The organism is Streptomyces sp. SID12488 (assembly GCF_010548275.1).
Classification (GTDB): domain Bacteria; phylum Actinomycetota; class Actinomycetes; order Streptomycetales; family Streptomycetaceae; genus Streptomyces.
In genome coordinates this window covers 227,920-285,135 of the sequence record NZ_JAAGLT010000007.1, presented here as the reverse complement: position 1 = coordinate 285,135, position 57,216 = coordinate 227,920, and the positions used below count along the sequence as shown (strand labels likewise).

General features: G+C 69.7%; 52 protein-coding genes (2 of these 52 cut by a window edge). 17 read left to right on the top strand and 35 right to left on the bottom strand.

Annotated features, from left to right (window positions below):
• From G3I56_RS14670 to G3I56_RS14660, 3 genes are all read left to right on the top strand, one after another.
• Positions 1–635, top strand: partial view of an AIM24 family protein gene (locus G3I56_RS14670; protein ID WP_164409394.1) — the 3' portion only. Its footprint begins 16 nt before the window's first position; the window shows 635 of its 651 coding nt (coding positions 17–651); its start codon lies off the left edge, out of view; the stop codon is at positions 633–635.
• The gene (locus G3I56_RS14665) at positions 632–1,429 is read left to right on the top strand and encodes an AIM24 family protein (RefSeq protein WP_164409393.1); all 798 of its coding nucleotides are present in this window, start codon (positions 632–634) and stop codon (positions 1,427–1,429) included. Before G3I56_RS14670 ends, G3I56_RS14665 begins: the two co-directional genes overlap by 4 nt.
• Before the next feature lie 92 nt (positions 1,430–1,521).
• Positions 1,522–1,998, top strand: coding sequence for a MarR family transcriptional regulator (locus tag G3I56_RS14660; protein ID WP_164409392.1), 477 nt, complete (start codon positions 1,522–1,524; stop codon positions 1,996–1,998).
• Positions 1,999–2,040: 42 nt separating this feature from the next.
• Here G3I56_RS14660 and G3I56_RS14655 read toward each other — a convergent pair whose 3' ends face one another.
• Together G3I56_RS14655 and G3I56_RS14650 are read right to left on the bottom strand one after the other, a co-directional pair.
• Entirely contained in the window at positions 2,041–3,435 is a 1,395-nt protein-coding gene (locus G3I56_RS14655) for a HAMP domain-containing sensor histidine kinase (RefSeq protein WP_164409391.1), read from the bottom strand.
• Positions 3,432–4,097 carry a response regulator transcription factor gene (locus G3I56_RS14650; protein ID WP_164409390.1) on the bottom strand — a complete coding sequence of 222 codons (666 nt, stop codon included), beginning with the start codon at positions 4,095–4,097 and terminating at the stop codon, positions 3,432–3,434. The genes G3I56_RS14655 and G3I56_RS14650 overlap by 4 nt, the downstream gene beginning before the upstream one ends.
• 147 nt (positions 4,098–4,244) lie before the next feature.
• On the opposite strand from G3I56_RS14650, the gene G3I56_RS14645 reads away from it, so the two are divergent.
• Positions 4,245–4,859, top strand: a complete 615-nt coding sequence (locus G3I56_RS14645) for a PepSY domain-containing protein (RefSeq protein WP_164409389.1) — start codon at positions 4,245–4,247, stop codon at positions 4,857–4,859.
• Between the two features lie 17 nt (positions 4,860–4,876).
• On the opposite strand, the gene G3I56_RS14640 is transcribed toward G3I56_RS14645, so the two are convergent.
• The 3 genes from G3I56_RS14640 to G3I56_RS14630 form a co-directional block, all read right to left on the bottom strand.
• A complete protein-coding gene (locus G3I56_RS14640) occupies positions 4,877–6,157 on the bottom strand; it encodes an MFS transporter (RefSeq protein WP_239134885.1) in 1,281 nt (426 codons plus the stop codon).
• Between the two features lie 203 nt (positions 6,158–6,360).
• Positions 6,361–7,317, bottom strand: a complete 957-nt coding sequence (gene meaB, locus G3I56_RS14635) for a methylmalonyl Co-A mutase-associated GTPase MeaB (protein ID WP_164409388.1) — start codon at positions 7,315–7,317, stop codon at positions 6,361–6,363.
• A gap of 83 nt (positions 7,318–7,400) precedes the next feature.
• Complete coding sequence (locus tag G3I56_RS14630; RefSeq protein ID WP_164409387.1) at positions 7,401–8,603, bottom strand: acetyl-CoA C-acetyltransferase; 1,203 nt, start codon at positions 8,601–8,603, stop codon at positions 7,401–7,403.
• Positions 8,604–8,753: 150 nt separating this feature from the next.
• On the opposite strand from G3I56_RS14630, the gene mce reads away from it, so the two are divergent.
• The 7 genes from mce (at position 8,754) to G3I56_RS14595 (ending at position 18,704) form a co-directional block, all read left to right on the top strand.
• On the top strand, positions 8,754–9,194 hold the full coding sequence (gene mce, locus G3I56_RS14625; protein ID WP_164409386.1) for a methylmalonyl-CoA epimerase: 441 nt from the start codon (positions 8,754–8,756) through the stop codon (positions 9,192–9,194).
• A 244-nt stretch (positions 9,195–9,438) separates the two neighbouring features.
• Positions 9,439–13,287, top strand: a complete 3,849-nt coding sequence (gene scy / locus G3I56_RS14620; protein ID WP_164409385.1) for a polarized growth protein Scy — start codon at positions 9,439–9,441, stop codon at positions 13,285–13,287.
• A gap of 194 nt (positions 13,288–13,481) precedes the next feature.
• Positions 13,482–14,420, top strand: coding sequence for a cellulose-binding protein (locus tag G3I56_RS14615; RefSeq protein ID WP_164409384.1), 939 nt, complete (start codon positions 13,482–13,484; stop codon positions 14,418–14,420).
• 220 nt (positions 14,421–14,640) lie between these two features.
• The gene (locus G3I56_RS14610; protein WP_164409383.1) at positions 14,641–15,651 is read left to right on the top strand and encodes an ABC transporter ATP-binding protein; all 1,011 of its coding nucleotides are present in this window, start codon (positions 14,641–14,643) and stop codon (positions 15,649–15,651) included.
• Positions 15,648–16,418 carry an ABC transporter permease gene (locus G3I56_RS14605; protein ID WP_164409382.1) on the top strand — a complete coding sequence of 257 codons (771 nt, stop codon included), beginning with the start codon at positions 15,648–15,650 and terminating at the stop codon, positions 16,416–16,418. The genes G3I56_RS14610 and G3I56_RS14605 overlap by 4 nt, the downstream gene beginning before the upstream one ends.
• Before the next feature lie 208 nt (positions 16,419–16,626).
• A complete protein-coding gene (locus tag G3I56_RS14600; RefSeq protein WP_164409381.1) occupies positions 16,627–17,847 on the top strand; it encodes an ABC transporter ATP-binding protein in 1,221 nt (406 codons plus the stop codon).
• Entirely contained in the window at positions 17,844–18,704 is an 861-nt protein-coding gene (locus G3I56_RS14595; RefSeq protein WP_164409380.1) for an ABC transporter permease subunit, read from the top strand. Before G3I56_RS14600 ends, G3I56_RS14595 begins: the two co-directional genes overlap by 4 nt.
• A gap of 64 nt (positions 18,705–18,768) precedes the next feature.
• Here the strand turns inward: G3I56_RS14595 and G3I56_RS14590 are convergent, their stop codons facing one another.
• Positions 18,769–19,104, bottom strand: a complete 336-nt coding sequence (locus G3I56_RS14590) for an ATP/GTP-binding protein (RefSeq protein ID WP_164409379.1) — start codon at positions 19,102–19,104, stop codon at positions 18,769–18,771.
• A 286-nt stretch (positions 19,105–19,390) separates the two neighbouring features.
• Between G3I56_RS14590 and G3I56_RS14585 the strand changes: the two genes are divergently transcribed.
• A complete protein-coding gene (locus G3I56_RS14585) occupies positions 19,391–20,419 on the top strand; it encodes an LLM class flavin-dependent oxidoreductase (RefSeq protein WP_164409378.1) in 1,029 nt (342 codons plus the stop codon).
• A gap of 83 nt (positions 20,420–20,502) precedes the next feature.
• Here the strand turns inward: G3I56_RS14585 and G3I56_RS14580 are convergent, their stop codons facing one another.
• Entirely contained in the window at positions 20,503–20,895 is a 393-nt protein-coding gene (locus tag G3I56_RS14580; protein WP_164409377.1) for an SCO5389 family protein, read from the bottom strand.
• A gap of 300 nt (positions 20,896–21,195) precedes the next feature.
• On the opposite strand from G3I56_RS14580, the gene nucS reads away from it, so the two are divergent.
• The gene (gene nucS / locus G3I56_RS14575; protein WP_164409376.1) at positions 21,196–21,867 is read left to right on the top strand and encodes an endonuclease NucS; all 672 of its coding nucleotides are present in this window, start codon (positions 21,196–21,198) and stop codon (positions 21,865–21,867) included.
• A 73-nt stretch (positions 21,868–21,940) separates the two neighbouring features.
• Here nucS and G3I56_RS14570 read toward each other — a convergent pair whose 3' ends face one another.
• From G3I56_RS14570 to G3I56_RS14560, 3 genes are all read right to left on the bottom strand, one after another.
• Complete coding sequence (locus tag G3I56_RS14570) at positions 21,941–24,595, bottom strand: ATP-binding protein (RefSeq protein WP_164409375.1); 2,655 nt, start codon at positions 24,593–24,595, stop codon at positions 21,941–21,943.
• A 250-nt stretch (positions 24,596–24,845) separates the two neighbouring features.
• Complete coding sequence (locus G3I56_RS14565; RefSeq protein ID WP_006382151.1) at positions 24,846–25,169, bottom strand: STAS domain-containing protein; 324 nt, start codon at positions 25,167–25,169, stop codon at positions 24,846–24,848.
• Between the two features lie 174 nt (positions 25,170–25,343).
• Positions 25,344–26,192 (bottom strand): 3-hydroxyacyl-CoA dehydrogenase family protein, encoded by an 849-nt coding sequence (locus tag G3I56_RS14560; RefSeq protein ID WP_164409374.1) that lies wholly within the window; start codon positions 26,190–26,192, stop codon positions 25,344–25,346.
• A 203-nt stretch (positions 26,193–26,395) separates the two neighbouring features.
• Between G3I56_RS14560 and G3I56_RS14555 the strand changes: the two genes are divergently transcribed.
• Positions 26,396–26,968 carry a cob(I)yrinic acid a,c-diamide adenosyltransferase gene (locus G3I56_RS14555; RefSeq protein WP_164409373.1) on the top strand — a complete coding sequence of 191 codons (573 nt, stop codon included), beginning with the start codon at positions 26,396–26,398 and terminating at the stop codon, positions 26,966–26,968.
• Here G3I56_RS14555 and G3I56_RS14550 read toward each other — a convergent pair.
• Positions 26,885–27,538, bottom strand: coding sequence for a hypothetical protein (locus G3I56_RS14550; RefSeq protein ID WP_164409372.1), 654 nt, complete (start codon positions 27,536–27,538; stop codon positions 26,885–26,887). The genes G3I56_RS14555 and G3I56_RS14550 overlap by 84 nt on opposite strands.
• A 190-nt stretch (positions 27,539–27,728) precedes the next feature.
• Between G3I56_RS14550 and G3I56_RS14545 the strand changes: the two genes are divergently transcribed.
• From G3I56_RS14545 to G3I56_RS14535, 3 genes are all read left to right on the top strand, one after another.
• Entirely contained in the window at positions 27,729–28,913 is a 1,185-nt protein-coding gene (locus tag G3I56_RS14545) for a histidine kinase (protein WP_164409371.1), read from the top strand.
• A complete protein-coding gene (locus tag G3I56_RS14540) occupies positions 28,910–29,587 on the top strand; it encodes a response regulator transcription factor (RefSeq protein ID WP_164409370.1) in 678 nt (225 codons plus the stop codon). The genes G3I56_RS14545 and G3I56_RS14540 overlap by 4 nt, the downstream gene beginning before the upstream one ends.
• Before the next feature lie 129 nt (positions 29,588–29,716).
• On the top strand, positions 29,717–31,537 hold the full coding sequence (locus tag G3I56_RS14535; RefSeq protein WP_164409369.1) for a glycoside hydrolase family 18 chitinase: 1,821 nt from the start codon (positions 29,717–29,719) through the stop codon (positions 31,535–31,537).
• 67 nt (positions 31,538–31,604) lie between these two features.
• On the opposite strand, the gene G3I56_RS14530 is transcribed toward G3I56_RS14535, so the two are convergent.
• The 24 genes from G3I56_RS14530 to lysA all read right to left on the bottom strand — a co-directional run.
• A complete protein-coding gene (locus G3I56_RS14530) occupies positions 31,605–32,051 on the bottom strand; it encodes a DUF2550 domain-containing protein (protein WP_164409368.1) in 447 nt (148 codons plus the stop codon).
• A gap of 164 nt (positions 32,052–32,215) precedes the next feature.
• Positions 32,216–32,590 (bottom strand): F0F1 ATP synthase subunit epsilon, encoded by a 375-nt coding sequence (locus tag G3I56_RS14525; protein ID WP_164315328.1) that lies wholly within the window; start codon positions 32,588–32,590, stop codon positions 32,216–32,218.
• A 129-nt stretch (positions 32,591–32,719) separates the two neighbouring features.
• Entirely contained in the window at positions 32,720–34,156 is a 1,437-nt protein-coding gene (gene atpD / locus G3I56_RS14520) for a F0F1 ATP synthase subunit beta (protein WP_164409367.1), read from the bottom strand.
• Positions 34,156–35,073 carry a F0F1 ATP synthase subunit gamma gene (locus tag G3I56_RS14515; protein ID WP_164409366.1) on the bottom strand — a complete coding sequence of 306 codons (918 nt, stop codon included), beginning with the start codon at positions 35,071–35,073 and terminating at the stop codon, positions 34,156–34,158. Before G3I56_RS14515 ends, atpD begins: the two co-directional genes overlap by 1 nt.
• 20 nt (positions 35,074–35,093) lie before the next feature.
• A complete protein-coding gene (atpA, locus tag G3I56_RS14510) occupies positions 35,094–36,686 on the bottom strand; it encodes a F0F1 ATP synthase subunit alpha (RefSeq protein ID WP_164409365.1) in 1,593 nt (530 codons plus the stop codon).
• 160 nt (positions 36,687–36,846) lie between these two features.
• On the bottom strand, positions 36,847–37,662 hold the full coding sequence (locus G3I56_RS14505; protein WP_164409452.1) for a F0F1 ATP synthase subunit delta: 816 nt from the start codon (positions 37,660–37,662) through the stop codon (positions 36,847–36,849).
• Positions 37,663–37,664: 2 nt separating this feature from the next.
• Positions 37,665–38,213: a F0F1 ATP synthase subunit B gene (locus G3I56_RS14500; protein WP_164409364.1), complete on the bottom strand. Its 549-nt coding sequence runs from the start codon at positions 38,211–38,213 to the stop codon at positions 37,665–37,667.
• A gap of 44 nt (positions 38,214–38,257) precedes the next feature.
• Entirely contained in the window at positions 38,258–38,488 is a 231-nt protein-coding gene (gene atpE, locus G3I56_RS14495; RefSeq protein ID WP_105970730.1) for an ATP synthase F0 subunit C, read from the bottom strand.
• A 72-nt stretch (positions 38,489–38,560) separates the two neighbouring features.
• Entirely contained in the window at positions 38,561–39,331 is a 771-nt protein-coding gene (atpB, locus tag G3I56_RS14490) for a F0F1 ATP synthase subunit A (RefSeq protein WP_164409451.1), read from the bottom strand.
• 273 nt (positions 39,332–39,604) lie between these two features.
• Entirely contained in the window at positions 39,605–40,042 is a 438-nt protein-coding gene (locus G3I56_RS14485) for a hypothetical protein (RefSeq protein ID WP_164409363.1), read from the bottom strand.
• A gap of 308 nt (positions 40,043–40,350) precedes the next feature.
• Positions 40,351–41,700, bottom strand: a complete 1,350-nt coding sequence (locus tag G3I56_RS14480) for an MraY family glycosyltransferase (RefSeq protein ID WP_164409362.1) — start codon at positions 41,698–41,700, stop codon at positions 40,351–40,353.
• A gap of 126 nt (positions 41,701–41,826) precedes the next feature.
• A complete protein-coding gene (gene glyA / locus G3I56_RS14475) occupies positions 41,827–43,080 on the bottom strand; it encodes a serine hydroxymethyltransferase (RefSeq protein ID WP_164409361.1) in 1,254 nt (417 codons plus the stop codon).
• A gap of 81 nt (positions 43,081–43,161) precedes the next feature.
• Positions 43,162–43,842: a protein-tyrosine-phosphatase gene (locus G3I56_RS14470; RefSeq protein ID WP_164409360.1), complete on the bottom strand. Its 681-nt coding sequence runs from the start codon at positions 43,840–43,842 to the stop codon at positions 43,162–43,164.
• The gene (locus G3I56_RS14465; protein ID WP_164315312.1) at positions 43,839–44,486 is read right to left on the bottom strand and encodes an L-threonylcarbamoyladenylate synthase; all 648 of its coding nucleotides are present in this window, start codon (positions 44,484–44,486) and stop codon (positions 43,839–43,841) included. The genes G3I56_RS14470 and G3I56_RS14465 overlap by 4 nt, the downstream gene beginning before the upstream one ends.
• Before the next feature lie 53 nt (positions 44,487–44,539).
• Positions 44,540–45,379: a peptide chain release factor N(5)-glutamine methyltransferase gene (prmC, locus tag G3I56_RS14460; RefSeq protein ID WP_164409450.1), complete on the bottom strand. Its 840-nt coding sequence runs from the start codon at positions 45,377–45,379 to the stop codon at positions 44,540–44,542.
• Positions 45,380–45,466: 87 nt separating this feature from the next.
• Complete coding sequence (prfA, locus tag G3I56_RS14455; protein WP_164409359.1) at positions 45,467–46,543, bottom strand: peptide chain release factor 1; 1,077 nt, start codon at positions 46,541–46,543, stop codon at positions 45,467–45,469.
• A 104-nt stretch (positions 46,544–46,647) separates the two neighbouring features.
• The gene (rpmE, locus tag G3I56_RS14450; protein WP_164315309.1) at positions 46,648–46,872 is read right to left on the bottom strand and encodes a 50S ribosomal protein L31; all 225 of its coding nucleotides are present in this window, start codon (positions 46,870–46,872) and stop codon (positions 46,648–46,650) included.
• Positions 46,873–47,126: 254 nt separating this feature from the next.
• The gene (locus G3I56_RS14445; RefSeq protein WP_164409358.1) at positions 47,127–48,233 is read right to left on the bottom strand and encodes an LCP family protein; all 1,107 of its coding nucleotides are present in this window, start codon (positions 48,231–48,233) and stop codon (positions 47,127–47,129) included.
• 207 nt (positions 48,234–48,440) lie between these two features.
• Positions 48,441–50,201, bottom strand: coding sequence for a trypsin-like serine protease (locus tag G3I56_RS14440; protein WP_343239944.1), 1,761 nt, complete (start codon positions 50,199–50,201; stop codon positions 48,441–48,443).
• A gap of 192 nt (positions 50,202–50,393) precedes the next feature.
• Positions 50,394–52,484, bottom strand: a complete 2,091-nt coding sequence (gene rho, locus G3I56_RS14435) for a transcription termination factor Rho (RefSeq protein WP_164409356.1) — start codon at positions 52,482–52,484, stop codon at positions 50,394–50,396.
• Between the two features lie 531 nt (positions 52,485–53,015).
• The gene (thrB, locus tag G3I56_RS14430) at positions 53,016–53,945 is read right to left on the bottom strand and encodes a homoserine kinase (protein ID WP_164409355.1); all 930 of its coding nucleotides are present in this window, start codon (positions 53,943–53,945) and stop codon (positions 53,016–53,018) included.
• A gap of 310 nt (positions 53,946–54,255) precedes the next feature.
• Positions 54,256–55,314, bottom strand: coding sequence for a threonine synthase (thrC, locus tag G3I56_RS14425; protein ID WP_164409354.1), 1,059 nt, complete (start codon positions 55,312–55,314; stop codon positions 54,256–54,258).
• 6 nt (positions 55,315–55,320) lie between these two features.
• On the bottom strand, positions 55,321–56,613 hold the full coding sequence (locus G3I56_RS14420; RefSeq protein WP_164409353.1) for a homoserine dehydrogenase: 1,293 nt from the start codon (positions 56,611–56,613) through the stop codon (positions 55,321–55,323).
• Between the two features lie 149 nt (positions 56,614–56,762).
• A protein-coding gene (lysA, locus tag G3I56_RS14415; protein ID WP_164409352.1) for a diaminopimelate decarboxylase crosses the window boundary here: on the bottom strand, positions 56,763–57,216 show its 3' portion. 938 nt of this gene lie beyond the right edge of the window; 454 of the gene's 1,392 nt are visible here — the last part of the coding sequence; the start codon falls outside the window, past its right edge; its stop codon occupies positions 56,763–56,765.

Genomic DNA, 57,216 nt, shown 5'->3' with positions numbered 1-57,216 from the left:
TCAACTCCAAGATGGTCGAGGCGACCCTCATGCCCGGCCAGCGCGTCTTCAGCCAGCGCGGGGCGATGCTCGCCTACAAGGGCGAGGTGTCCTTCACGCCCAACATGCAGGGCGGCCAGGGCGGGATCATGTCGATGATCGGCCGCCGGGTCGCCAACGAGGCCACCCCGCTGATGACCGTCGAGGGCAGCGGCACGGTTCTCTTCGGACACGGCGGCCACCACATCCAGGTCATCAGCCTCACCGGGGACACGCTGTGCGTCGAGGCGGACCGCCTCCTCGCCTTCGACGGCACGCTCCAGCAGGGCACGATGTTCATGGGCTCGCAGGGCGGGGTCATGGGCATGGTCCGGGGTCAGGTGACGGGCCAGGGGCTGTTCACCACCACCCTCAAGGGGCACGGCGCCGTCGCCGTCATGGCCCATGGCGGGGTGATCGAGGTGCCGATCACCCCCCAGCGCCCGGTCCACGTCGACCCGCAGGCGTACGTCGCGCACCACGGCGACGTACGCAACAAGCTGTCCACCGCGCTCGGCTGGCGCGACATGGTGGGCCGCGGCTCGGGCGAGGCGTTCCAGCTGGAGCTCAGCGGCAGCGGTGCGGTGTACGTCCAGGCGTCGGAGGAGAAGCTGTGACCACCTACCCGGGCGCGGGGCCCGTCGTCCACGACCCGATGACGCTGCCGTCCGACGACAACGTCAACAACTACACCTTCTGCGTGGAGCTCAAGGGGAGCCAGTGGTTCCTGCAGAAGGGGAAGATGATCGCCTATTACGGGTCGATCGACTTCAACGGCATCGGACACGGCCGCCTGGACCGTCTTGTCCGTACGTCTTTTCATTCGCCTCTGCACGCGAGCGACTGGGTCGTGGCCGAGGGTTCGGGCAAGATGCTCCTCGCCGACCGGGCCTTCGACGTGAATTCGTACGATCTGGAGGAGGGCAACCTGACCATTCGCTCGGGCAACCTTCTCGCTTTTCAGCCAACTCTCGCACTCAAGCAGTCGATCGTGCCGGGCTTCCTGACTCTCATCGGAACGGGCAAGTTCGTGGCCGCGTCGAACGGCCCGGTGGTGTTCATGGAACCCCCGATCCGGGTGGACCCGCAGGCCCTGGTCGGCTGGGCCGACTGCCCCTCCCCCTGCCACCACTACGACCATGGGTACATGACGGGCCTGATGGGCGGTCTACGTGCGATGACAGGCATCGGCGGGGCCTCCGGCGAGGAGCACCAGTTCGAGTTCGTCGGGGCCGGCACGGTGCTGCTCCAGTCCTCCGAGACACTCATGGCCGAGCAGGCCACGGGGGTGGTTCCGCACGAGCCCGGAGTGCCGGGTGGCGGTGGGGCTCCCGCAGGTCATCCACAGCAACCGGGTGCACCGCGCCTTCCCGGACAGCTCGGTGACCTCCAGCGTCGCTTCGGGCTGTGAGCGGTAGTCTGCGGAGTGTGACGTCGAACGTGTGCGCGCCGTCACGCCACCCTCACTAGTTCGCCTTTCAACCTTTTAGGTAGACTTCATTCATGGAGACCGAGACGGCCACAAGCTGGCTGACCGACGCGGAGCAGTGCGCCTGGCGCACCCACCTGGAGGTCAACAGGTTGCTGGCATACCAGCTCGAAAAGGACCTGCAACCGTTCGGCCTGACGATGAACGACTACGAGATCCTCGTGAACCTCTCCGAATCCGACGATGTGCGCATGCGGATGAGCGACCTCGCGTCCGCCACCCTCCAGTCCAAGAGCCGGCTCTCCCACCAGATCACCCGTATGGAGAACGCGAACCTGGTCCGCCGCGAGAACTGCGAGTCCGACCGGCGGGGCCTGTTCGCGGTGCTCACCGAGCAGGGCATGGAGACCATGAACAAGGTCGCGCCTCATCATGTGGCGTCCGTGCGGCGGCACTTCATCGAGCTGCTGACCCCGGAGGCCCTGGCCGAGCTCAGCACGTCGCTCAAGCCGGTCGCGCAGCACCTGCGCGGCCAGCGGGGCCGGCCGTAGGACCTGGCCGACCAGCCCAACCAGTTCGACCAGTTCGACAGATCAGGTGATGGGCAGGCGGAGCTCGAACAGGGCTCCGCCTGCGGTCGCTTCACCCACGGTCAGCGTGCCGCCGTGCCGTACGGCCACGTCCCGGGCGATGGCGAGTCCGAGCCCGGCGCCGCCGTCGTCGCGACTGCGAGCCGCGTCGAGCCGTACGAACCGCTCGAAGACCCGCTCCCGGTCCGCCACGGGCACCCCGTCCCCGTCGTCGCCGACCTCGACCACGGCCCGCGCTCCCTCCCGCCGCACGGAGACGGTGACCGCCGACCGGGCGTGCCGCTGCGCGTTGTCCAGCAGATTGGCGACCAGCCGCCCCAACTGCGTCCGGGACCCGGCCACTTCCACGGCGCCTGCCTCGACCGTCAGTCCTGCCCTGCCCTCCGCCTGTTCGCGGACCAGCTCCGCGAGATCGAATCGCGCGTCGGCGGGCCGCTCCCCCGCGTCCAGCCGGGCCAGCAACAGCAGGTCGGCGGCGAGGTGTTGCAGCCGTACGGTGTCCTCGACGGCACCCTTGACGTCCAGCAACTCCGGGTGTGCGGAGCCGACTTCGAGCTGGGTGCGCAGGGAGGCGATGGGGCTGCGCAGCTCGTGCGAGGCATCGGCGACGAACCGGCGCTGGCGTTCCACGGAGGCCTCCAGGGCGGCCAGCGTCTCGTTGGTGGTCCGGGCGAGCCTGGCCACCTCGTCGTGCGTGTCCGGCACCGGGACGCGCCGGGCGAGGTCCTGGGAGGCGGTGATCGCGGCCATCTCGGCCCGGATGCCCTCGACGGGGCGCAGCGCACGCCGGGTGACCAGCCAGGTGACGCCCGCGACGACGCCGAGCAGCAGTGGGAAGCCGATCAGCATGACGGTCAACGCGGTGCTGACGGCGCTCTGTTCGGCGGAGAGCGGCGCCCCGGCGTGCACGGTGAGGGTGCCCTTGTCGTCGACCTCGACCCGTACGGCGGCGAACCGGTAGTCGGCCTCGTCTCCTTCGACGGTCGCGGACCCGTCGGTGAAGGAGACGTCCTCGTCGATCTCGCCGGGCGAGAGGGAGCCGTCGTCATCGTCCTCCGCAGCACCGTCGCTCGCCGGGAGCTGCGGGCGTACCGCCGACACTCCCGTGCCGCTGATCCGCTCCAGGTCCTCGCTGGCCGCGACCAGCCGTCCGGCGGCGTCGACGACCTGGACAGGGCGGTCGTCGGCGTCGAGCGACAGCTTGTCGTACGCCGTCCCGGCCGCCAGGTCGGCGGCGACCGCCCGCGCGGTCCGCTCCGCCTGGGTACCGGCCTGGCCGCTGAGGTTGGACCACAGGGAGAGCAGTACGGCGGTCCCGGCGGCGACCAGCGCGACCGCGACGACGACGGTGGCCCCGAGGGTCGCCCGGGCCCGTACGGAGCCGAGAGCGCGTCTCACCGCGGCACCTCGAGCCGGTACCCGGCGCCGCGCACGGTCCGGATCAGCGGGGCGCCGAGCTTCCGGCGCAGGGTGCTGACGTACACCTCGACGATGTTCGGGTCGCCGTCGTACGCGAAGTCCCAGACGTGCTCCAGGATCCGTGCCTTGGACACCACCTCGCCGGCCCGCACGACGAGCTGCTCCAGTACGGCGAACTCCTTTGCCGTGAGGGTGACTTCGCTCTCGCCGACGTGGACACGGTGGGCCGCGGTGTCGACCGTCAGCTCACCGACCACATGGACGGGCGAGGCTCCCGCCGACCCGCGCCGGCGCAGCAGCGCCTTCACCCGGGCGACCAGGACGACGTAGGAGAAGGGCTTGGTCAGATAGTCGTCGGCGCCGGTGTCGAGCCCCTCCGCCTCGTCGTACTCGCCGTCCTTGGCGGTGAGCATGAGGATCGGTACGTCGTGACCGGCGGCGCGCAGGGCGGCGCAGACACGGTAGCCGTTGAGGCCGGGCAGCATGATGTCGAGGATCACCAGGTCGTACGGCGTCTCGGTGGCCCGGTGCAGACCCTCGCGGCCGTCGTGGACGACGTCCACGGCGTACCCCTCGGCCGTCAGGCCCTTGGCCAGCGACAGGGCCAGTCGCTTCTCGTCCTCGACGATCAACAGTCGCATGCGTACAGCCTCGCAAAACGAAGCTGAAGACGCCTTCAGGTGCCTTCAGCTTCGCTTCAGGCGCCGTCGGGCAGCTTGGTTCTCGTCATCGAAGCGGAACGAATCGTCGCTGAACCGACCGAACCGAGCGAAGAGGCAGGAAATCCCATGAAGCGGAACATCGTCATCGCCACCCTCACCGCCACCGCCCTGGCCGGCGGCACCGCCCTGGCCTTCGCAGCGGGCGACGACGAGACGGCGGCGAGGCCCCGGACCGGAGCGAACGTGCAGGTGGTCTCCGACCGGGACGACGACTCCGCGGACGACCGTACGGTGGTCCGCGGCAGCGGCATCACCGCCGCCGAGGCCATCACGGCCGCGCTGCGGCACACCCCGGGCACCGCGTTCTCCGCCGAGCTGGACGACGACGGCGCCGACGCCGGCACGTGGGGCGTGGGGGTCGTGCGGGGCGACGGGGCCGAGTACGACGTCGAGGTCTCGGGCGCCGGGAAGGTGCTGGGGGCGCATCGTGACACCGACGACGACAGCGACCGCGACAGTGAGGACCGCGCCGAGTCCGCCGCGCTCAAGGGCGCGAAGTTCGACGCCCGGGAGGCCGCCCTCGCCGCCGCCGCGAAGGGCACGGTCACCGAGGTCGGCGCCGACGAGGAGAACGGCGCGGTGGCGTGGAGCGTGGAGACCGTGAAGGACGGCGCGGCGAGCGAATGGAAGGTCGCCCTCGACACGGGCAAGGTCACGCGGGACCACTCCGACGACGACTGAGAACGCCCCCGCCACCCTTACCCGTCCCATCCCTCCCCCAGTGGGGATACCCCCACTGGGGGCTGCGCCCCCAGACCCCCCTTCGCGCTGAACGCGCTCGTCCTCAATCGCCGGACCGGCTGAAATGCCCCCGCCAGCAACACGGCCACGCCGGTCAGGGCGAAGCAGACGCCCACCGGCAGGTGTCCGGCGAGAACTCCGGCCCCGGCGGAGCCGATCGTGCTCCCCGCGTTGATCGCCGTATTGACCCAGGCACCGGCCCGGACACGTGCCTCGGGCTCGACCGCCTCGTCGGCGATGAGATACGCGGTGGTGATGGCCGGGGACACGAAGCCGCCGGCCAGCGTCAGGGCGAGGGTGAGGGTGCCCAGGCCGGGGGCGAGTCCCGCGCCGAGGAGTGCCAGGCCCAGGCCGAGCGCCAGCAGGGCGAGCCGGACCCTGGCCGGCCGGCGCCAGGCCAAGGCGCCGTTGAGCAGCCCGCCGACGGCGCTTCCGGCGGAGAGCGCGGCAAGCACCCAGGCCACGCTCGCGCCCCCGTGGCCGTGTTGCCCGGCGAACACGACGACAAGAAGGTCGAGCGAGCCGAGGGCGAGCCCGACACCCGCGGCGGCGCCGACAGGACCCCGGACGCGTCCCAGCACACCCCGGCCGCCGCCCGTTCCCGGGCGGACCTCGCGCGTGGCGGGGCTCATCGCCCGTACCGCCGGAGACGTCACGAACCCGGCGGTGCCGGCCGCCATCAGGGCCGCCCCGACGACGATGCCGACGGCCGGCACGGTGAACCCGGCGAGGACGCCCACCAGCAACGGCCCCGAGACGAACAGCAGTTCCTCGGCGACGCCGTCGAGGCTGTACGCCCGCTGCAGCAGCTGCCGGTCCTCGGCGATCTTGCTCCACACGGCCCGCATCGTCGGCCCGAGCGGCGGCACGCAGGCGCCCGAGAGGGCGGTGAGGACGCCCAGGACGAACACCGGCGCACCCGGGCGCCAGACGGCCACGGTCAGCAGCCCGAGCGCGGTGAGGTGGGCGATCAGCAGGGGAACGAGCGCCCGGCACGGCCCGTACCGGTCGATGAGGGCGGCCCTGGCGGGCGCCAGGAGGACGACGGTGGCACCGAAGAGCGCCATCACGGTGCCGGCCACGGCGTACGAGCCCGAGGCCCGGGTCACGGCGAGCATCACGGACAGCGGGACGATGCCGTAGGACAGTCTGCCGAGGAGAGCGGTGGCGAAGGTGCGGCGGGCGTACGGGATACGCAGAACGGCGGCATAGGAAGGCCGCGTCGAGGTCGCGGACATACGAGTTCCTCCGGGAGGCGGCGCGTCGAGCGAGCGCCGTGGCAAACAGGGACGCCGGATCACCACGGCGACCTCGCTACGAGTGCGGGCCGGTCGCGGTGGTGTGGGGCGGCACCTATGCCAGGAGGAGGAACATGCCGGTCAACGTATCAGCGTGGTCCGGGAGCCGACCACCGGGAAATCCCGCGCCCTGCCCGCTCCCGTCACTTCTCCGTCAGGCCCGCGACCAGTTCGTCCGCCGCTCCGTAAGGATCGAGTTCGCCCGCCACGATCCGCTCCGCCAGCGCACCCAACCGCCGGTCGCCGCGCAGATCGCCGATACGTTCGCGGAGGGTTGTGACGGCGATCGTCTCGACCTCGTGGGACGCGCGGGCGCGGCGGCGCTCGGCGAGGACGCCGTGCTCCTCCATCCACGCGCGGTGTTTCTCCAGGGCCTCCACCAGTTCGTCGATGCCCTCCGACCTCGACGCGACCGTCCTGACGATCGGGGGGCGCCAGTCGCCGGGGGATCTGGACGCGCCCAGGCTCAGCATGTGGTTCAGCTCGCGGGCGGTGGAGTGCGCGCCGTCCCGGTCCGCCTTGTTGACGACGTACACATCGCCGATCTCCAGGATTCCTGCCTTGGCCGCCTGGACGCCGTCGCCCATCCCGGGCGCGAGGAGCACCACGCTGGTGTCGGCCTGCGCGGCGATCTCCACCTCGGACTGGCCCACGCCGACCGTCTCGACCAGGATCACGTCGCAGCCCGCGGCGTCCAGGACGCGGATCGCCTGCGGGGCCGCCCACGCCAGACCGCCGAGGTGGCCCCGGGTCGCCATCGAACGGATGTAGACGCCCGGGTCCGACGCGTGGTCCGACATCCGCACCCGGTCGCCGAGCAGCGCGCCGCCGGAGAACGGCGACGACGGGTCGACGGCGAGTACGCCGACCCGCCTGCCCTGCCGCCGGTACGCCGTGACCAGCGCGGACGTCGACGTCGACTTGCCCACGCCCGGTGATCCCGTCAGGCCGACCACGTACGCGTTGCCCGCCAGCGGGGCCAGCGCGGCCATGACCTCGCGGAGTTGTCCGGACGCCCCCTCCACCAGGGAGATCAGCCTGGCCACGGCCCGCGGTCGGCCCTCCCTGGCCTGGGCCACCAGCGTGGGGACGTCCTCCATCACAACTCCGTTCCGATCACGGCCGCACGAGCCGTTCGAGCCGTACGGCCGGCCTCAGGACCACGTGGCCACCGGCCGCCCTGCTACGCCTTGGGTACCCGCACGATCAGCGCGTCACCCTGGCCGCCGCCCCCGCACAGGGCCGCCGCGCCGACGCCGCCGCCGCGCCGCTTCAGTTCCAGGGCCAGGTGCAGTACGAGCCGTGCGCCGGACATTCCGATCGGGTGGCCCAGGGCGATCGCACCGCCGTTGACGTTCACCCGATCCGTGGACACGCCCAGGTCCTTGATTGACTGGACCGCGACCGCCGCGAAGGCCTCGTTGATCTCGATCAGGTCAAGATCCTCGACGCCCAGGCCCTCCTTCTTGAGGGCGTGCAGGATGGCGTTGGAGGGCTGGGACTGGAGGGAGTTGTCCGGGCCCGCCACATTGCCGTGGGCGCCGATCTCCGCGATCCACTCCAGGCCGAGTTCCTCGGCCTTCGCCCTGCTCATCACGACCACGGCCGCCGCGCCGTCCGAGATCTGCGACGACGTGCCCGCGGTGATCGTGCCGTCCTTCGTGAACGCCGGGCGCAGCCTGCCCAGCGACTCCGCCGTCGTCTCCGCCCGGATGCCCTCGTCCTGGCTGAAAACGATCGGTTCGCCCTTGCGCTGCGGGATCTCGACCGGCGTGATCTCCGCCTCGAAGACGCCGTTCTTCTGGGCCGCCGCCGCGCGCTGGTGGGAGGCGGCGGCGATCTCGTCCTGCTCGGGGCGCAGGATGCCCAGACGCGTGTTGTGCTTCTCCGTCGACTCGCCCATGGCGATGTTCTCGAAGGCATCGGTGAGACCGTCGTACGCCATCGCGTCGAGCATCTCGATCGCGCCGTACTTGAAGCCCTCACGGGACTTGGGGAGCAGGTGGGGGGCGTTCGTCATCGATTCCTGGCCACCGGCCACGATCACGTCGAACTCGCCGGCGCGGATCAGCTGGTCCGCCAGCGCGATCGCGTCCAGGCCCGACAGACACACCTTGTTGATGGTCAGCGCCGGGACGTTCATCGGGATACCGGCCTTGACCGCGGCCTGGCGGGCCGGGATCTGGCCCGCACCGGCCTGGAGAACCTGGCCCATGATCACGTACTGCACCTGGTCGCCACCGATACCCGCACGGTCGAGGGCGGCCTTGATCGCGAAGCCGCCGAGGTCGGCCCCGGAGAAGGTCTTCAGCGAGCCCAGCAACCGTCCCATGGGCGTACGCGCGCCCGCGACGATCACCGAGGTAGTGCTGTTCGTTCCTGACATGAGGTGCGATCCCCTTTCAGCTGGGGAGCTGAGGAGTGTGTGAACGAGGGTTTACTTGAATGTACTGAGCGGTAGCCCCTGGCGTCACCGGGCCGTCGGTGTGACAGCGCGCACGTTGCGTAACCACCCCGGGAGCGCTGCACTGACTCCATGCTGACGCGAATCGACCACATCGGGATCGCCTGTTTCGACCTCGACACGACTGTCGAGTTCTACCGGGCCACGTACGGCTTCGAGGTGTACCACTCCGAGGTCAACGAGGAGCAGGGCGTACGCGAGGCCATGTTGAAGATCAACAACACGGACGACGGCGGCGCCTCCTACCTCCAGCTCCTGGAGCCGACCCGCGAGGACTCCGCCGTGGGCAAGTGGCTCGCCAAGAACGGGGAGGGCGTGCACCACATCGCTTTCGGTACGGCAGATGTGGACGGCGATGCCGCGGACGTCCGCAGCAAGGGCGTACGCGTTCTGTACGAGGAGCCACGACGCGGCTCCATGGGGTCGCGGATCACTTTTCTGCACCCGAAGGATTGCCACGGAGTACTGACAGAACTGGTCACTTCGGCGCCTGTTGAGTCACCTGAGCACTGACCCTCGTACATATGGGCCGGTAGGGTTGGGCACGGCCGCTCCCCTGTTGTCGGGAAGCGGCCCGGGTCCCGGTGTGTGGAGGTGCGGGATCCGAGAGCCGGGGTACAGGTTTCGGGGGCCGAGGGTGAGGGCGGGAGTCCGTGCTTCGCCGTTGATCTGACACCATTCCCCGGGGGCACCGTCCGGCGGATGGACGTGGCTCGTTCGGAGAAGGTTGCGACCAGGGGACGGATGGGACCGCGCAGTGCGGGGCTACGAACGCCAGGAGCGAGAGCCGGCGGCTGACGTCGACCACCTCTCTCGGTTCGAGGCCGAGATGGAGCGGCTGAAGACCGAGCGGGAAAAGGCGATTCAGCACGCCGAGGACCTCGGCTACCAGGTCGAGGTACTGCGCGCCAAGCTTCACGAGGCGCGCCGCACCCTCATGTCCCGGCCCGCCTATGACGGCGGAGACATCGGCTATCAGGCCGAGCAGTTGCTGCGGAACGCCCAGATCCAGGCGGACCAGCTGCGCCAGGACGCCGAGCGCGAGATGTCCCAGGCGCGCGCCCAGACGCAGCGCATCCTGCAGGAGCACGCCGAACAGGCGGCCCGCTTGCAGGCCGAGCTGCACCAGGAGGCGGTCACCCGTCGCCAGCAGCTCGACCAGGAGCTGGGCGAGCGGCGGCAGACCGTCGAGTCGCACGTCAACGAGAACGTGGCGTGGGCCGAGCAGCTGCGGGCCCGCAGCGAGTCCCAGGCGCGCCGGCTCGTCGACGAGTCCCGCGCCGAGGCCGAGCAGGCGCTGGCCGCCGCCCGTGCCGAGGCCGAGCGGGTCGCGAACGAGGCCAGGCAGCGGCTGCAGAACGAGGGCGAGGCCGCCCGCGCGGAGGCCGACCAGCTGCTGCGCCGGGCGCGTGCCGAGGCCGAGCGGCTCCTGAACAGCGCGTCGTCCGAGGCCCGCGAGGCATCCGACCACGCCGAGCAGCTGCGCAGCTCCACGGTGACCGAGTCGGACAGCGCCCGCCGTCAGGCCACCGAGCTGAGCCGCGCCGCCGAGCAGCGGATGCAGGAGGCCGAGGCCGCCCTTCGTGAGGCACGCGCCGAGGCCGAGAAGGTCCTCAGCGAGGCGAAGGAGACCGCGACCAAGACGATCGCCGGCGCCGAGTCGGCCAACGAGCAGCGCACCCGTACGGCGAAGGAGCAGGTCGCCCGGCTGGTCACCGAGGCCAGCCAGGAGGCCGAGGCCACCAAGGCGTCCGCCGAGGAGATCGTCGCCGACGCCCAGGCCAAGGCCGACAAGATCGTCGCGGACGCCGAGGAGACCGCCCGCAGCCTCACCGCCGAGGAGACCGCCTCCCAGCTCGCCAAGGCGGCCCGCACCGCCGAGGACGTCCTGAACAAGGCGTCCGAGGACGCGAAGGCGACCACCAGGGCGGCCACCGAGGAGGCCGAGCGCATCCGCGCCGAGGCCGAGGCCGAGGCGGACCGGCTGCGCGCCGAGGCGCACGACATCGCCACGGAGCTCAAGGGCACGGCGAAGGACGACACCAAGGAGTACCGCGCCAAGACCGTCGAGCTCCAGGAGGAGGCCCGGCGGCTGCGCGGCGAGGCCGAGCAGCTGCGCGCCGAAGCAGTCGCCGAGGGCGAGCGCATCCGCGCGGAGGCGCGCCGTGAGGCCGTCCAGCAGATCGAGGAGGCGGCCAGGACCGCCGAGGAGCTGCTCGCCAAGGCGAAGGCGGACGCGGACGAGACGCGCCAGACCGCCCAGTCGGACAGCGAGAAGGTCCGTACGGAGGCCATCGAGCGCGCGACGACGCTGCGCCGGCAGGCCGAGGAGACTCTGGAGCGCACCCGCAAGGAGGCCGAGCGGCACCGCGCGGAGGCCGTCGAGCAGGCCGAGGGCATCGCGGCGGACGCCGACCAGGCCGCGCGCGAGCTGCGCGAGGAGACCGAGCGGGCCATAGAGGTACGCCGCGACGAGGCCGCCGCCGAGCTCACCCGGCTGCACACCGAGGCCGAGGACCGGCTCACCGCCGCCGAGCAGGCGCTCACCGACGCCCGCGCGGAGGCCGACCGGAGCCGCCGCGAGGGATCCGAGGAGGCGGAGCGGCTTCGTTCGGAGGCCGCCGAGCGCATCCGCAGCCTCCAGGCGCAGGCCGACGCGGAGATCCAGCGGCTGCGCGACGAGGCGGCGGCGGACGCGTCCGCGTCCCGGGCGGAGGGCGAGGCCATCGCCGTACGCCTGCGGTCCGAGGCGGCGGCCGAGGCCGAGCGGCTGAAGACGGAGGCCCAGGACACCGCCGACCGGGTACGGGCCGAGGCGCAGGCCGCTGCCGAGCGACTGGCGACGGAGGCGTCGGAGACGCTGGCCGCCGCCCAGGAGGAGGCCACCCGGCGTCGGCGCGAGGCCGAGGAGACCCTCGGTTCCGCCCGCCAGGAGGCCGACCAGGAGCGCGAGCGGGCCCGCGAGCAGAGCGAGGAGCTGCTGGCGTCTGCGCGCAGGCGCGTGGAGGACGCCCAGGCCGAGGCCGTACGGCTGGTCGAGGAGGCGGACCGCCGGGCGAACGAGATGGTGTCGGCGGCCGAACAGCACGCCCAGCAGGTGCGGGAGTCGGTGTCCGGGCTGCACGAGCAGGCCCAGGAGGAGATCCAGGGGCTGCGCTCCGCCGCCGAGCACGTCGCCGACCGGATGCGCCGCGAGGCGTCCGAGGAGTCGGACCGGGTCCGGGCGGACGCCTACTCCGAGCGGGAGCGGGCCTCGGAGGACGCCGGCCGGGTACGGCGCGAGGCGTCGGAGGCCTCGGAGCACGCCAAGGCGCTCGCCGAGCGCACGGTGGGCGAGGCCATCGCCGAGGCGGAGCGGCTGCGCCAGGACGCCTCCGCGCACGCCCAGCGGGTGCGTACCGAGGCGTCGGACACCATCGCGGGCGCCGAGCAGGACGCGGCGCGCAGCCGTGCGGAGGCCCGCGAGGACGCGAACCGGATCCGTTCGGACGCGGCGACGCAGGCCGACACGCTGATCACCGAGGTGACGGTGGAGGCGGAGCGCCTCACCGAGGAGACGAACGCAGAGGCCGAGCGGGTCCGGGCCGAGTCCGTGGCCGCTGCCGAGCAGCTGCTCTCGGAGGCGACCGGGGAAGCGGAGCGGCTGCGGGCCGAGGCCGCCGACACGGTCGGTTCGGCTCAGCAGCACGCGGAGCGGATCCGTGCCGAGGCGCAGCGGGTCAGGGCCGAGGCGGCGGCGGAGGCCGACCGGCTGATGTCGACCGCTCGGGACGAGGCCGACAGCACGCTGGACGAGGCCCGCAAGGAGGCCAACAAGCGGCGCTCCGAGGCGGCCGAGCAGGTCGACACGCTCATCACGGAGACGGCCGCCGAGGCCGACAAGCTCCTGTCGGAGTCGCAGCAGGCAGCGCAGAAGATGACCGCGGAGGCGGAGGCGCAGGCCGACTCGATGGTGGGCGCGGCCCGCACCGAGGCCGACCGGCTGCTGTCCCGGGCGACGGCGCAGGGCAACTCCACGGTGGAGAAGGCCCGCACGAACGCGGACGAGCTGCTCGTCGGCGCGCGCCGGGACGCCACCGCCATAAGGGAGCGCGCGGAGGAGCTGCGCGACCGCATCACGGCCGAGATCGAAAGTCTGCACGAGCGGGCCCGCCGTGAGGCCGCCGAGACCATGAGGTCGACCGGCGACCGCTGCGACGCGCTGATCACGGCCGCCGAGGAGCAGCTCGTCAAGGCGGAGACGAAGGCCAAGGACCTGGTCTCGGAGGCCAGCTCCGAGGCGGGCAAGGTCCGCATCGCCGCCGTCAAGAAGGCCGAGGGGCTCCTGAAGGAGGCCGAGCAGAAGAAGGCCTCGCTGATCCGGGAGGCCGAGGAACTGCGGGCCGAGGCGATCCGCGAGGCGAAGGCCACGGTCGAGGAGGGCAAGCGCGAGCTCGAGATCCTGGTCCGGCGCCGCGAGGACATTCAGGCGGAGATCTCCCGTGTCCAGGACGTCCTGGAAGCGTTGGAGTCTTTTGAGGCCCCGTCGACGACCAAGGACGGCGGCGTCAAGGCGGGAGCTACCGTCGGCGTGACTCGTTCGGGTGGCAAGTCGTCAGAGGGCTAGCCTGGAGGGCGTGTTGCGTGCATTCTGTGGGGTTTTCTGGGGTCTTTGACCAATTCTTTGGCAAGCGGCACGCCGGTTAGCCACTCAAAAGGGGTCTGATTCTCCATATCAATCGGGCTTCTGCTCTATGACACGCCGCTTGGCCCCCTAGGATTCCACCTATCACCTCACCGGTCTCATTCGACAGGAACCCCATGAGCGACACTTCCCCCTACGGCTTCGAGCTTGTGCGGCGTGGGTACGACCGCGCTCAGGTGGACGAACGCATCTCGAAGCTCGTCTCCGACCGTGACAGCGCTCTGGCTCGTATCACTGCTCTGGAAAAGCGCATCGAGGAGCTCCATCTCGAAACGCAGAACGCCCAGGCCCAGGTCAGCGACGCAGAACCGTCGTACGCCGGTCTCGGCGCGCGTGTCGAGAAGATCCTCCGTCTCGCCGAGGAGGAAGCGAAGGACCTGCGCGAGGAGGCCCGTCGCGCGTCCGAGCAGCACCGTGAGCTCGCCGAGTCGGCGGCCCAGCAGGTGCGCAACGACGCAGAATCGTTCGCTGCGGACCGCAAGTCCAAGGCGGAGGACGAGGGCGTCCGGATCGTCGAGAAGGCCAAGAGCGACGCTTCCCAGCTGCGTCAGGAGGCGACGAAGGACGCACAGTCCAAGCGCGAGGAGGCGGACGCCCTCTTCGAGGAGACCCGCGCCAAGGCCGCTCAGGCCGCCGCGGACTTCGAGACGAACCTCGCCAAGCGCCGTGAGCAGTCGGAGCGCGACCTCGCGTCCCGTCAGGCCAAGGCCGAGAAGCGCCTCGCGGAGATCGAGCACCGCGCGGAGCAGCTCCGCCTGGAGGCCGAGAAGCTGCGCACGGACGCCGAGCGTCGCGCCCGTCAGACCGTCGAGACGGCCCAGCGCCAGGCCGAGGACATCGTGGCCGACGCGAACGCCAAGGCCGACCGGATCCGTTCGGAATCGGAGCGCGAGCTGGCGGCTCTCACCAACCGCCGCGACTCGATCAACGCCCAGCTGACGAACGTCCGCGAGATGCTCGCCACCCTGACGGGGGCCGCGGTCGCCGAGGCCACCGCCCCGGTCGCGGACGACGAGCCGATCACCCGCGGGGTCCCGGCCCAGCAGTCCCGGTAAGCACCAGGGACGGACGGTCGCGTAAACGGCTGTAGGTGCCCGTACCCCCTCGCACGAGGGGGTACGGGCACCTTTTTAGGGGCGCGGGGCTGTGACATTTGCGGCTCCGCCGCGTGGGCGCGACAAGCCACGACGGCGCCGCACTCGACACACAACGCCCACCCCCCCCGCCCGGCGAAGCCAACTGGCACCGCCCAACGCCCCGAACTAGCGTGGCCGCATGATCGAGCTAGAGGGGCTGACCAAGCGGTACGGCGAGAAAGTGGCGGTCAACCATCTGACCTTCAGCGTCAGACCGGGCATCGTGACCGGCTTCCTGGGCCCCAACGGCGCCGGCAAGTCCACCACCATGCGGATGATGCTCGGCCTCGACCGCCCCACCGCAGGTGACGTCCGGATCGACGGTCAGCACTACGACCGGCTCAAGGACCCCATCAAGTACATCGGCGCCCTCCTCGACGCCAAGGCCATGCACGGTGGCCGCAGCGCCTTCAACCACCTCCTGTGTCTCGCGCAGAGCAACGGCATCCCACGCGCGCGCGTGCACGAGGTGCTCGACGCCGTCGGGCTCACGGCGGTCGCCCGGAAGAAGGCGAAGGGGTTCTCGCTCGGCATGGGGCAGCGCCTCGGTATCGCGGGCGCGCTGCTCGGTGACCCACGGATCCTGATGTTCGACGAGCCGGTCAACGGCCTCGACCCCGAGGGCATCCACTGGATCCGCAACCTGATGAAATCGCTGGCCTCCCAGGGCCGTACGGTCTTCGTCTCCTCGCATCTCATGAGCGAGATGGCGCTGACCGCCGACCACCTGGTCGTCATCGGGCAGGGCCGGCTGCTCGCCGACACCTCCATGGCGGACTTCATCGAGCAGAACTCGCGTTCGTACGTCCGTATCCGGTCACCTCAGCGCGAACGGCTGCTCGATGTCCTGTACGCCGCCGGGATCACCGCGGTGCAAGCCGGCGGTGAGACGCTCGAGGTGGACGGCGGGAAGGCCGCGCAGATCGGTGAGCTGGCCGCGCAGCATCAGCTCGTGCTGCATGAGCTGAGCCCTCAGCAGGCATCGCTGGAGGAGGCGTTCATGCAGCTGACCGCCGAGTCGGTCGAGTACCACGCGCACTCCGACACACCGGCCCCGTTGTCCGGCCTTCCGGCCGGTCCCCCTCCCGAATCCCCGTCCGATTCCCCGTCGGGGGCCTGGGGCGACAACTGGCAGGAAGGACGGTCATGACGGCCGCTCAGGTCATCCGGTCCGAGTGGACCAAGATCCGGTCGGTGGCGTCCACGGTGTGGACGCTCGGTCTCGCGGCCGTGGTGACGGTCGCGCTCGGCGCGCTGATCTCGCTCCTCGTCAAGAACCAGTGGAGCGAGCTCGGCGAGAACGACCGGCTGTCCTTCGATCCGACGTACACGAGTTTCGCGGGGATGAGCCTCGGACAGCTCGCGATGATCGTGTTCGGGGTGCTCGTCGTGTCGAACGAGTACAGCACCGGCATGATCCGCACCTCGCTGGCCGCCGTACCGCAGCGCGGCACGTTCCTCGCGAGCAAGCTCGCGGTGGCGGCCGGGCTCGCCTTCGCGGTCGGGGTCGTCACCAGCTTCGCCGCCTTCTTCCTCGGGCAGGCGATGCTGGGCGGCCATTCGACGTCCATCAGTGATCCGGGCGTGCTGCGCGCGGTCATCGGCGGGGCGCTCTACATGACGCTCATCGCCCTGTTCTCCATGGGCGTGGCCACGATGCTGCGCAGCCCGATGCTGTCGCTCGGTGTGCTGATGCCGTTCTTCTTCCTGATCTCCAACATCCTGGGTGCCGTCTCGGCGACGAAGAAGTTCGCCCGCTATCTGCCCGACCAGGCCGGCAGCAAGATCATGCAGGTGGTCACCCCGGTCGACGACGACACTCCGTACGGTCCCTGGGGCGGCCTCGCGATCATGCTGGCGTGGGTTGCCGTGGCCCTGCTCGGCGGGTACGTGCTGCTGAAGAACCGGGACGCCTGAGCCGGTCCCCTCATGCCCCTTGCTCATGTCCCTTGCTCATGTCCGCCGCTCACATCCCTCCTCCCATCCGCTGTCCCGACCCCCTCACGCGGTCATGGACCCGACATTTTTGATGCCTGCTGGGGGGAACCGTCAGCGTCCGGATAAGCTCCTAACCCTTACGGGGGCGTGTGCCCTGCTGTCCTGAATTTTTCGGTGGGTGCGGAGCATGATCGAGGCAGTCGGCCTGACGAAGCGCTACGGCGACAAGACGGCCGTGTACAACCTTTCCTTCCAGGTGCGGCCGGGGGCCGTCACCGGTTTCCTCGGCCCCAACGGGTCGGGCAAGTCGACGACGATGAGGATGATCCTCGGCCTGGACCAGCCTTCCTCGGGCCAGGTGACGATCGGCGGCTTCCCCTACCGCAAGCTGCCCAACGCCCCCCGCCAGGTCGGTGCGCTGCTCGACGCCAAGGCGGTGCACGGCGGCCGGTCCGCCCGCAGCCACCTGCTGTGCCTGGCCCAGCTCTCGGGCATCCCGGCGCGGCGCGTGGACGAGGTGCTGGGGGTCGTCGGACTGCAGGACGTGGCCCGAAAGCGCTCCAAGGGGTTCTCGCTCGGTATGGGCCAGCGGCTCGGCATCGCCGCCGCGCTCCTCGGTGACCCCCAGGTGCTGCTCTTCGACGAGCCGGTCAACGGCCTCGACCCCGAGGGCATCCTCTGGGTGCGCAACCTGATGAAGGCGCTCGCGGCGGAGGGGCGGACCGTGTTCGTCTCCTCCCACCTGATGAGCGAGATGGCGCTGACCGCCGACCACCTCATCGTGATCGGGCGCGGACAGCTGCTGTCCGACATGAGCGTGAAGGACTTCATCTCCACCAACTCGGCCGACTTCGCGCGCGTACGCACGCCGGAGACCGAGCCGCAGCAGCGCGAGAAGCTGACGGCCGCGCTGACCGAGGCGGGCGGACAGGTGCTGCCCGAGCAGGACGGCGCGCTGCGCGTGATGGGCCTGCCGCTGCACCGCATCAGCGACCTCGCGCACTCCGCCGACGTACGCCTGTGGGAGCTGTCGCCGCACCAGGCGTCGCTGGAGGAGGCGTACATGCGGATGACGCAGGGCGCCGTCGACTACCGCTCGACCGTCGACCAGAAGGCCGGGCTCCAGCAGCCGCTGCCGCCGGGCGCGCAGCCGCCGGTGCAGATGCCGGTCCCGGGGCAGGGTCAGCCGGGCTGGTACGCCCCGCCGCCGCCCCAGCAGGGCGGCCAGGCGCCGTTCGGGAACCCCGGACAGTCCGGACAGCCCGCGGGGCCGTACGGCGCCCCTGGTGGCCCCGGCGCTACCGCCGGCGGCCACGTGAACCCGTACGCGCAGCCCGCCCCCGCCCCTCAGCAGGCGCCCGCCGCTCCGGCCGCCCCCGCCCTGACCAAGCCCGAGGACGCCCGATGAGCACGCCCCAGCAGCCCCCGACGCAGCAGCTGGCACCGCAGGCCGCGCCCAACTGGCCGGCGGCGCCCGGCACTTCGCACACCCTCTACACCTCGCCGATCCCGGTCACGCGCACACATCTCGGGCATGCCCTCGCCTCAGAGTGGACGAAGATCAAGTCGGTGCGCTCCACGTTGTGGACACTCGGGGTCTTCCTGCTCCTCGTCGTCGGCATCGGCATGCTGGTCGCCGCGCAGACGACCAACGAGGACTTCAGCGATGTGCCGTACACCATCCCGGCGTTCTTCGGGCTGGTGCTCGGGCAGATCTGCCTGATCACGCTGGGCGTGCTGGTCATCTCGTCGGAGTACGGCACGGGCATGATCCGTACGACGTTCACCGCCTCGCCGCAGCGCCACCGGGTGCTCGCCGCCAAGCTGATCATCTTCTTCGCGGTCGCGTTCGTCGTGTCCGCGTTCGCGATCGGTTTCGTCGGCCTGGTGACCGAGTCGATCCACAGCGGCGATGAGGGCAAGGCGTGGGGCGGCACTGTCGTCATCGGCGCGCTGTACGTGTCGCTGCTCGGTGTGCTCGCCCTCGCGGTCGGCTCGATGCTGCGTCATTCGGCGGGCGCGATCACCGCGATGCTGGGGCTCGTGCTGGTGCCGGCGATCCTGCCCGCGTTCCTGATGCTGTCCGACAGCATGCGGACGATCGGCGAGAAGATGATGGAGTACAACGCGCCCAACGCCCTTGCCAAGATCTTCGGGCTGGACAACGAGAACACGGCAGGCGGTGCTCAGCTCGGCCTGCTCGCCGGGGTGACCGTCGCGGCGATCGCCGGCGCCTTCGTGCTGCTGGACCGCCGGGACGTGTGATTCACCCGGACGCGTGAACTGCCCCGACTGCTGGGCATGTTCGGGAACCCGGGCGGAAACCCGGTCAGAACCTCGGTGCGTTACGGGACCGCTGCACCCGCGTGGTGCGGCGGTCCTTCGCGTTCCAGCACGCCTTGTGCCAGTGCCGCCGGTCGTCGACGCCCGCGTGCTCGGCCCACGCGACGACGTGCGGGACACCGGACGGGATCAGCTGGTCGCAGCCGGGGCAGCGGTACGTCTTGCCCTGGGCGCCTGCGCCCGCCACATGCCGGACGTTCCAGTTCTCGCCCTGCCAGCTCACCGAGGACTGGAAGCCGCCGTAGCGGCCGGTGTCGTCCTCGTCGGCGCTCCGGCCGAACGTGCCGCCGGGGTCTTGGGGTCGGTTGCGGCGCGGGGACACAGGACACCTCACGGAGCGGTTTAGGGGCACAAGTCCCCTCCAGCCTACGCGGCGCGATCCGGGGTAGAGGTAAGTGAGGGCCCTCCGCTTCACCTCGCTCGAACCTCCTCTCGAACTCTCGAATCCCCCGTCGGCTCACCATCGGCACCCCGGCGCCTCTCCGCCCGGCTGGTCGATTCTGCAGACAATCCGCCTATCTCTCCGCCAAGCCGTGACTTCGGCACGTGTCGAGCGGTTATGCCGTGCGGGGGAGCTCCGTGTCGGGGCCTAGGAAGCAGGAAAGAGCATGCGCGTAGGAAGTTTTGTGCTGGCGGCCCAGTTCCCGGGCCAGGGCCAGGGGGAGGCGCTGCACCGGGCGGTCAGGTCCGCCGAGGTCGCCGAGGAGGCGGGTCTCGACACGGTCTGGCTGGCGGAGCACCACTTCGTGCCGTACGGCACCTGCCCGTCCGCGACGACCCTGGCCGCCCTGCTGCTGGGCCGCACTCGGCGCATCCGGGTCGGTACGGCGGTGAGCGTGCTGCCCACCACCCACCCCGTGGCGCTCGGCGAACAGGCGGCGCTGCTGCATCTGACGTCCGGCGGACGGTTCACGCTGGGCGTGGGGCGCGGCGGGCCGTGGGTCGACCTGGAGGTGTTCGGGACGGGTCTCGAGGCGTACGAGAAGGCGTTCCCGGAGTCACTCGACCTGCTGCTGCGCTGGCTGCGCGAACCGTCCGTGTCGGCCGACGGCGACCGGTTCAGGTTCCGTGACGTGGCCGTCGTACCGACCCCGTCGGAGTCGCTGACGGAGACCGCGGGGCCGGAGGTCGTCGTCGCGTGCACCTCGCCGTCGAGCGTACGGCTGGCCGCCGAGCGTGGGCTGCCGATGCTCCTCGGGATGCATGTCGGGGACGAGGAGAAGGCCGAGATGGTCGCCCTGTGGCGGCAGTACGCACGCGCGGCGGGACGGACGGGGGACGAGATCCGGGGCGCCGCCCATGTGTCGGCCGGCGTCTGCCAGATCGCGGACACGCGCACGGACGCGGTCGAGATCCTGATGAAGGCGATGCCTGGCTGGCTGCGGCAGGGACTGGAGGCGCATGTCACGGTGGACGGCCGGCAGCGTTCGATGCGCGACCCGGTGGCGTACACCGAACTCCTCTGCGGACTGCACCCGGTGGGCACGGCCAGGCTCTGCGCCGACCGGCTCGCGGCGACCTCCGAACGTACAGGCATCTCACGCTTCGCCCTGCTCGTCGAGGGTTCCGGCGACCTGGCGGCCACGGAGGAGAACGTACGGCGGCTGGGGACCGAAGTGGTCACCCAGCTGCGCTGAACACCCGGCTGCCGCAGGGAGCTTGCCGCCCCGTACAGAAAACCTCCCGCGTACGGAGCGGCAAGCCGTTGCCCCAAATCTCTTCAGCAGTCCCGGAATTCCGGTGACTGGTTCAGCAGCTGACTGCGTACCGAGGTGAAGCGGGCCAGCTTGACGTCCACCGAGGAGTCCAGCGGGAACACCGCCACCCGGTGGCAGTTCTGGAAGGCCAGCCGCACACCGAAGTGCCGCTGCAGCGCGCCGCGTATCGCGTCACTCGCCAGCGCGCGCAGCAGCTGGCCCCGTGCCTGCTCGTCCGGCGGCGGCGTCTGGTTGTCGGCGAAGGCTCCGCCGTCCACCTTCAGCTGGGCCACCAGGGAGCTGATCATCTCCCATGCGTAGGGCAGGGAGGTCCGGACGCAGTCGACGAATTCAGCTTCGTCGACCTCGCCTCGCTCGGCCTGTTCGAGTAGGGCCGGTGAGACGTCGAGCGACATGAGTTCTCCTCTCGCACCCCCGGGTCGCAGGGGTTGCCGGACAGGGAAATGGGAACCCGCGACACCAAGCACGCTGCGTACACGCATCGCGACCTCCCGGTTACCACCGTAGGCAACGGGCCGTTACGGCACCAGGAAAACGCGGATACAGGACCGGTCAGTACCGTCCCCATAGGCACACAATCAGCCAACAACGAACAGTTGCCCCTGGCATGTTCCTTCGGCCCAGGTAGCCCCCGTCAGCACTTCTGAGGTGGGCGAATCGCGTGGACCACCGCGCGTCGAGTAGCGTTGCCGACCATGCGTCTCGTCATTGCGCGCTGTTCCGTGGACTACGCGGGCCGGCTCACCGCTCATCTCCCGTCGGCCCCCCGCCTCATCCTGGTCAAGGCTGACGGCAGCGTCTCGATCCACGCGGACGACCGCGCCTACAAGCCTCTCAACTGGATGTCTCCGCCCTGCACGTTGAAGGAGGGGGCAGGAGAAGAGGAGGGGATCTGGACCGTCATCAACAAGGCGGGCGAGAAGCTCATCATCACGATGGAGGAGATCCTCCACGATTCCTCGCACGAGCTGGGCGTGGACCCCGGCCTGATCAAGGACGGCGTGGAAGCGCACCTCCAGGAACTCCTCGCCGACCGCATCGAGACCCTCGGCGACGGCTACACCCTCATCCGCCGCGAGTACATGACGGCCATCGGCCCGGTCGACATCCTGTGCCGGGACGGCGACGGCGCGACCGTCGCGGTCGAGATCAAGCGGCGCGGCGAGATCGACGGCGTGGAGCAACTCACGCGCTATCTGGACCTGTTGAACCGCGACCCGCACCTCGCTCCGGTGCGCGGCATCTTCGCCGCCCAGGAGATCAAGCCCCAGGCCCGCGTCCTCGCCACGGACCGGGGCATCGGCTGCGCGGTCCTGGACTACAACGCGCTGCGCGGCATCGAGGACGACAAACTCCGGCTGTTCTGACGCCGGTTGACGGCTTTACGCGGAAGGGGGCGGACCCGTTGCCACGGGACCGCCCCCTTTAACATGCTGTCTGTCAGATCACCGGCGCGGTACCTGACGTCGTCGCGGGCGCGCTGGTGTCGACGGGCGCGCTCGCCGGCTCACTCGCCGTCTCGGTCTGGACGGGGCTGGAGGCCGCGCCGCTGGCCGAGGCAGGGGGCTCCGAGAGCGACGGCTCCACGGACGGCTCGGCCGACTCGGACGCCGAAGGACTGGGTGTGGCCGACTGGGACGGTGTCGTCGAGGGGGAGGTCGACGTCGACGGTTTGGAACTGGGCGTCGGGGACGGCTTCGGCGACGTACTGCCGGTGCTCCCCCCTGTACTGCTCCCGCCACCCGGCGTCTTCGTCCCCGTCGGGTCGTCCGACGGCTCCTCGCCCTCCGTCGGCGGCGGCGTCGGGTCGTCCGAGGTGCCCATCGTTCCGTCCGGGCCCGGGTCGGTCGGGCGGCTGGTGGGCGTACCTGTGTCGCCGTTGCTGTCGCTGCCGCCGTCGTCGGCCTTGTCGGCGCCCAGGCTGTCGTCGTCGCTGCCCGGACTGGCGGACGGGTTGACGCCGACCTGGTCGGACGGCGCGTCGTTGTGGTTCGAGGTCGCACCCAGCGTCACCACCGTGCCGAGCACCACCGCGAGCAGGACGCCCGCGCCGGCCGCCACGAGGTTGCGCCGGGCACCGCCCACGAGCCGCTGGACGGCCGAGGCCTTGTGCGCCCCGCCGCCCCCGGACCGGGACGTGATCACCGTCGCCGGGAAGTCACCGCCCCCGTAGCCGGAACCGGTACCGGAAGCCGAACCGGAACCCGTGGGCGACGCCTTGAGCGGCGGGTAGCCCGCCGCCCCGAAGACGGCCGGAACGCCACCGGGCGGCGACGCCGACTCCTCGTACCGCGCGTCCGGCAACTCCTCGCCCGCCGTGGAACCCTGGCCGGAATCCGGGCCTGAGCCGGGGCCGGGGGTGTCGCCGGACCGGTCGGCGACCAGGGTGAGGGCGCGGCGGCCCGCGACCGTGCCGCGTTTGTCGGAGGCGGCGCCCCGCAGCCCGATGGCGCCCTCCAGCTCGCTACGGGCCCGGTCGAGCTGTCCGCCGCAGATCGCGAGGATGCCCAACTCGTGGTGGAAATAGGCTTGTTCCGAGACATCCCCGGCGAGCCGGGCAGCCTCGGCGCCGGAGTGCAGGGCGTCTTCCCAGGCGCTCCAGTACAAGCCGGCCGCGAAGGCGGGCGCCGCCGTGCGGGCCAGCTGCACGGCCGTGCTCTCCTCGTCCTCCCCCGGCGGCGTGGTCTCGGGGGCCGGGCCGACGAGAACAGCCAGGGCGGCGAGCAGGGCGTCGGCCTCGGCGCAGACCCGCTCGGGGGTCACGGAAGGGTGTCCGGCCCACCAGGCGTAGTGCTGGGCGGCGGTGAACGCCCGCTCCTGGGCGCCTTCGCCGTATCCGGCGGCCTCCAGCTGGGTCCGCACCCCGGCCGCGAGCCGGTAGTGGGAGCCGACCGGGGAGACCAGCGCACAGCCGAGCAGCTCACCGAGGGCGGCGTCCGCGTGGGTGTCGCCGACCAGCGCGGGCAGATGGGCCTGGTGGGGCACCTCACCGCCGAGCGCGACGGCGAACCGCAGGGTCTCCCGCGCGGACGCGCTGAGCCGGGAGGCGAGCAGCGGCGCGGGCGCGGCACCCTCGGCGAGCGAGGGCAGCGGTACGTCGTCCTCGTCACCGGCGTCGAAGGGAGCGTCGACCGGGGCATCGACCGGGGCGTCCTCGAAGACGCCGAACTCGTCGAACGCGTCGGCGCGGGCGCGCAGTTTGTCGCGCTGCCTGAGCAGGGCGCCGGCCTGGACGAACCGCAGGGGCAGGCCCTCGGACTCGAACCAGAGGTCACCGGCCCAGTTGGACTCCTCCTCGGTGAGGACGCGGCCGACGGAGCGCTCCAGGAGTTCCAGACCGCCGGACCGGTCGAGCCCGTCGAGAAACAGTTCCTCGATCAGCGCGTCGGAGGACGGCGCGGGCACGTCGGAGGTGGCGCTGATCAGGAAGGCGCACTCGGGGGTCGCATCGAGGAGTTCGTCGAGCGCGGCACCGCCGAACTCCACGTCGTCGAGGACGACGACCGCGCCCGCCTCGCGGACGAGGGCGCGCAGTTCGTCCGGTTCCGGCCGGTACAGAGGTGCGTTGTAGACGGCGTAGAAGAGGTCGTAGAGCAGATCGGTCTGGGTGCGGTGGAAGCCGGTGAGGCGGACCACGCCGTCGGGGGCGAGGTCCGCGCAGTCCGCGGCGACGGCGTCGAGGAGCGTGGTGCGGCCGGAGCCGGCCGGCCCGGAGAGGCGTACGGAACGGCCGCGGGCCAGCAGCCGTACCAGCCGTTCGCGCTCGCCGTCGCGCTCCAGGAGCGGCAGTTCGGGCCGCGCGGGCCCGGCCGGTACGGGAGGTCTGGCGGCGCGGGTGATCTCGGCACGCTCGTCCGCCGTGAGCTTGGCGGGCCTGCCGGGCCGTTCGCCGGGCGGGCAGACCTCTATCTCGCTGCCGTCCACGGGGTTGACAGTGAGCAGGTAGTCGCCCGAGACGAGCTGCGCCGTGCGGGCGAGCGCCGGCGTGTGCTGGCCGAAGTCGGTTGCGAGGGCATCGCGAGGCGGGCGCTGACGCGGCGTGCTGCCGTCCGCGTCATGGCCGTACTCCTCGGAGCCCTGGTTGTTCGGGTCCATAAGGTTCAAGCCCCCCAAAAGCGTCGTGTGCGGGTCGACGGGACCCAGGCCCCTCCCGGCCTTGCTGCACACTGCGCTGTCGCTTCTGGTCCGGGCCCGCTCGCGGGATGTCAGGCAGCGGGCGACCGAACCCTAAACCTTCGCACAGTATCTATGACAGGCCGGGGTACCGCGCCGTCCGAGACGTCACAGTCTCGTGAGGATTGTGCGTGAAGCGCGTTTTCACACTCACCGGTTCGCACTCGCTTGTTCACACTCTGGGCAGCGACTCCACCCCGATACCACCCTCGATCGCCAGGATCCGGTGCAGCCGGGTGGCCACCAGCAGGCGCTGCATCTGCGGTGGTACGTCGCGCAGCACGAGCCGTCTGCCGCACCGCCCGCACCGCCGGTGGGCTCCCATGATCACCCCGAGTCCGGTGGCGTCCCAGGAGTCCAGCTCGGACAGGTCCAGCACCAGATCGCCGACGCCCGTGTCGACGGCCGTATGCAGGACCGTACGGGCGTCCGCCGCGCTGCGGACGTCGAGGCGGCCCCCGACGACCAGCTCGGCGTGGTCGCCCCTGATGTACATATGCGCTCCCGTGAGTGCGTGTCGTGCTCCGCGTCGGTAGGTGATGCAACGTCTGACTGCCTGAGGGGCGGTCAGGTTGCCGTCTGTGAGCGAACCGATACTCAATTCACCCCACAGGGTGATACCCCAGGGGTTCGTGCGGTTTCCGTGCCTGTTGACTACGTGCGATACCGCTCAGTGCTTGTAGAAGCCCTGCCCGCTCTTGCGGCCGATGTCACCGGCGTCAACCATCCGGCGCATCAGCTCCGGAGGAGCGAACTTCTCGTCCTGGGACTCGGTGTAGATGTTGCTCGTCGCGTGCAGCAGGATGTCGACCCCGGTGAGGTCGGCGGTGGCCAACGGGCCCATGGCGTGCCCGAAGCCGAGCTTGCAGGCGAGGTCGATGTCCTCCGCGGTGGCGACACCGGACTCGTACAGCTTGGCCGCCTCGACGACCAGCGCCGAGATCAGCCGGGTCGTCACGAAACCGGCGACGTCCCGGTTGACGACGACGCAGGTCTTGCCGACGGACTCGGCGAACTCCCGTGCGGTGGCAAGGGTTTCGTCGCTCGTCTTGTAGCCGCGGACCAGCTCGCAGAGCTGCATCATCGGCACCGGTGAGAAGAAGTGCGTACCGACGACCCGGTCCGGGCGGTCGGTGACGGCGGCGATCTTGGTGATCGGGATGGCGGAGGTGTTGGAGGCGAGCACGGCGTCGTCGCGCGCGATCTTGTCGAGCGCGCGGAAGATCTCGTGCTTGACCTCCAGCTTCTCGAAGACCGCCTCGACGACGATGTCCGCGTCGCCGACCGCGTCCAGGTCGGTCGTCGCGGTGATGCGTCCGAGAGCGGCCTCGGCGTCGGCCGCGGCCAGTTTGCCCTTGCCCACGAAGCGGTCGTACGAGGATTTGATGCCGTCAGTGCCACGGGTGAGCGCTTCGTCGGAGACATCGCGCAGTACGACGTCCCAGCCCGCCTGGGCGGATACCTGGGCGATGCCGGAACCCATCAGGCCGGCTCCGATGACGGCAAGCTTCCGTGCCACTGTGCGACTCCCCTGACGCGCTGTTTAGGTGGGCCTCGTGTATTGGACCTCTTCGGCGGACCCTAGCGGTCGTCAGGGTGCTGTGTGACCGGTAAGTAATGCGCGTCACGTCTCAAATGACGGACATCACACCGCCCTGGCTCATTCGGCCCCTCGGACGGCCTAGTTGAGCGGTGGCGGAAGGTCGTCATTACTCTGGCGGCATGGTCAATCTGACGCGTATCTACACCAGGACCGGCGACCAGGGCAGCACCGCCCTCGGTGACATGAGCAGGGTCGCCAAGACCGATCTGCGGATCTCCGCGTACGCCGACGCCAACGAGGCGAACGCGGTGATCGGGACCGCCGTCGCGATGGGCGAGCTGGAGGTGGAGGTCGTCAAGGTGCTGACGCGGGTGCAGAACGACCTGTTCGACGTGGGCGCGGACCTCGCGACGCCGGTGGCCGAGAACCCGGAGTTCCCTCCGCTGCGGGTCGAGCAGTCCTACGTCGACAAGCTGGAGGCGGACTGCGACCGGTTCCTCGAAGACCTGGAGAAACTGCGCTCGTTCATCCTCCCCGGCGGCACCCCCGGTGCGGCCCTGCTGCACCAGGCGTGCACGGTGGTACGCCGGGCCGAGCGCTCGACATGGGCGGCCCTGGAGGTCCACGCGGAGGTGATGAACCCGCTCACCGCGACCTACCTCAACCGGCTATCGGACCTGCTCTTCATCTTGGCGCGGACCGCGAACAAGGCGGTCGGGGACGTCCTGTGGGTTCCCGGCGGCGAACGCTGAGGGGTCCCGGGCGGTGAGCGCCGACCGCTCCTCGTGTCCGGCCGGCGCCTTCTTCGGCCAGATCGTGTACGTCAGGGCGATCAGGCCGTGGATGCCGGCGACCCGGAGCGCCGTCCCCTGGAAGGACCGCAGCGACGTGGTGTCCCCGTCACCGACGTACCAGACCGCCGCCTGGAGCAGCGCGCAGGCGACCGCCGCCATGACGACCGTACGCAGCCACAGGCGGCCCTCGTGGCGGGCGCGGGCCATGCCGTAGCGGGGCGGTTTCGGCGGGGGCGGGGCGCCGGCCAGACGGTGGGCGGCGTGACCGTCGAGCCAGCGGATCGTGTAGTGGCCGTATGCCACCGTGAAGCCGATGTAGAGCGCGGCCAGGCCGTGCTCCCAGCCCGGCTCGGCGCCGTTCCTCAGGTCGGTCGCCGTGACGACGAACAGCACCAGTTCCAGCAGCGGCTCGCACAGCAGCAGCGCCACGCCGGTGCGGCGCCTCTTGAACAGGTAGCGGGCGGTCAGGCCGAGCGCGAGCAGCACCCAGAAGCCGACCTCGCAGGCGATGATCAACGCGACGATCACGACTCACTCCTCACAGGAGAGCCCCCAGGGGGCCGGGGAATCCGTTCTCCTTACAGGCTCCCGGCGGGACGGGCCGGATTCGTCGTCGGCGGTGAGGAAGTCCCGGTACATCGAAGGATGCAGTTCGGGACCCTTGCCGACCCTCCCCGGGGACCAGGCGTGCGGCGCCCGGGCCGTGTTGGATGGAGTCATGGCCCCGCGAACTCCCCGCCCGCACCGCGACGACGTGCGCATCGCGCTCGCGGGGCTGCTCGGCGGGCTGCTGTTCTGGGGCGCCGGTCTCGGCACCCGTCCGGCAAGTGAGCCGATGGTCCTCTGGGAGGGGCGCTGGCCGGTCCTGCTCCCGCTCGCCGTGACGGCCGGCTGCGAGTTGCTCCGGCGCGTCCGCCCGCGTACGGGCCTGCTGGTCGGCATGGCCGCGCTGACCCTGGACACCGTCACGCAGGGCAGCCTCGTCACGGTCGTGATGTTCACGGACCTCGTGTACGCGGCCGTGCTGTACGGCCCGCCCGCCACCGCCCGCCGTGTTCCCCGGATCACCGGGCTGCTGTCGGTGGCCGCCACGATCGTGCCCTTCGCGGTCTGGCGGGAGCCGCAGGCCCTGCTGATCGGAGTGGTCGTCGGCGTCGTGGCATTCACTCCCGCCGCCACCGGCCTGATCGTGCGCAACCACCGTGACGCCGCCGACTCCGCCCGGCTGCGGGCCGAACAGACCGCGCTGCTCGCCGAGTTGGACCGCACCCAGGCGGTGACCTCCGAACGGGCCCGGATGGCGAGGGAGTTGCACGACATGGTCGCCAACCACCTTTCCGCCATCGCGATCCACTCCACGGCCGCGCTCTCCATCGACGACCCGGACACCTCGAAGCGGGCCCTGGGTGTCATCCGGGAGAACAGCGTGGCGGGACTGGCCGAGATGCGCCGCCTGATCGGCATCCTGCGCGACAGCGGCGGCGACCTGGAACCGGCGGCGGCCCCGACCCTGGACGGCCTCGGCGCGTTGGTCGACGGCGCCCGCACCAACGGCCTGGACGTCACCCTCGACACCGACACCGAGCACGGGACCCTGCCGGCGCCGGTCGAGCTGGCCGCGTACCGCATCGTCCAGGAGTCCCTGACCAACGCCCTCAAACACGCCTCCCCCGGCCGGGTCACGGTGACGCTGACCCGGCGGGACTGTTCGCTGAGCGTCGCCGTGACCAGCCCGTACGGCGATCACGGCAGCCCGCGTGCCCCCGGCTCGGGAGCCGGTCTGGTCGGGATGCGGGAGCGGGTCGCACTGCTGGGCGGCACCTTCACGGCGGGAGCGGACGGCGCCCGCTGGGCCGTACGCGCCACGCTGCCCCTCACCGAAGCCGAAGGAGAAGACGTATGACGGAACCAGAACGGGGGATCCGGGAGACGCGGGCGATCCGGGTGCTCGTCGCCGAGGACCAGTCGGCCGTACGGGCGGGGCTCGTCCTCATTCTCGGCAGCGCGCCCGGCATCGAGGTGGTCGGGGAGGCGTCGGACGGTGAGCAGGCGGTGGCGCTGGCCCGTGAACTACGGCCGGATCTGGTGCTGATGGACATTCAGATGCCGCGCCTGGACGGGGTGTCGGCGACCCGGCAGGTGGTTTCCGAACAGCTCGCCGACGTCCTGGTGCTGACCACCTTCGACCTCGACGAGTACGTCTTCGGAGCGCTGCGCGCGGGTGCCTCCGGCTTCCTGCTGAAGAACACTGAGGCGAAGGACCTGATCGAGGCGGTACGGACGGTGGCGCGCGGGGAGGGTCTGATCGCCCCGGCGGTCACCCGGCGCCTGATCGCCGAGTTCGCCTCCGGGCCGGTACGGGAGCCGAAAGCCGACCCCGCCGTCCTGGACGCCCTCACCCGCCGCGAGCGCGAGGTGCTGTCGTGTCTCGGCGAGGGACTGTCCAACGCGGACGTCGCGACCCGCCTCGACATGGCCGAGGCGACGGTGAAGACGCACGTCAGCCGGTTGCTGGGCAAGCTGGAGCTGCGAAGCCGGGTGCAAGCGGCGGTGCTGGCGCAGGAGTTGGGGGTCTAGCGAATCGGTGGAAGCTTTCCGCAAAGTGGTCCAGACCTATTGACCCGTGGTCCAGACCTTCCTATTCTCGCGGCACTGTGGGTGCGAAGGCTCAGTCGCGCCCCCCTGACACCTCCAAGGAGGCGCGGCATGCGCTTCGGACAAAGATGTACGGCAGGCCTGACAACCCTGCTCCTCCCTCTCGCCGCCCTGGTGGGCCTGGCGAGCCCGGCACAGGCGGCCACCTCGGCCACCGCGACCTACGCCAAGACCCAGGACTGGGGCACCGGTTTCGAGGGCAAGTGGACGGTCAAGAACACCGGTACCACGTCGATCAGTTCATGGACGGTCGAGTGGGACTTCCCCTCGGGCACGTCCGTCACCTCGGCCTGGGACGCGGACGTCACGTCGAGTGGCGCCCACTGGACCGCCAAGAACAAGTCGTGGAACGGCACCCTCGCCCCCGGCGCCGCCGTCTCCTTCGGCTTCAACGGGGCCGGCTCCGGCGCCCCCGCCAACTGCAAGCTGAACGGCAGCAGTTGTGACGGCGGCTCGGTCCCCGGCGACAACGCCCCCTCGGCGCCCGGCACGCCGACAGCCTCCGGCATCACCGACACCTCGGCGAAGCTCAGTTGGAGCGCGGCCACCGACGACAAGGGCATCAAGAACTACGACGTCCTGCGCGGTGGCACCAAGGTCGCTACGGTGACGGCCACCTCGTACACGGACACGGGTCTGACCCCCGGTACGGACTACTCGTACACCGTCCAGGCCCGGGACACCGCCGACCAGACCGGTCCGGCGAGCGGCGCGGTCGCCGTGCGTACCACCGGCGGGACCACCACCCCGCCCACCGGGAACAAGGTCAAGCTCGGCTACTTCACCGAGTGGGGCGTCTACGGCCGCAACTACCACGTCAAGAACCTGGTGACCTCGGGCTCGGCATCCAAGATCACGCACATCAACTACGCGTTCGGCAACGTCAAGGACGGCAAGTGCGTCGTAGACGACACCTACGCCGCCTACGACAAGGCCTACACCGCCGACCAGTCGGTGTCCGGGGTGGCCGACACCTGGGACCAGCCGCTGCGCGGCAACTTCAACCAGCTGCGCCAGCTGAAGGCCAAGTACCCGAACATCAAGGTGCTGTACTCCTTCGGCGGCTGGACCTACTCCGGCGGCTTCGCGCAGGCCGCCGCCAACCCGGCCGCCTTCGCCGCCTCCTGCAAGGCGGTCGTCGAGGACCCGCGCTGGGCGGACGTCTTCGACGGCATCGACATCGACTGGGAGTACCCGAACGCCTGCGGTCTGACCTGTGACACGTCAGGTGCCGCGTCCTTCAAGAACCTGCTGGCGGGCCTGCGTTCGACGTTCGGGGCGAACTACCTGGTCACCGCGGCCATCACCGCCGACGGCTCCTCCGGCGGCAAGCTCGACGCGGCCGACTACGGCGGCGCCTCCGCCTACGCCGACTGGTACAACGTGATGACGTACGACTACTTCGGCGCCTTCGACGCGGACGGTCCGACCGCCCCGCACTCGCCGCTCACCTCGTACGCCGGTATCCCGGCCGCCGGCTTCAACTCCGCCGACGCCATCGCCAAGCTGAAGGCGAAGGGCGTCCCGGCGGCGAAGCTCCTGCTGGGCATCGGTTTCTACGGCCGCGGCTGGACCGGCGTCACCCAGTCCGCCCCCGGCGGCGCGGCGACCGGCGCGGCACCGGGCACGTACGAGGCGGGCATCGAGGACTACAAGATCCTCAAGACGTCCTGCCCGGCCACCGGCACGATCGCCGGCACCGCGTACGCGTACTGCGGCAACAACTGGTGGTCCTACGACACTCCCGCGACGATCGCCGGGAAGATGACCTGGGCCAAGAACCAGTCCCTGGGCGGCGCGTTCTTCTGGGAGTTCAGCGGCGACACGAGCAACGGGGAGCTGGTGAACGCGATCAGCGGCGGCCTGGCGTAGCCACCGGCACAGCAGAAGGCGGCGGGGTGGTCCGTACGTACGGACCCACCCCGCCGCCCCACGTATGTCAGGCCACATTCACCTGTTGCCCGGGAGGCGCCGCCTCCAGCCAGGCGAGGAAACCGGTCAGCGCGTCGTCGCTCATCGCCAGCTCCAGTCTCGTCCCCCGATGGAGACAAGCCAGCACCACCGCGTCCGAGAGGAGGGCCAGCACCTCCTCGCCCTCGGGGACCCGGCGGCCGGCCACCTCGATCGCCGAGCGGTCCAGGACGCGGCGCGGACGGGGGGAGTACGAGAAGATCCGGTACCACTCGATGCGGTCGCCGTTGTAGCGGGCGACACCGTAGCCCCAGCCCTTGCCGCTGGGATCGGGTTTCTCGGGTACGTCCCAGCGCAGACTGCAGTCGAACGTACCGCCGGAGCGTTGGATGAGCCGGCGGCGCAGCCCGACGACGACCAGGCCGACCGCCACGACCACCACTACCAAGCCGCACACAGTCAGAGCGAGGATCATCGACACCGACCTCCTCGTCTCCTAGGTAACGGAAAAGAAAAAACACCCGGATTTGCCTCAGCCGCGGCTGGGACCGGCGCAAACCGGTCCCAGCCGCGGCTGAGGCAAAGCATCACACTGGAGCTCCCCCAGTGCCTAAAGCGCCTGGGAGGTGCCCCCTGGTATCAGCGCGCCGCCACGGCCCGCAGTCGGACGTCCGCACGCCGCTCGGCGGAGGCGTCGCCCTCCGCCTTCGCGCGCTCGAGCTCCCGCTCCACGCGCTGGACGTCGATCTCGTCCGCCAGCTCGGCGATCTCCGCCAGCAGCGACAGCTTGTTGTCCGCGAACGAGATGAAACCGCCGTGCGCCGCGGCGACGACCGTTCCACCATCACTCGTACGGATGGTCACCGGGCCCGACTCCAGCACACCGAGCAGCGGCTGGTGACCGGGCATGACGCCGATGTCGCCGGATGTGGTGCGCGCGACGACCAGAGTGGCCTCGCCGGACCAGATCTTACGGTCGGCAGCGACCAGCTCGACGTGCAGCTCAGCAGCCAAGGTTGGCTCCTCGGGTCACCACCCGGCTGTTGTACCGGGTGTTGGGGTCAATTCTAGAGGTAGAACGGAGAGGGGCAGGACGCACCCCGCGAAGGGTGCTCCCCTGCCCCTCTCCCAAGAGCTCGGGGGTCAGGAGACGCCCAGCTCCTTGGCGTTGGCCTTGAGGTCCTCAATGCCACCGCAGAGGAAGAACGCCTGCTCCGGGAAGTGGTCGTAGTCGCCGTCGATGATCGCGTTGAACGCCACGATCGACTCGTCCAGCGGTACGTCCGACCCGTCGACGCCGGTGAACTGCTTGGCGACGTGGGTGTTCTGGGACAGGAAGCGCTCCACGCGACGGGCACGGTGGACGGTGAGCTTGTCCTCCTCGCCCAGCTCGTCGATACCGAGGATCGCGATGATGTCCTGGAGGTCCTTGTACTTCTGGAGGACACCCTTGACACGCATGGCCGTGCTGTAGTGGTCCGCCGCGATGTAGCGGGGGTCCAGGATGCGGGACGTGGAGTCCAGCGGGTCCACGGCCGGGTAGATGCCCTTCTCGGAGATCGGACGGGAGAGAACCGTCGTCGCGTCGAGGTGGGCGAACGTGGTGGCCGGGGCCGGGTCGGTCAGGTCGTCCGCGGGGACGTAGATCGCCTGCATCGAGGTGATCGAGTGACCACGGGTCGAGGTGATGCGCTCCTGGAGGAGACCCATCTCGTCGGCCAGGGTCGGCTGGTAACCCACCGCGGAGGGCATCCGGCCGAGCAGGGTCGAGACCTCGGAACCGGCCTGCGTGAAGCGGAAGATGTTGTCGATGAAGAACAGCACGTCCTGCTTCTGCACATCGCGGAAGTACTCCGCCATGGTCAGACCGGCCAGGGCCACGCGCAGACGGGTGCCCGGGGGCTCGTCCATCTGGCCGAAGACCAGCGCGGTCTTGTCGATGACGCCGGACTCCGACATCTCCTCGATGAGGTCGTTGCCCTCACGAGTGCGCTCACCGACACCGGCGAACACGGAGACACCGTCGTGGTTGTTGGCGACGCGGTAGATCATCTCCTGGATGAGCACCGTCTTGCCGACACCGGCACCGCCGAACAGGCCGATCTTTCCACCCTTGACGTACGGGGTGAGAAGGTCGATGACCTTGACGCCGGTCTCGAACATCTCGGTCTTCGACTCGAGCTCGTCGAAACGCGGGGCCTTGCGGTGGATGGACCAGCGCTCGCCCGAGTACGTCTCGTCGGAGTTCAGTACCTCACCGAGGGTGTTGAACACCTTGCCCTTGGTGAAGTCACCGACCGGGACGGTGATTCCCGAACCCGTGTTGGTGACCACGGCCTGGCGGACCAGACCGTCGGTGGGCTGCATGGAGATGGTGCGGACCAGGCCGTCACCCAGGTGCTGGGCGACCTCCAGGGTCAGCGTCTTCCTCGCGCCGTCGAGGGCTGGGTCGGCCACCTCGACGTGAAGGGCGTTGTAGATCTCCGGCATGGCGTCGACGGGGAATTCCACGTCGACGACCGGGCCGATGACCCGGGCGACGCGGCCCGTGGCAACGGCCGTCTCAACTGTCGTCGTCATTACCTGTCACTCCCCGCGGTCGCGTCGGCCAGTGCTGCGGTGCCACCGACGATCTCGCTGATTTCCTGGGTGATTTCGGCCTGTCGGGCCGCATTGGCAAGTCGGGAGAGCGTCGTGATGAGGTCTCCCGCGTTGTCGGTGGCCGACTTCATCGCGCGGCGCGTGGCGGCGTGCTTGGAAGCAGCCGACTGGAGCATCGCGTTGTAGATACGGCTTTCGACGTACCGCGGCAGCAGGGCGTCGAGGACGTCCTCCGCCGACGGCTCGAAGTCGTACAGCGGCAGGATCTCGCCCTTGCCGGTCGTCTCTGCCGCGACCTCGTCGAGGCGCAGCGGCAGCAGACGGCTGTCGACCGCGTTCTGCGTCATCATCGAGACGAACTCGGTGAAGACGATGTGGAGTTCGTCCACGCCGCCGTCCGCCGTCTCCTTCTCGATGGCCTCGATGAGCGGAGCCGCGACCTTCTTGGCGTCCGCGTACGTGGGCTGGTCGGTGAAGCCCGACCACGACTCCACGACCTTGCGCTCGCGGAAGTTGTAGTGGGCCAGACCGCGGCGGCCGACGATGTACGTGTCGACCTCCTTGCCCTCCGCCTCAAGGCGCGCCGTCAGCTTCTCGGCGGCCTTGATCGCGTTGGAGTTGAAGGCGCCGGCCAGACCGCGGTCGCTCGAGAGGAGCAGGACCGCGGAACGGGTCGGCGTCTCGGCCTCGGTGGTCAGCGGGTGCCTGGTGTTCGAGCCCGTACCGACCGCCGTGACCGCGCGGATGAGCTCGGTCGCGTACGGCGCGGAGGCCGCCACCTTGCGCTGCGCCTTGACGACGCGCGAGGCGGCGATCATCTCCATCGCCTTGGTGATCTTCTTGGTCGCGGTGACGGATTTGATGCGACGCTTGTAGACCCGGAGCTGGGCTCCCATGAGTCAGGTCCCTTCCGTCGTCACTTGGCCGCGGCGGCCGGAGCGTCTTCGCCGAGAAGCTTGCCGTCCGAGGTCTCGAACTGCTTCTTGAAGTCCGCGACGGCGTCGGCGATGGCGGTGATGGTGTCGTCCGACATCTTCGCGCCCTCCTTGATGGAGGTCATGAGGCCCTGCTCCTTGCGGTGCAGGTACTCCAGGAGCTCCTTCTCGAAGCGGCGGATGTCGTTGACCGGCACCTCATCCATCCGGCCGGTGGTACCGGCCCAGATGGAGACGACCTGGTCCTCGGTGGCCATCGGCTGGTACTGAGCCTGCTTGAGCAGCTCGACCAGTCGCTGACCGCGCTCCAGCTGCGACTTCGACGCGGCGTCCAGGTCGGAACCGAAAGCGGCGAACGCCTCCAGCTCACGGTACTGGGCGAGGTCGAGACGCAGTCGGCCGGACACCTGGCGCATCGCCTTGTGCTGCGCGGAACCACCGACTCGGGAGACGGAGATACCGACGTTCAGCGCGGGGCGCTGACCGGCGTTGAACAGGTCCGACTCCAGGAAGCACTGGCCGTCGGTGATGGAGATGACGTTGGTCGGGATGAACGCCGAGACGTCGTTGGCCTTGGTCTCGACGATCGGCAGACCGGTCATCGAGCCCTTGCCCAGCTCGTCGGAGAGCTTCGCGCAACGCTCCAGCAGACGGGAGTGCAGGTAGAAGACGTCACCCGGGTAGGCCTCGCGGCCCGGCGGGCGGCGCAGCAGCAGGGACACGGCGCGGTAGGCGTCGGCCTGCTTCGAGAGGTCGTCGAAGATGATGAGGACGTGCTTGCCCTCGTACATCCACTGCTGACCGATGGCCGAACCGGTGTACGGCGCAAGGTACTTGAAGCCGGCCGGGTCGGACGCCGGGGCGGCGACGATGGTCGTGTACTCCAGCGCGCCGGCCTCTTCGAGGGCGCCACGCACGGAGGCGATGGTCGAACCCTTCTGACCGATGGCGACGTACACGCAGCGGACCTGCTTGTTGACGTCACCGGTGCGCCAGTTGTCGCGCTGGTTGATGATCGTGTCGACGGCCAGAGCGGTCTTGCCGGTCTGCCGGTCGCCGATGATCAGCTGACGCTGGCCACGGCCGATCGGGGTCATCGCGTCGACGGCCTTGTAGCCCGTCTCCATCGGCTCGTGCACCGACTTGCGCACCATGACGCCCGGAGCCTGCAGCTCCAGGGCGCGACGACCGCTGGTCTCGATCTCGCCGAGGCCGTCGATCGGGTTGCCGAGCGGGTCGACGACGCGGCCGAGGTAGCCCTCGCCGACGGCCACGGACAGGACCTCGCCGGTACGGGTGACCGGCTGGCCCTCTTCGACGCCGCTGAACTCGCCGAGGATGACGGTACCGATCTCGCGCTCTTCGAGGTTGAGCGCGAGACCGAGGGTGCCGTCCTCGAACTTCAGCAGTTCGTTGGCCATGGCCGAGGGGAGGCCCTCAACCTTCGCAATGCCGTCGCCGGCAAGGGTGACCGTACCGACCTCCTCGCGCGAGGCCGCGTCCGGCTTGTACGACTGGACGAAGGTCTCCAGCGCATCCCGGATCTCCTCCGGCCGGATCGTGAGCTCCGCCATCTGGGTTCCCTGCTCTCCTTGTTGGGCCCGAAGTTTCACTTGGGGGGATGGGGACTCCCCCCAAAAAAGAGGTGAATCCTCTGCACGGCCCAACCAGGGCCGCATTCAAGTACGTACTACGAGTATTGAGTTGCTGCTTGCTGTGTGGCTGCCGGGCGGGCTAGCCCGCCATGCGGCGGCCGGCGTCCTCGATGCGGTCCGCGATGCTGCCGTTGATGACCTCGTCGCCGACCAGCACCCGGATCCCGCCGAGGACCTCGGGGTCCACGTCCAGGTTCAGGTGCATCTGACGGCCGTAGAGCTTCGCGAGGGCGGCGCCGAGGCGCTGCTTCTGCGGGTCGCTCAGCGGAACCGCCGAGGTGACGACGGCGACCATGCGGTCCCGGCGTTCGGCGGCGAGCTTGGACAGGGACTCGAGTCCCGCCTCCAGGCTACGTCCCCGCGGCGCGGTCACAAGGCGCGTCACCAGACGTTCGGTCGTGGCCGCGGCCCGGCCTCCGAGCAGGCTGCGCAGCAGCTCGCCCTTGGCGCCGGTGGTCGCGGCACGGTCGGTCAGCGCGGCGCGCAGCTCGGTGTTCGAAGCGACGATCCGGCCGAACCGGAACAGCTCGTCCTCGACGTTGTCGAGCGCGCCCGCCTGCTGGGCGGCGGTGAGCTCGGCGAGGTCCGCCAGCTCCTCCAGCGCGTCCACCAGGTCGCGCGAACGCGACCAGCGGGAGCGCACCATGCCGGCCACCAGGTCGGTGGTGGGCCCACCGACCTGGCTGCCGAAGAGGCGCTGGGCCAGCTCGGCCTTGGCCTCTCCGGACTGCGCCGGGTCGGTGAGGACCCGACGCAGCGACACCTCGCGGTGCAGCAGTGCGGTGACCGAAGCCAGCTCCTCGGACAGCTTCTTCGCGTCGGCGGACGTCGAGTCCGTCAGCGCGTCGAGACGCTCCCGTGCGGCGGCGGCAGCCTCGCGACTGGCTCCGTGCACGGTCATCGAGTCGCCTCTGCCTTCTCCTCGAGGTCATCGAGGAAACGGTCGATCACACGGCTCTGCCGGGCGTGGTCCTCGAGGGACTCACCGACGAGCTTGCCGGCCAGCTCGGTCGCGAGCTTGCCGACGTCCTGGCGGAGCGCGGACGAGGCGGCCTTGCGGTCGGAGTCGAGCTGCGAGTGACCGGCGGCGACGATCTCCTCACGCTGCCGCTGGCCTTCCGCGCGCATCTCGGCGATGAGCGTGGCGCCCTGCTCCTGCGCCTCCTGGCGCAGTCGCGCGGCCTCGTGCCGGGCCTCGGCGAGCTGAGCCTTGTACTGCTCAAGAACGCTCTGGGCCTCGACCTTCATGGCGTCGGCCTCTTCGATACCGCCCTCGATCGCCGCGCGACGCTCCTCCAGAACCTTGTTGATGTTCGGAAGCAGCTTCTTCCAGAAGAAGAAGAACACGATGGCGAAGGCGATGGCGCCGACAAGCAGCTCGGGACCGGGCGGGATAAGCGGGTTCTGCTTCTCCTCGGCCGCCAGCTGTACCAGGTTGGCGATCACATCAGTGCCTTTCCTTGAAAGGTTTCGATCGTCGATACGTCGGTCTAGTAGACGAACGGCATGACGATGCCGATGAGGGCGAGCGCCTCACAGAACGCGAAACCGAGGATCTGGTTGGCACGGATCAGACCGGCCGCTTCGGGCTGGCGGGCCAGCGCCTGGGTGCCGTTGCCGAAGATGATGCCGACGCCGACGCCGGGGCCGATCGCGGCGAGGCCGTAACCGATGGAACCGATGTTGCCTTCGACAGCGGCGAGGGTCTCAAGGGCAGCCATGCTGATTCTTCTTTCTCTTTCAGGACCGGTGGGGGTTGGCCACCGGACGTTCTGGGGCTGAGGGGGGTCTGCTCAGTGGTGCTCTGCGAGAGCGCCCTGAACGTAGGTGCAGGCCAGCAGCACGAAGACGTATGCCTGGACGGCCTGAACGAAGAGCTCGAAGCCGATCATGACCACGGCCATCACGAAGGAGACACCGGCGGCCGGCACCATCCAGCTGTTGAGCAGGTACCAGGAGGCGACCGTGAACATGACCAGCATCAGGTGGCCGGCGAACATGTTGGCGAAGAGCCGTACGGCGTGCGTGAACGGCCTGACCAGCAGGTTCGAGAAGAACTCGATGACCATCACCAGCGGCAGCACCGGGCCGAGCGACTTGTCGTAGCCGGTGATGTTCTTGAAGAAGCCGACGAAGCCGTGCCTCTTGAAGGTCAGCGAGACCCACACCACGTAGACGATGGCGGCCAGCACCATCGGGTAGGCGATGACCGAGGACACCGGGAACTGTGCCAGCGGGATCACGGACCAGATGTTCATGATCCAGATGAAGAAGAACAGCGAGACCATGAAGGGGACGAACTTCTCGCCCTCCTTCTTTCCGAGGGTCTCGTAGACGATGCCACGGCGTACAAAGTCGTAGCCGGCCTCGCCGACCATCTGCAGCTTTCCCGGGACCACCTTCGCCTTGCCGAAGGCAAGCGTGAAGAAGGTGACGACCAGGAGACTGGTGACGATCGCGAGGAGCATCACCTTGTTGAACTCGACCCCGCCGACCGTGGCGATCGGCTTGAAGAGGAACGAGTGCAGGCCCGGAGCCGGGAAGCCACAGCCGTTGTCGGACATGATCCGACAGCTCCAGTCAAAGGCGAGCTGGGTCTGGTCAGCACTCACCACGGGCTCCTTCGGCGTGACGCATGGGTACGGCAACCTCGTTGTGTCGGCGCGGCGCGCAGCCGCGGTTCGGCACTGGACTGGTGAAACGGATGTGGGGGCGGCTGTGGGGCATCAAGCCTCGCGATTGAGCAGGCGTCAGCTCAGATGCCCGCGCCCGCGATGCCGCAGTTGGCACCGGACGATAGCAGGATCTCTCACACCCGCTTATCCCGGCCCTACCTCTCACGACGAGTGCCCTGTCTTTTCGGGCTTGTCCCCCATCGTGGACTCGGGTTCAACGTAGAGGATCTTCGACTTCATGTGGGCACGCGCCTGCGCCGCGATCCAGGCGAGCGTGCCTGCGAGCAGCGTGAGCGCGAAGGCCCTGGGGTTGAACAGCGTCGTGTTCTTGAACGCCGCGACAAAGATGAACAGCAGAAGAATTTGGGCCGCGTACAGCATCAGACCCATTGCCTGGAACAGATGCGGAAGCGTTTTGGCAGTGCGTTGCAGAACGTAAAGCCCGATACCCATGAAGAGAATGACAACCAGCGTCGCGACGACCGCCCCGACCGCTCCTTCGAGACCCGCGACCACGGCACTGACGGCGGCTGCGATAGCGCCGACGGCAGCTGTGGGCACAGCGGCTTGAAGCAGGATCCGGACGTCGTTGGACGGCATGGCGGCAACTCCGCTTTCACAGGGGGGCAGGTGTCGTCATGGACGAGCGTAGTCCCCGGTTCGAGCAGAGAAACTCGCGCCAATGGACCGTCGCACTGCGGTCCGTCGGCTCTGTCCGGGGTTCTCGTGAACCGTATCACAAACTATTTGATGAGGTCTTTACCTGGATGGTGTGCTCGGTGTCACACATGAGAGTGAACCTGCCCACCTGTGCAGAATCCGCGCCGACTTGTCTGGTATTAGGGCGCTTTGCCCTCTCCACGCTCTCTCTGTTTCAAGCAAAGCATTAGTCAGATTCTTACCTTGCGTCAGCGCGACGACCCGGCCTTACGCCGGTCCAGAAGCCGCGAACGGGGGCCGATCGCCGTCGCCCCGTTGACGCCTGAGACACCGGCCCGCACCGGAGCACGGTGTTCCGGGGTGGCCTCCTCACCGGCCAGGGCCGGCACCGAGGCGGCGGGCGCCGTGGCCCCGGCCTCCTCCGTCGTGCGGCTGCGCCGGTAGCGCGGTGGCACGAACCGCTCGGCCCAGCGCGGGGTGCGCGGTGTGAAGCGCGGCAGCAGCAGGAGTACGAGTCCGATCGCGCTCAGTGCCACCACACTGAGGACGATCCACATGGACGCGTTGTTGACCGAGTAGGACAGGGCACCGAAGCCGATCAGCGCCGACCAGAAGTACATGATCAGGACGGCCCTGCTGTGCGAGTGCCCGACCTCCAGCAGCCGGTGGTGCAGATGCCCCCGGTCGGCCGCGAACGGCGACTGTCCGCGCCAGGTGCGCCGCACGATGGCCAGCACCAGGTCGGCTGCCGGGATCGCGATGATGGTGAGCGGCATCAGAAGCGGGATGTAGACCGGCACCATCTGGTGCACGGTGGCGCGCTCGGACCCGGAGAACAGGTTCATCGCGTCCGGGTCGATCTGCCCGGTGATGGAGATCGCGCCGGCCGCCAGCACCAGGCCGATGAGCATCGACCCGGAGTCACCCATGAAGATCCGGGCGGGATGCATGTTGTGCGGCAGGAAGCCGAGGCACATGCCCATCAGGATCACCGAGAACAGGGTGGCCGGGGCGGCGGCCTCGATGCCGTACGAGACCCAGACCCGGTAGGCGTAGAGGAAGAACGCCGCCGAGGCGATGCACACCATGCCGGCCGCGAGACCGTCCAGGCCGTCGACGAAGTTGACCGCGTTGATGGTGATGACGACCAGCGCCACCGTCAGCAGGGTGCCCTGCCACTGGGTCAGCGCGACGTTGCCCACGGACGGGATCGGCAGCCACAGGATCGTCAGACCCTGCATGACCATGACGCCGGCGGCGATCATCTGGCCGCCCAGCTTGATCAGGGCGTCGATCTCGAACTTGTCGTCCAGGACGCCGATCAGCCAGATGAGCGCGGCACCGGAGAGCAGCGCCCTCGGCTCGTTCGAGTTCTTGAAGACCTCGTGGAGGTTGGTGAGGTGGTCGGCGACCAGCAGTCCGGCGCACAGCCCGAAGAACATCGCGATCCCGCCGAGCCGCGGAGTGGGTTCCCGGTGCACGTCACGGGCCCTGATCTCCGGCATCGCTCCGGCCACGATCGCGAACTTCCGTACCGGCCCGGTCAGCAGATACGTCACCGCGGCCGTGATGCAGAGCGTCAGCAGGTATTCACGCACAGGCTTCCCCACAGGTCTCGCTGGCCATCCAGGCCCCACACCCTAGCGAGGGACGCATAGGGATAGGGACTTCCGGGTAGCGAAGATGGTTGCACGCGCGCCTGTGCACACGTTGACGACTACCCCTCATCGCCCGGGATACGGCGGAAATCTACCGGCCAGCTCCCGAACTTCTTCACGCACCCCACCGCTCCCGGCAGCCCCACGCAGCACACCCGCCAGCAGCACCGCGATCCGTGCCATCTCGGCCTCCCCCATCCCCTGGGTGGTCAGCGCGGCCGTCCCGAGCCGCAGCCCGCGCGCCTCCCCGTGGGGCAGCGGACAGCAGTCCAGCACCACTCCTGCGGCGGAAAGCAGCCCTCGCGCGGTACGTCCGTCCACTCCCAGGGGCGCCGGGTCGACCGTGATCAGATGCGTGTCCGTCCCCCCTGTCGTCACCACGAACCCCTCGGCGGCCAGCCCCGCCGCCAGCACCCGGGCGTTGGCGACCACCTGATGGGCGTACGCCGTGAAGGCCGGGGTCGCCGCCTCGCCGAAGGCGACGGCCTTGGCGGCGATCGTGTGCATCTGCGCGCCCCCCTGCGTGAACGGGAAAACCGCCCGGTCGACCCGTTCCGCCAGCTCGGCGCCGCACAGCAGCAGCCCACCGCGCGGTCCGCGCAGCACCTTGTGGGTCGTCGCGCAGACGATGTCGGCGTACGGCACCGGGCTGGGCGCCGCTCCCCCGGCGACGAGCCCGATGGGGTGGGCGGCGTCGGCGATGAGGTAGGCGCCCGCCTCGTCGGCGATCTCGCGGAAGACGGCGTAGTCGATGTGCCGGGGGTAGGCGATGGACCCGCAGACGATGGCCTTGGGGCGATGCGTACGGGCTAGGGCGCGCACCTGCCCGTAGTCGATGAGGCCGCTCTCCGGGTCGACCCCGTAGGGGACGAAGTCGAACCAGCGCCCGGAGAAGTTGGCGGGCGACCCGTGCGTCAGGTGACCGCCGTGGGGCAGCCCGAGGGCGAGGACGGTGTCACCGGGGCGCAGGAGGGCGGCGTAGGCGGCCAGTACGGCCGAAGACCCGGAGTGGGACTGGACGTTGGCGTGTTCGGCGCCGAACAGCGCCCTGGCACGCTCCACGGCGACGCGCTCGGCGACGTCGACGATCTCGCAGCCGCCGTGGTGCCGGGCACCGGGATATCCCTCGGCGTACTTGTTGGCGAGCGGTGAGCCGAGCGCGGCCAGCACGGCCGGCGAGGTGAAGTTCTCGGCGGCGATCAGCTGGAGCGTCGTCGCCTGCCGTTCGGCCTCCCCGAGCAGCACCTCGGCGAGCTCGGGGTCCTGCCGGCGCAGCACATCAACGGCGAGATCGCCCTCAGGGGCACGCGTGACCGACATGGTGGACTCCGGGCATCGACGTTGACGTACGTCCAATGTAGGCCTGGGAGAGCGGGTGCGCCCGGTGCATCTGAGAACCGCCTACGTACGCGCGGCGACTCCCGTCAGTGCCGTCACCACCGGGTCCAGCGCCTGCTGTATCTCGTCCCCGATCGACCGGAAGAACGTCAGGGGCGCCCCGTACGGGTCGTACACCTCGTCCGCCTCCGCGGTGGGCGCCAGGAGCCACCCGCGTAGAGCCGCCGCGGCGCGGACCAGTGCGCGCGCACGTTCGATCATGCCGTCGTCCAGCGGGGGCAGGGTCGCCGGGTCTATCGCCTTCACCAGGCGGGTGAACTCCTTCAGCGTGAAGGTGCGCAGGCCCGCCGAGTGGCCCATGGAGATGACCTGCTGGCGGTGGTCCCGCGTGGCCGTCAGCACCAGGTCCGCCCGGATGACGTGCTCGTCGAGCAGCTCGCGCCCGGTGAAGCCGGAGGGGTCCGCGCCGAACTCCGCGAGGACCGCCTCCGCGTTGGCCTCCATGGGCGCGCCCTCGTGGCCCCACGTACCGGCGCTCTCCACGATGAGGCCGCCCCACAGCGGGTCGCCGAGCCGGTCCGCCAGGGCATGCCTCGTCAGCCGCTCGGTGATCGGTGAGCGGCAGACGTTGCCGGTGCTGACATAGAGGATGCGGAAGGCGTCCCGCGAGGCCCCGTTCCACTGCTGAGCCCCCGTGACCCCCGTACGCATGCCTATGCCACGCCCCGCGTCAGGGGCTGTCAATTCGCCACCTCGAGGTCGGGGACCACCTTGCGCAGCTCTTCGGCCGACAGCGCGCCCGCGCGCAGCAGGACCGGCACCTTGCCCGTGACGTCGACGATCGACGACGGGACGATTCCGGGCGTGGGGCCGCCGTCCAGGTAGACGGAGACCGCGTCGCCGAGCATCTCCTGGGCGGCGTCACAGTCCTCGGGGGACGGGTGGCCCGTCAGGTTGGCGGAGGAGACCGCCATCGGGCCGACCTCGGTCAGCAGCTCGATGGCCACCGGGTGCAGCGGCATGCGTACGGCGACCGTGCCACGGGTGTCCCCCAGGTCCCACTGGAGCGACGGCTGGTGCTTGGCGACGAGCGTGAGCGCGCCGGGCCAGAAGGCGTCGACGAGTTCCCAGGCCATCTCGGAGAAGTCCGTGACGAGGCCGTGCAGGGTGTTCGGGGAGCCGATCAGGACGGGCGTGGGCATGCCACGGCCACGGCCCTTCGCCTCCAGCAGGTCGTTGACGGCCTCGGAGGAGAACGCGTCGGCACCGATGCCGTAGACCGTGTCGGTCGGGAGGACCACCAGTTCGCCGCGGCGGACGGCGGACGCGGCCTCGCGCAGACCGGTCGTGCGGTCGGTCGCGTCGTTGGTGTCGTATCGCCGAGCCATTTAGCGGGCCTCCTCGTACACGTACTGCTGGGGGTAGGAAGTCTGGGTGTCGCTCACGGCGTTGCCCTGCGGGCGGTCGCGAAGCGCGGGCGGTTGTTGAGGTCCGGGTGGTCGGCCGCGTCGGCCCAGCCCCGCTCCTCGGTGAAGATCCACGGCACCTGGCCGCCCTGGGTGTCCGCGTGCTCGACGACGACGACGCCGCCGGGACGCAGCAGACGGTGGGCGGTGCGTTCCAGGCCCCGGATGAGGTCGAGGCCGTCCTCGCCCGAGAACAGGGCGAGTTCGGGATCGTGGTCCCGGGCCTCCGGGGCGACGTACTCCCACTCCGTGAGCGGGATGTACGGCGGGTTGGTGATGACCAGGTCGACCTGGCCGTCGAGGTCCTGGAAGGCGTCCAGGGCGTTGCCCTGCCGCAGGTCGACCCTGGACCCCTCCATGTTCTTGCGCGTCCACGCCAGGGCGTCCTCGGACAGCTCCACGGCGTGCACCCGGGAGCGCGGGACCTCCTGGGCGAGGGCGAGCGCGATGGCGCCGGAACCGGTGCACAGGTCGACGATCAGCGGCTCGACGACGTCCATCGCGCGGACCGCGTCTATCGCCCAGCCGACGACCGACTCGGTCTCGGGACGCGGCACGAACACGCCCGGCCCGACCTGGAGTTCCAGGTAGCGGAAGAAGGCGCGTCCGGTGATGTGCTGGAGCGGCTCGCGGGCCTCGCGGCGGGCGATGACCTCCCAGTAGCGGGCGTCGAAGTCGATGTCCTTGACGGTGTGCAGCGTGCCGCGCTTCACGCCGTGCACGAACGCGGCGAGCTCCTCCGCGTCGTTGCGCGGCGAGGGCACGCCCGCGTCGGCCAGCCGCTGGGTGGCCTGGGCCACCTCCGCGAGCAGCAAGCTGCGGGGGCTCGGGGGCCGTCCCCCAATGTTCTGCTGCACGCTGGTCCTCCGGTACTCGTCACTCGTACGGGGCTCGTACGGGGCTTACGCTGCCGCGAGCTTCGCTGCGGAGTCCGCGTCGACACAGGCCTGGATGACGGCGTCGAGGTCGCCGTCCAGCACCTGGTCGAGGTTGTACGACTTGAATCCGACGCGGTGGTCCGAGAGGCGATTCTCCGGGAAGTTGTACGTACGGATCTTCTCGGAGCGGTCGACGGTGCGGACCTGGCTGCGGCGGGCGTCGGCGGCCTCCTTCTCCGCTTCCTCCACGGCTGCCGCGAGGAGCCTGGAGCGCAGGATACGCATCGCCTGCTCCTTGTTCTGCAGCTGGCTCTTCTCGTTCTGGCAGGAGGCGACGACTCCGGTGGGAACGTGCGTGATGCGCACCGCGGAGTCGGTCGTGTTGACGGACTGGCCGCCGGGACCGGAGGAGCGGTACACGTCGATGCGGAGGTCGTTGGGGTTGATCTCCACGTCGACCTCCTCCGCCTCGGGAGTGACGAGGACACCGGCCGCGGAGGTGTGGATCCGGCCCTGGGACTCGGTCGCGGGCACGCGCTGTACGCGGTGCACCCCGCCCTCGTACTTCAGGCGGGCCCAGACGCCCTGGCCGGGCTCGGTGGCACCCTGGCCGCCCTTGGTCTTCACCGCGACCTGGACGTCCTTGTAGCCGCCCAGCTCGGACTCGGTGGCGTCGATGATCTCGGTCTTCCAGCCGACGCGCTCGGCGTAGCGGAGATACATCCGCAGGAGGTCCCCGGCGAACAGGGCGGACTCGTCGCCGCCGGCGCCGGCCTTGACCTCCAGGATGACGTCCTTGTCGTCGTTGGGGTCACGGGGAACGAGCAGCAGGCGGAGCTTCTCGGTGAGCTCCTCGCGCAGCTTCTCCAGTTCCTTGACCTCGGCGGCGAAGTCGGGGTCGTCGACGGCGAACTCCTTCGCCGTGCCGATGTCGTCCCCGGTCTGCTTCCAGGAGCGGTAGGTCGTGACGATCGGGGTCAGCTCGGCGTAGCGCTTGTTGAGCTTGCGCGCGTTGGCCTGGTCGGCGTGGACCGACGGGTCGGCGACCTTCTTCTCCAGGTCGGCGTGCTCGGTGAGCAGTTCCTCGACGGCCTCGAACATGGGGGCTCCTGAAAACGTGTGGTGCGTGGGGGACGGCGGGCGACCAAAAACGCCGGTCCAGGTACGCCCCGGGGGGGCATCCATGGACCGGCGCTGGTGCCTCGCTACTTCGTGGAGCCGGCAGCGGCCTTGCCGAAGCGGGCCTCGAAGCGGGCCACGCGGCCACCGGTGTCGAGGATCTTCTGCTTGCCCGTGTAGAACGGGTGGCACTCGGAGCAGACCTCGGCGCGGATGTTGCCGCTCGTGATCGTGCTGCGGGTGGTGAACGACGCGCCACAGGTGCAGCTGACCTGCGTCTCGACGTACTCGGGGTGGACTTCGCGCTTCAAGGGGTTCTCCTAGTTTCGGGAGGGCTCCGGGTCGCCTCCGCGGGATGCGGGTGCGTGAACCGGGGCCGACGTACCAGTCTGCCAGGACTGGGCGCATCCCCCAAAACCGGGGGCTGCGCTTATGTATTCCCTGGGGGCCGGGATGGGGCGCGATTCGGGGTGGCGTGGCATCGCCCGTGTGCGTCTGCGGGTGCGCTGTGGCTTGTCGCGCAGTTCCCCGCGCCCCTGAAAAGCAGGGGGCTGCGCCCCCGCTTTTAGCTGACCACGCCTGCCGCGTCTCCCTTTGCCGTGCCCTTGGTCGCGGCTGCCGGGATCGGCTGGTCGTTCTTCAGAGCCGTCCAGACCAGGCGGGCCTTGGCCTTGTCGACTATGACCCTGTTGGGGTTCGCGGGGTCGTACTCGACCGGCATGGTGACCATGGTCATGTGGGCGGAGCTGATGCTCTTGAGGCCCGTCGCGAAGGAGGTCAGGGAGCGGACCGAGCCCAGGTCGGAGTCTGTCGTGACGGCCTTGGTGGCGGTGTCCGCCAGGTCGAAGAGCTTCTTGGGGTTCGTCAGGACGCCCACGTCCTTGATCTGGTCGACGAGGGCCTTGATGAACGCCTGCTGGAGCTGGATACGGCCCAGGTCGGAGCCGTCACCGACGCCGTGGCGGGTACGGACCAGGCCGAGGGCCTGCTTGCCGTTCAGCTTGTGCGTACCGGCCTTCAGGTTCAGGTGGCTGTCGGAGTCCTTGATGTCCTTGGTCGTGGTCACCTGTACTCCGCCCAGCTCGTCGACGAGCTTCTGGAAGCCGGTGAAGTCGACCTCGACGTAGTGGTCCATACGGATCCCGGTGAGCGCCTCGACGGTCTTCACCGCGCAGACGGCGCCCCCCGTGGAGTACGCGGAGTTGAACATCACGCCGGTGGCCGCGTCGTGCGTGACGCCCTTGGTGTCGGTGCACAGGGGGCGGTCGACGAGGGTGTCCCGGGGGATGGAGACCACACTGGCCTTCTTGTGGCCCTCGTACACGTGGACGATCATCGCGGTGTCCGACCGGGCACTGCCGTCGTCCGCGCCGCCGCCGAGCTTCTTGTTGGCGCCGGAGCGGGTGTCGGAGCCCAGGACCAGGATGTCCTCGGAGCCGTTGTCGACGTTCGTGGGGCGGTCGGTGCCGAGGACCTGGTTGATGTCGACGCTCTTGATGTTGCCGTTGAGCTTGAAGTACACGTATCCGAGACCGGTGCCGCCGAGCACGACGATGGCAGCGGCGATCCAGGCGGTGACGAGCAGCGCCCTGGAGTGCTTGCCGCGGGGCTTGCGGCGGCTGCCCCTCTTCGCCGGCTTCGCCGGATCGAACGGATTGCTCTCGGCGGACATGTGCTTCCTTCGGTGTCGTCCGGTCGGTTACCCCCTGCTTTCAGGGCCAGTCCTTTTCCCGTCGTAACCAGTCAGTCAGACGGTCATTACGGAAAAAGGGTTGCACAACGCGCTGTGCCCTTCGCGTGGTGCGAAGGGCACAGTGTGTGACCGAACGGGCGGGACGTTCCTCGCGAATCGCTCAGAAGACCCCGTTCACCTGCGGGTTCAGCCGAGGATGTCGAACTGCTTGTAGTCGGTTCCGACGACCTTCGGTGTGCCGAAAATCTCGCTGGTGCCCTTGCCGGTGCCCGGGTAGAGGTACATCTTCCCGGCGGGCGTACGGGCCAGGAAGTCGGCCTTTCCGTCGCCGGTCAGGTCGCCGGGGGTGACCAGGGTGTTGTAGCTGTCCCAGGTGCGCACCTTGACCCGGGCCGCGAAGGCCTGGGAGCCGGTCTTGCCGTTGCCCTTGAGGAGGTAGCCGACCGAGCCGGTCTTGGCCCGGGCGAGCAGGTCGGCCTTGCCGTCACCGTTGAAGTCGCCGTGGCCGACGATCGAGTTGTACTGGTTCCAGCCGGTGGAGACCTTGGTCGGCGACCCGAAGGTGCCGTTGCCGTTGCCCGGGTAGATCCACAGGGCGCCCGAGGAGTCGACCGAGAGGATGTCGGGCTTGTAGTCGCCGGTGACGTCACCGGGGGTGATGATCCGGGTGCGGGTCTTCCAGTTGGCGAAGAGCTGCTTCGTGGCCCAGGTTCCGGCGCTGCCGTCGGGCTTGGGCACGTAGTGCGTCCAGTAGACGGCGCCCGAGGTGCTGTCGCGGAGCACCAGGTCCTGGTAGTCGTCCCGGTTCAGGTCCGTCTGCAGGACGGCGTTGACGCCGTCCCAGTTGCCCCAGGACACGCTCGCGGCGAAGCTGGTCCCCTTGGAGTCCCGCTCGTAGCCGATCTTGGTGGAGGCGCGGCGCAGCCACAGGTCGGCCATCTGGTCACCGCTGAGGTTCGCGTCCTCGACCCGCGGGTACGCGGCGCCGACGTACGAGGTGACCTTCGAGAAGACGCTGTAGGCGCCCTTCTCGACGCAGTTCGTCACACCCCACGAGACGACGCCCACGACCTTGCCCGCGACCACGAGCGGGCCGCCGGAGTCGCCGTTGCAGGTCGTGGTGGTACCGGTGTCGCTGCCGGTGGCGGGCTTGCCCGCGCAGACCATGTGTCCCTTGACGAAGCCACTGCCGTATTTGCCCGTGCACGTGGCGTCGGACTGGATGGGCAGCGTGGCCGTCTTCAGGGTCGCGGAGATGTCCTGGGTGGTGGAGGTGGTGCGCCCCCAGCCGTAGACCTTGGCGTCGGTGAGCGCCTTGTAGGAGGTGGTGTCGCCGGACGTCGTCATGCGGATCGGCGCGGCCGTGACGGGGCGGTCGAGCGTCAGGACGGCGATGTCATTGTCGAACGTCGTCGTGTTGTACGACGGGTTGTTCCACTGGCGCCAGACGGCGGCCTCGACCCCGTCCGTGTTCCCGTCGGCGTCCGGCAGCGTCGCGGTACCGGTGATGACGGCGCCGTTGGCCTTCCAGTTGTAGCCCTTGACACAGTGCGCGGCGGTCAGGATCTTCGTCGGCGCGATGACGGCGCCGCCGCAGAAGAAGCGGACGTCGTCGCCGGTGGCGGTCGTGCCCTTGGTGTCGACGTACCAGAGCTGGGCCATGAACGGCGCCGCCGAGATGGTGGTCGTCGAACCGCCGATGATCTTCGCGCCCTTGGTGCCGCCGACAGTGCCGGCGGTGAACGCCGCCTTCTTGGAAGCCAGGGTGTCGTCGCCGGTGGCCGCGTCCGCGACGCGCTGCTTCAGCTCGGCGGCGCTGGGCGCGCTGCGGCTCAGGTCTGCGGTGGGCTTCGGCAGGGCGGTGGCGGCGTTCGCGGACGACATCATCAGGGCACCGGTGACCGCGGCGGCGAGGCCGGCGGCGATCACGGGAACGGCGATCCGCACACGGCGTCTGTGGCGGCCTTCACCGGACAGGGATATACCCACTCAAGTCCCCCCTAGGGATCGTTAGTTCGGGCACATCACGAGAATCGGCCCGAAGAGCGCGATCGTACACGTGTCCCATACAGCACAAAGGGCCACCCCCGTAACAGGGGATGGCCCTTTGTGGACTGCTTACCGGCCTTTTACCGACCGTCAGTCGTTGTTGTTGCCGCCCGGCGTCGTCTTCTGGATCTGGAGCAGGAACTCGGCGTTCGACTTCGTCTGCTTCATTTTGTCGAGAAGCAGCTCGATCGCCTGCTGCTGGTCGAGCGCGTGCAGCACCCGGCGCAGCTTCCAGGTGACGGCGAGCTCGTCGCTGCCGAGCAGGATCTCTTCCTTACGGGTACCGGACGCGTCGACGTCCACCGCCGGGAAGATGCGCTTGTCGGCGAGCTTCCGGTCGAGCTTCAGCTCGGCGTTGCCGGTGCCCTTGAACTCCTCGAAGATGACCTCGTCCATGCGGGACCCGGTGTCCACCAGCGCGGTGGCGAGGATGGTCAGCGAGCCGCCGTCCTCGATGTTGCGGGCCGCACCGAAGAAGCGCTTCGGCGGGTACAGGGCGGTCGAGTCGACACCACCGGACAGGATGCGGCCGGAGGCCGGGGCGGCGAGGTTGTACGCACGGCCCAGACGCGTGATCGAGTCGAGCAGTACGACGACGTCGTGGCCCAGCTCCACCAGGCGCTTGGCACGCTCGATGGCGAGCTCGGCGACCGTGGTGTGGTCCTCGGCCGGGCGGTCGAAGGTCGAGGAGATGACCTCGCCCTTCACCGACCGCTGCATGTCGGTGACCTCTTCCGGACGCTCGTCGACCAGGACGACCATCAGGTGGCACTCGGGGTTGTTGATGGTGATCGCGTTGGCGATCGCCTGCAGGATCATGGTCTTGCCGGTCTTCGGCGGGGCCACGATCAGACCGCGCTGGCCCTTACCGATCGGCGCGACGAGGTCGATGATGCGGGTGGTGAGGATGCCCGGGTCCGTCTCCAGACGGAGACGGTCCTGCGGGTACAGCGGCGTCAGCTTGTTGAACTCCGGGCGGCCACGGCCCGATTCGGCGGCCATGCCGTTCGCGGAGTCCAGGCGCACCAGCGCGTTGAACTTCTCGCGGCGCTCGCCGTCCTTCGGCTGACGGACCGCGCCGGTGACGTGGTCGCCCTTGCGGAGGCCGTTCTTGCGGACCTGGGCGAGGGAGACGTACACGTCGTTGGGGCCCGGCAGGTAGCCCGACGTACGGATGAAGGCGTAGTTGTCGAGGATGTCCAGGATGCCCGCGACAGGGATCAGGACGTCGTCGTCGGCGACCTGCGGCTCGTTCGGGCCGAACTCCTCGCGTCCACGCCGGCCCCGGCGGTCGCGGTAGCGTCCGCGACGGCCGCGACGGCCGCCGTCGAAGTCGTCGTCGTCCTGAGGTCCGTTGTCGCGTGGGCCGGTGTCGCGCGGCCCGGTGTCCCGCTGCTGACGGTCCTGACGGTCCTGGCGCTCGGGACGGTCCTGGCGCTCGGCGCGGTCCGGACGGTCCTGACGACCGCCGGTCTGCTGCTGGCCCTGCTGGCTCTGCTGGCCTTGCTGGGTCCCGCGCTGCTGGGCGCCGCCCTGCTGCTCGTCGCTCTTGTTGCCCCGGCGGTCGCGGTCCCGGCCGCGGTCGCCGCGGTCCCGGCGGTCGCGGCGGCCCTGGCGGCCGTCGGCGTCGGCGTCGGCCTGCGTCTCGGCCTTCGGCTCGCTCTGCACCTCGGCGACGATCGTCTCGGGGCTGCCGGCCTCGGCGGTGGCGCGACGCCGACGGCGCTCGGCCGGGGCATCCTCGCTGGCAGGCTGGCCAGGAATCTCGATCTGCTGCTGGGCCACGGCCTTCTCGGCGGGCGCCTCGACGACCTGCACGGCCGCCTTCTTCTCGGCGGCGGCGGGCGCGGCGTCCTCGCCCGTACGGGCCTTGGAGGTGGCGCGGCGCCTGGGCTTGGTCTCGGCGGCGTCCCCGGCGGGGGCAGCGGCGGCCTTGGGGGTCCCGCCCCCGGCCTGCGCCTCCTTGATGACCTCGATCAGCTGGCTCTTGCGCATCCGCGCGGTGCCCTTGATACCGAGGCCGGATGCGACCTGCTGCAGCTCGGCCAGCACCATGCCGTCGAGGCCGGTACCGCGGCGCCGCCGGGAGCCGGCACCCGTGGCAGGCGCGGAGGCGTCCGTGGAGGGCGCCGCAGCGGTCTCCTCGACACGTGCGCCCATCAGATCGGTGGTGTCGCTCACGAAGGGTCCTTCCCTGGAGCGGACGTCGGCCTGTCTGGCACGGCGACCGGTTTTGCTGTCCGGCTGCGGTCCTTCATGAGTGGACCGTGCCGGGGCGGTGGTCCGCCGAAGCGGCGGAAGAGGTTTCTGGTGATGGCGTTTCCCAAAGCCGTGACACTGAGTTCTGTGTCAGGTGGCTTGGTAACACCGGTTCCGGAGCGTGCCCTGAATGCCGCTCAGCGCCTGCACACGACGAAACGAACGCCGCATGAAACACAGAGTGGCTTGGGGGGCTCCCGGAAGAAAGTCTGTCCCGGACGGGGACACAAAGCACCTCGCCATGGTGGGGTCGGGTGCAGACTTGAGGTTAACACTACCGGATCCAACAAACATTCCCCCTCTCCAAATCCGGCAACCGTATGTAGTTGAATGTCGCAGCGTTGAATGTGGCAGTGCCGGAGACGGCGCCGTACGCGCTGTCGGATACGGCGCGGAACGTGACAACGCCGGACGTCGCAAGTCCCCTGGTGCGTGCCCCGTTGATGTCGTCGCCTAACTCTCTCCGGGGGCCGCGAGCGGCAGAACGCTCGCTCCCCGGGCGTCGAGTCCGAGCCGGTTGGCGGCCCAGCCGTCGCCCGCCAGCCGGGAGACCTTGTCGGCGGTCGCCTCGTCGGCCAGCGCCAGGACCGTCGGTCCGGCGCCGGAGATCACCGCGGGGATGCCGTCGGCCCGCAGCCGCTCCACCAGCGCCGCGCTCTCCGGCATGGCCGGGGCGCGGTAGTCCTGGTGAAGCCGGTCCTCGGTGGCCGGCAGCAACAGCTCGGGGCGCCTGGTCAGAGCCTCGACGAGCAGGGCGGCGCGCCCCGCGTTGGTCGCGGCGTCGACGTGCGGGACGGTGCGCGGCAGGAGGCCGCGCGCGGTCTCCGTGAGCACCGCGTTCCCGGGGACGAACACCACCGGAACGACGGAGCCGGCGGGTTCCATCCTGATGGCCCGGGCGGCTCCGGCCTCCATCCAGGAGAGCGTGAACCCGCCGAGAAGACAGGCCGCGACGTTGTCGGGGTGCCCCTCGATCTCGGTGGCGAGTTCGAGCAGCGCCTCGTCGTCGAGACGGCTGTCGCCACCTATGGTGACGGCTCGCGCCGCGACGATGCCGGCGCAGATGGCGGCGGAGGAGGACCCGAGTCCCCGCCCGTGCGGAATGCGGTTGGCGCACACGATCTCGAGGCCGCGCGGCTGTCCGCCGAGCAGGTCGAAGGCGGTGCGCAGGGATCGTACGAGGAGGTGGTTCTCGTCGCGTGGGAGGGTCTCGCTTCCCTCACCCGCGATGTCGATGTGCAACCCGGAGTCGGCCACCCGGACGACCACGTCGTCGTACAACCCCAGCGACAGGCCCAGGGCGTCGAAGCCCGGACCGAGATTGGCGCTGGTGGCGGGGACGCGCACCCGGACGGCGGCGGCTCGGAACGCTGGACCGGCCATCGCTCGATGACTCTCCTTGAGCTGCGAATTCGTCGAAGACTTTCGATGACATGCGATACGACACTGGAGAACGGCTACTGGAAGAACGGCTGAGGACCTACGGGGAGACCCTCAGGCCGCTGGAGCAACGCGGCGCCGTGCCATACGCGCGGAGGCATATGCGGCGGGCGGGTTCACCCCAGCTTATCGAAGGAAGGTTCTGTGGCGACATAGGGCGCACAGGAGGCGCACGATGCGTGTCGTAAGCCCCCTGTGCACCCGCCGTAGGGACTCGGTAGGGAGTACCCCGGTTAGGCGATCAGTACCCGGTCTACGCGAGTCCGAGTCGCTCGGCGGCGGTCGCGGCGTCCACCGGGACGACGACCGGCTGCGGTGCGCCCTCGGTGGCCCAGCCCGGATCCTTCAGGCCGTTTCCGGTGACCGTGCAGACGATGGTCTGGCCCGGGTCGACCTTGCCCTGCTCGGCCAGCTTCAGCAGACCGGCGACGGACGCGGCGGACGCCGGCTCGACGAAAACGCCCTCCTGCGCGGCCAACAGCCGGTAGGCGCGCAGGATCTCACGGTCCGTCACCTCGTCGATGAGGCCGCCCGACTCGTCGCGTGCGGCCAGCGCCTGCTTCCAGGAGGCCGGGTTGCCGATGCGGATCGCGGTGGCGAGCGTCGAGGGGTCCTTGACGATCTCGCCGCGCACGATCGGGGCACTGCCGGCCGCCTGGAACCCCCACATGCGCGGGGTGCGCCGGGCGATGCCGTCGACGGCGTACTCGGTGTAGCCCTTCCAGTACGCGGTGATGTTGCCCGCGTTGCCGACCGGCAGGACGTGGATGTCGGGCGCGTCGCCGAGCATGTCGACGATCTCGAAGGCGGCCGTCTTCTGCCCCTCGATACGCACCGGGTTGACCGAATTCACCAGCGCCACAGGGTAGTTGTCGCTCAGCGAGCGGGCGAGGGTGAGGCAGTCGTCGAAGTTGCCGTCGACCTGGAGGATCTTGGCGCCGTGGATCAGCGCCTGCCCCATCTTGCCCAGGGCGATCTTGCCCCGCGGTACGAGAACGGCCGAGACCATGCCCGCGCGCACGGCGTAGGCGGCGGCGGAGGCAGACGTGTTGCCCGTGGAGGCACAGATGACCGCCTTCGCGCCCTCTTCCTTCGCCCGGGTGATGGCCATGGTCATACCGCGGTCCTTGAAGGACCCGGTCGGGTTGGCGCCCTCCACCTTGAGGTGGACCTCGCAGCCCGTGCGCTCGGAGAGCACCTGCGCGGGGACGAGGGGCGTGCCGCCCTCCCGGAGCGTCACGACCGGCGTGCTGGCGGAGACGGGCAGCCGGTCCCGGTACTCCTCGATGATTCCGCGCCACTGGTGGGTCATTGCTGGTTACTCTCCTTCAACCCGCATGATGCTGGCGACACCCCGCACGGTGTCGAGCTTGCGCAACGCCTCGACTGTTCCGCCCAGGGCGGCGTCGGACGCACGATGGGTGACGACGACGAGGGACGCCTCGCCGTCTTTGCCCGTCTGCCGAACCGTATCGATGGAAACACCGTGCTCGGCGAACACGGTGGCCACCTGGGCGAGAACGCCCGGTTTGTCGGCGACGTCAAGGCTGATGTGATAGCGAGTGACCACATCGCCCATACCCGAAACGGGCAGCGCGGCATACGCCGACTCGCCCGGCCCGGTCGTCCCGCTGAGCCGGTTGCGGCACACGGCGACGAGGTCACCGAGCACGGCGGAGGCCGTCGGCGCACCGCCGGCCCCGGGCCCGTAGAACATCAGCTGACCGGAGGCGTCGGACTCGACGAACACCGCGTTGTAGGCGCCGCGCACGGAGGCGAGCGGGTGCGTCAGCGGAATCATGGCCGGGTGCACGCGCGCGGAGACGGACTGGCCGTCCCCGGCCCGCTCGCAGATGGCGAGCAGTTTGATGGTGCAGCCCATGTTCCGGGCGGAGGCGAAGTCTGAGGCGGTCACCTCGGTCATGCCCTCGCGGTAGACGTCGTCGAGCCGCACGCGCGTGTGGAAGGCGATTCCGGCGAGGATGGCGGCCTTGGCGGCGGCGTCGAACCCCTCGACGTCGGCGGTCGGGTCGGCTTCGGCGTACCCGAGGGCGGTGGCCTCGTCGAGGGCCTCCTGATAGCCGGCCCCCGTGGAGTACATCTTGTCGAGGATGAAGTTGGTGGTGCCGTTGACGATCCCGAGCACCCTATTGACCTTGTCACCGGCGAGGGACTCGCGCAGCGGCCGGATGAGCGGGATGGCACCGGCGACGGCGGCCTCGTAATAAAGGTCCGTGCCATGGGCGCCGGCGGCGGCGTGGAGGGCGGCGCCGTCCTGGGCGAGGAGGGCCTTGTTGGCGGAGACGACCGACGCGCCGTGCTCGAAAGCGGCGGTGATGAGGGAGCGCGCGGGCTCGATACCGCCGATGACCTCGACGACCACGTCGATGTCGCCGCGTTTGACGAGGGCGGTGGCGTCGGTGGTGACGAGGGCGGGGTCGATGCCTTCGCGCACCTTGGAGGGCCGCCGCACGGCTACCCCGGCGAGCTCGACGGGAGCACCGATGCGCGCGGCGAGATCGTCGGCGTGCGTCGTCATGATGCGCGCCACCTCTGAGCCGACAACCCCACAGCCCAGCAGCGCCACCTTCAGCGGACGCGTACGCATCATCCGACCTCGTTTCCTCATACCGTCTACGGTTCATAAGTCTCACTCACCGGACTGAAGTTTCTACCCATCGTCCGGATCGTGAGATGTCTATTTCGTTTTCCGGGCGGCGGAAGACAGGAGATCTTCCGCCGCTTTCCGGGATTCGGCCGTCACCCCACGTCGAGCCGGAGAAGATCCTCCTCGGTCTCGCGCCGGACGATCACCCGAGCCTCCCCGTCCCGCACCGCGACGACGGGCGGACGGAGGGCGTGGTTGTAGTTGCTGGCCATGGACCGGCAGTAGGCACCGGTCGCCGGTACGGCAATGAGGTCACCCGGCGCCAGGTCGGCGGGCAGGAAGGCGTCCTTGACGACGATGTCCCCACTCTCGCAGTGCTTGCCGACGACCCGGACGAGCATGGGCGCCGCCTCGGAGGTCCGGGAGACGAGAGCGACGCTGTATTCGGCGTCGTACAACGCGGTCCGGATGTTGTCGGACATCCCGCCGTCCACGGAGACATACGTACGCAGCCCGTCGAGCGGCTTGATCGTGCCGACCTCGTACAGCGTGAAGGCGGTGGGCCCGACGATGGCGCGCCCCGGCTCGACGGAGATACGAGGGGTG

Excerpts from the sequence above, each read along its gene's own strand:
- G3I56_RS14445 (WP_164409358.1), bottom strand. The coding sequence starts at position 48,233 with ATGTCCGCCGAGAGCAATCCGTTCGATCCGGCGAAGCCGGCGAAGAGG.
- thrC (WP_164409354.1), bottom strand. The coding sequence starts at position 55,314 with ATGACCCACCAGTGGCGCGGAATCATCGAGGAGTACCGGGACCGGCTG.
- G3I56_RS14570 (WP_164409375.1), bottom strand. The coding sequence starts at position 24,595 with ATGGACCCGAACAACCAGGGCTCCGAGGAGTACGGCCATGACGCGGAC.
- G3I56_RS14515 (WP_164409366.1), bottom strand. The coding sequence starts at position 35,073 with ATGGGAGCCCAGCTCCGGGTCTACAAGCGTCGCATCAAATCCGTCACC.
- thrB (WP_164409355.1), bottom strand. The coding sequence starts at position 53,945 with ATGGCCGGTCCAGCGTTCCGAGCCGCCGCCGTCCGGGTGCGCGTCCCC.
- prfA (WP_164409359.1), bottom strand. The coding sequence starts at position 46,543 with ATGTTCGAGGCCGTCGAGGAACTGCTCACCGAGCACGCCGACCTGGAG.
- G3I56_RS14465 (WP_164315312.1), bottom strand. The coding sequence starts at position 44,486 with ATGGCTCGGCGATACGACACCAACGACGCGACCGACCGCACGACCGGT.
- G3I56_RS14660 (WP_164409392.1), top strand. The coding sequence starts at position 1,522 with ATGGAGACCGAGACGGCCACAAGCTGGCTGACCGACGCGGAGCAGTGC.
- meaB (WP_164409388.1), bottom strand. The coding sequence starts at position 7,317 with ATGGAGGACGTCCCCACGCTGGTGGCCCAGGCCAGGGAGGGCCGACCG.
- glyA (WP_164409361.1), bottom strand. The coding sequence starts at position 43,080 with ATGTCGGTCACGCGTGCCCCTGAGGGCGATCTCGCCGTTGATGTGCTG.
- G3I56_RS14595 (WP_164409380.1), top strand. The coding sequence starts at position 17,844 with ATGAGCACGCCCCAGCAGCCCCCGACGCAGCAGCTGGCACCGCAGGCC.
- atpD (WP_164409367.1), bottom strand. The coding sequence starts at position 34,156 with ATGACGACGACAGTTGAGACGGCCGTTGCCACGGGCCGCGTCGCCCGG.
- G3I56_RS14545 (WP_164409371.1), top strand. The coding sequence starts at position 27,729 with ATGGCCCCGCGAACTCCCCGCCCGCACCGCGACGACGTGCGCATCGCG.
- G3I56_RS14565 (WP_006382151.1), bottom strand. The coding sequence starts at position 25,169 with ATGTACATCAGGGGCGACCACGCCGAGCTGGTCGTCGGGGGCCGCCTC.
- G3I56_RS14615 (WP_164409384.1), top strand. The coding sequence starts at position 13,482 with ATGAGCGACACTTCCCCCTACGGCTTCGAGCTTGTGCGGCGTGGGTAC.
- G3I56_RS14645 (WP_164409389.1), top strand. The coding sequence starts at position 4,245 with ATGAAGCGGAACATCGTCATCGCCACCCTCACCGCCACCGCCCTGGCC.
- mce (WP_164409386.1), top strand. The coding sequence starts at position 8,754 with ATGCTGACGCGAATCGACCACATCGGGATCGCCTGTTTCGACCTCGAC.
- G3I56_RS14585 (WP_164409378.1), top strand. The coding sequence starts at position 19,391 with ATGCGCGTAGGAAGTTTTGTGCTGGCGGCCCAGTTCCCGGGCCAGGGC.
- nucS (WP_164409376.1), top strand. The coding sequence starts at position 21,196 with ATGCGTCTCGTCATTGCGCGCTGTTCCGTGGACTACGCGGGCCGGCTC.
- G3I56_RS14610 (WP_164409383.1), top strand. The coding sequence starts at position 14,641 with ATGATCGAGCTAGAGGGGCTGACCAAGCGGTACGGCGAGAAAGTGGCG.
- G3I56_RS14555 (WP_164409373.1), top strand. The coding sequence starts at position 26,396 with ATGGTCAATCTGACGCGTATCTACACCAGGACCGGCGACCAGGGCAGC.
- G3I56_RS14580 (WP_164409377.1), bottom strand. The coding sequence starts at position 20,895 with ATGTCGCTCGACGTCTCACCGGCCCTACTCGAACAGGCCGAGCGAGGC.
- atpE (WP_105970730.1), bottom strand. The coding sequence starts at position 38,488 with ATGGCTGCCCTTGAGACCCTCGCCGCTGTCGAAGGCAACATCGGTTCC.
- G3I56_RS14630 (WP_164409387.1), bottom strand. The coding sequence starts at position 8,603 with ATGTCAGGAACGAACAGCACTACCTCGGTGATCGTCGCGGGCGCGCGT.
- G3I56_RS14530 (WP_164409368.1), bottom strand. The coding sequence starts at position 32,051 with ATGATCCTCGCTCTGACTGTGTGCGGCTTGGTAGTGGTGGTCGTGGCG.
- atpA (WP_164409365.1), bottom strand. The coding sequence starts at position 36,686 with ATGGCGGAGCTCACGATCCGGCCGGAGGAGATCCGGGATGCGCTGGAG.
- G3I56_RS14640 (WP_239134885.1), bottom strand. The coding sequence starts at position 6,157 with ATGTCCGCGACCTCGACGCGGCCTTCCTATGCCGCCGTTCTGCGTATC.
- G3I56_RS14650 (WP_164409390.1), bottom strand. The coding sequence starts at position 4,097 with ATGCGACTGTTGATCGTCGAGGACGAGAAGCGACTGGCCCTGTCGCTG.
- G3I56_RS14535 (WP_164409369.1), top strand. The coding sequence starts at position 29,717 with ATGCGCTTCGGACAAAGATGTACGGCAGGCCTGACAACCCTGCTCCTC.
- G3I56_RS14420 (WP_164409353.1), bottom strand. The coding sequence starts at position 56,613 with ATGATGCGTACGCGTCCGCTGAAGGTGGCGCTGCTGGGCTGTGGGGTT.
- G3I56_RS14540 (WP_164409370.1), top strand. The coding sequence starts at position 28,910 with ATGACGGAACCAGAACGGGGGATCCGGGAGACGCGGGCGATCCGGGTG.
- atpB (WP_164409451.1), bottom strand. The coding sequence starts at position 39,331 with ATGTCCGACAACGGCTGTGGCTTCCCGGCTCCGGGCCTGCACTCGTTC.
- G3I56_RS14485 (WP_164409363.1), bottom strand. The coding sequence starts at position 40,042 with ATGCCGTCCAACGACGTCCGGATCCTGCTTCAAGCCGCTGTGCCCACA.
- G3I56_RS14605 (WP_164409382.1), top strand. The coding sequence starts at position 15,648 with ATGACGGCCGCTCAGGTCATCCGGTCCGAGTGGACCAAGATCCGGTCG.
- G3I56_RS14600 (WP_164409381.1), top strand. The coding sequence starts at position 16,627 with ATGATCGAGGCAGTCGGCCTGACGAAGCGCTACGGCGACAAGACGGCC.